Source organism: Microcoleus sp. MON1_C1 (assembly GCF_036701945.1).
GTDB lineage: Bacteria > Cyanobacteriota > Cyanobacteriia > Cyanobacteriales > Microcoleaceae > Microcoleus.
Genome location: NZ_JAUBRO010000023.1, coordinates 59,282 through 113,556, shown reverse-complemented (window position 1 = coordinate 113,556; position 54,275 = coordinate 59,282). Strand labels below are relative to the sequence as shown.

At 46.9% G+C, this 54,275-nt stretch carries 26 protein-coding genes (1 of these 26 cut by a window edge); 8 read left to right on the top strand and 18 right to left on the bottom strand.

Features of this window, described 5'->3' with window-relative positions; all coding sequences use genetic code 11:
- Positions 1–420: 420 nt before the first annotated feature.
- Both QUA62_RS15080 and QUA62_RS15075 read right to left on the bottom strand, forming a co-directional pair.
- Positions 421–2,547 carry a SpoIIE family protein phosphatase gene (locus QUA62_RS15080; RefSeq protein ID WP_333405076.1) on the bottom strand — a complete coding sequence of 709 codons (2,127 nt, stop codon included), beginning with the start codon at positions 2,545–2,547 and terminating at the stop codon, positions 421–423.
- 150 nt (positions 2,548–2,697) lie between these two features.
- Complete coding sequence (locus QUA62_RS15075; RefSeq protein ID WP_333299549.1) at positions 2,698–2,901, bottom strand: SDR family NAD(P)-dependent oxidoreductase; 204 nt, start codon at positions 2,899–2,901, stop codon at positions 2,698–2,700.
- A 310-nt stretch (positions 2,902–3,211) separates the two neighbouring features.
- Between QUA62_RS15075 and QUA62_RS15070 the strand changes: the two genes are divergently transcribed.
- Together QUA62_RS15070 and QUA62_RS15065 are read left to right on the top strand one after the other, a co-directional pair.
- Entirely contained in the window at positions 3,212–3,571 is a 360-nt protein-coding gene (locus QUA62_RS15070; RefSeq protein ID WP_333405074.1) for a VOC family protein, read from the top strand.
- 3 nt (positions 3,572–3,574) lie between these two features.
- Positions 3,575–4,855: a recombinase family protein gene (locus tag QUA62_RS15065; RefSeq protein WP_333405072.1), complete on the top strand. Its 1,281-nt coding sequence runs from the start codon at positions 3,575–3,577 to the stop codon at positions 4,853–4,855.
- Between the two features lie 49 nt (positions 4,856–4,904).
- Here the strand turns inward: QUA62_RS15065 and QUA62_RS15060 are convergent, their stop codons facing one another.
- The 3 genes from QUA62_RS15060 to QUA62_RS15050 all read right to left on the bottom strand — a co-directional run bounded on the left by QUA62_RS15060 (position 4,905) and on the right by QUA62_RS15050 (position 11,646).
- The gene (locus QUA62_RS15060; protein ID WP_333405070.1) at positions 4,905–6,122 is read right to left on the bottom strand and encodes an adenylate/guanylate cyclase domain-containing protein; all 1,218 of its coding nucleotides are present in this window, start codon (positions 6,120–6,122) and stop codon (positions 4,905–4,907) included.
- Positions 6,123–6,298: 176 nt separating this feature from the next.
- Positions 6,299–9,997, bottom strand: a complete 3,699-nt coding sequence (locus tag QUA62_RS15055) for a GAF domain-containing protein (RefSeq protein ID WP_333405068.1) — start codon at positions 9,995–9,997, stop codon at positions 6,299–6,301.
- Positions 9,998–10,104: 107 nt separating this feature from the next.
- On the bottom strand, positions 10,105–11,646 hold the full coding sequence (locus tag QUA62_RS15050; RefSeq protein WP_333405066.1) for an ATP-binding protein: 1,542 nt from the start codon (positions 11,644–11,646) through the stop codon (positions 10,105–10,107).
- 590 nt (positions 11,647–12,236) lie between these two features.
- Between QUA62_RS15050 and QUA62_RS15045 the strand changes: the two genes are divergently transcribed.
- Positions 12,237–13,559 carry an AAA-like domain-containing protein gene (locus QUA62_RS15045; RefSeq protein ID WP_333405064.1) on the top strand — a complete coding sequence of 441 codons (1,323 nt, stop codon included), beginning with the start codon at positions 12,237–12,239 and terminating at the stop codon, positions 13,557–13,559.
- A 115-nt stretch (positions 13,560–13,674) separates the two neighbouring features.
- A complete protein-coding gene (locus QUA62_RS15040) occupies positions 13,675–17,232 on the top strand; it encodes a WD40 domain-containing protein (protein ID WP_333405062.1) in 3,558 nt (1,185 codons plus the stop codon).
- A gap of 245 nt (positions 17,233–17,477) precedes the next feature.
- Here QUA62_RS15040 and QUA62_RS15035 read toward each other — a convergent pair whose 3' ends face one another.
- The 5 genes from QUA62_RS15035 to QUA62_RS15015 form a co-directional block, all read right to left on the bottom strand.
- A complete protein-coding gene (locus QUA62_RS15035; RefSeq protein WP_333405060.1) occupies positions 17,478–20,822 on the bottom strand; it encodes a DUF4347 domain-containing protein in 3,345 nt (1,114 codons plus the stop codon).
- A gap of 576 nt (positions 20,823–21,398) precedes the next feature.
- On the bottom strand, positions 21,399–21,521 hold the full coding sequence (locus tag QUA62_RS15030) for a hypothetical protein (protein WP_333405058.1): 123 nt from the start codon (positions 21,519–21,521) through the stop codon (positions 21,399–21,401).
- Positions 21,522–21,599: 78 nt separating this feature from the next.
- Entirely contained in the window at positions 21,600–25,292 is a 3,693-nt protein-coding gene (locus QUA62_RS15025) for a DUF4347 domain-containing protein (protein WP_333405057.1), read from the bottom strand.
- Positions 25,293–26,029: 737 nt separating this feature from the next.
- Positions 26,030–26,524 (bottom strand): hypothetical protein, encoded by a 495-nt coding sequence (locus QUA62_RS15020; protein ID WP_333405056.1) that lies wholly within the window; start codon positions 26,522–26,524, stop codon positions 26,030–26,032.
- 263 nt (positions 26,525–26,787) lie between these two features.
- Positions 26,788–28,275: a hypothetical protein gene (locus QUA62_RS15015; RefSeq protein WP_333405054.1), complete on the bottom strand. Its 1,488-nt coding sequence runs from the start codon at positions 28,273–28,275 to the stop codon at positions 26,788–26,790.
- A 74-nt stretch (positions 28,276–28,349) separates the two neighbouring features.
- Here QUA62_RS15015 and QUA62_RS15010 point away from each other — a divergent pair, with 74 nt between their 5' ends.
- Positions 28,350–30,011: a glycosyltransferase family 39 protein gene (locus tag QUA62_RS15010; protein WP_333405052.1), complete on the top strand. Its 1,662-nt coding sequence runs from the start codon at positions 28,350–28,352 to the stop codon at positions 30,009–30,011.
- Between the two features lie 130 nt (positions 30,012–30,141).
- Here QUA62_RS15010 and QUA62_RS15005 read toward each other — a convergent pair whose 3' ends face one another.
- Complete coding sequence (locus QUA62_RS15005) at positions 30,142–34,701, bottom strand: response regulator (protein ID WP_333405050.1); 4,560 nt, start codon at positions 34,699–34,701, stop codon at positions 30,142–30,144.
- 1,005 nt (positions 34,702–35,706) lie between these two features.
- Positions 35,707–38,817 (bottom strand): MFS transporter, encoded by a 3,111-nt coding sequence (locus QUA62_RS15000; RefSeq protein WP_333405048.1) that lies wholly within the window; start codon positions 38,815–38,817, stop codon positions 35,707–35,709.
- 399 nt (positions 38,818–39,216) lie between these two features.
- On the opposite strand from QUA62_RS15000, the gene QUA62_RS14995 reads away from it, so the two are divergent.
- Positions 39,217–40,602: a 2-polyprenyl-6-methoxyphenol hydroxylase-like oxidoreductase gene (locus QUA62_RS14995; protein ID WP_333405046.1), complete on the top strand. Its 1,386-nt coding sequence runs from the start codon at positions 39,217–39,219 to the stop codon at positions 40,600–40,602.
- Between the two features lie 230 nt (positions 40,603–40,832).
- On the opposite strand, the gene QUA62_RS14990 is transcribed toward QUA62_RS14995, so the two are convergent.
- The 3 genes from QUA62_RS14990 to QUA62_RS14980 form a co-directional block, all read right to left on the bottom strand.
- Positions 40,833–48,275, bottom strand: a complete 7,443-nt coding sequence (locus tag QUA62_RS14990) for a DUF4347 domain-containing protein (RefSeq protein WP_333405044.1) — start codon at positions 48,273–48,275, stop codon at positions 40,833–40,835.
- Positions 48,276–48,330: 55 nt separating this feature from the next.
- Positions 48,331–49,164, bottom strand: coding sequence for a sulfotransferase (locus QUA62_RS14985; protein WP_333405042.1), 834 nt, complete (start codon positions 49,162–49,164; stop codon positions 48,331–48,333).
- A 454-nt stretch (positions 49,165–49,618) separates the two neighbouring features.
- Positions 49,619–50,500, bottom strand: a complete 882-nt coding sequence (locus tag QUA62_RS14980) for a glycerol acyltransferase (RefSeq protein ID WP_333405040.1) — start codon at positions 50,498–50,500, stop codon at positions 49,619–49,621.
- Between the two features lie 486 nt (positions 50,501–50,986).
- On the opposite strand from QUA62_RS14980, the gene QUA62_RS14975 reads away from it, so the two are divergent.
- Positions 50,987–51,130, top strand: a complete 144-nt coding sequence (locus QUA62_RS14975; RefSeq protein ID WP_333405038.1) for a hypothetical protein — start codon at positions 50,987–50,989, stop codon at positions 51,128–51,130.
- 630 nt (positions 51,131–51,760) lie between these two features.
- Positions 51,761–52,726 (top strand): SH3 domain-containing protein, encoded by a 966-nt coding sequence (locus QUA62_RS14970; RefSeq protein WP_333405036.1) that lies wholly within the window; start codon positions 51,761–51,763, stop codon positions 52,724–52,726.
- Between the two features lie 259 nt (positions 52,727–52,985).
- Here QUA62_RS14970 and QUA62_RS14965 read toward each other — a convergent pair whose 3' ends face one another.
- The 3 genes from QUA62_RS14965 to QUA62_RS14955 all read right to left on the bottom strand — a co-directional run.
- Positions 52,986–53,414, bottom strand: coding sequence for a hypothetical protein (locus tag QUA62_RS14965; protein WP_333405034.1), 429 nt, complete (start codon positions 53,412–53,414; stop codon positions 52,986–52,988).
- Positions 53,411–54,073 carry a glutathione S-transferase family protein gene (locus QUA62_RS14960; protein ID WP_333405032.1) on the bottom strand — a complete coding sequence of 221 codons (663 nt, stop codon included), beginning with the start codon at positions 54,071–54,073 and terminating at the stop codon, positions 53,411–53,413. Before QUA62_RS14960 ends, QUA62_RS14965 begins: the two co-directional genes overlap by 4 nt.
- A gap of 89 nt (positions 54,074–54,162) precedes the next feature.
- A protein-coding gene (locus QUA62_RS14955) for a hypothetical protein (RefSeq protein ID WP_333405030.1) crosses the window boundary here: on the bottom strand, positions 54,163–54,275 show its 3' portion. It continues 214 nt past the right edge of the window; the window shows 113 of its 327 coding nt (coding positions 215–327); its start codon lies beyond the right edge, outside the window; it ends in the stop codon at positions 54,163–54,165.

The window sequence follows — 54,275 nt, the reverse complement described above, 5'->3', positions numbered from 1 at the left end:
CACTTGTTCGTAACTCATCAGTTTTTCCTCTCAATCACCTCACTATTGCCCTTATTGGGGACTTTTGCAAGAGGTCTTGTGTATTTTGGTTAACCGTGTGGCGAATCTCGCCAGCAGCATAACAGGTAATTGGCTGGCTAGTAGAATTGTGAAGGGAAATCTGACCTGCTGCATTAGCAACTCCGGGAAACAGAGTTATTACTGCGATAGTTAAGAAGATTGACAGTAGTCGAAAGATGCTGTTTGTCATTTATTTATAGAGCAGAATAGAGCTTTAATCACTAAGGCGGTAGATCCAGCCTTTTCTAAAATTTTATTCATATATATTTTTAGAAAAAATACAGGCGTTGATAATACTAAATATCGGTTTTTATAAAAGCAACATTCGGTGAATAAAGCAAGGATTAAAACAGGCAAAACTCAATCTCTTTTCTTGACCACAAGCAAGGTAATGTCATCAAATACTTTTTGTTTTCCAATAAATTGTCGCCAATCATCGATGGCGGCTTCCTTAATTTGTTCTGCGCTTAAATGCCAGTTTTGAGAAACAACTTCACAGAGTCTTTCCATACCGTAGAATTTTTTATGTATGTTTCTAGCTTCGGGGATGCCGTCCGTATAAAGCACCACGCCGTCCCCAGGTTCTAAGTCTACTAAAACATGGCTGATCCAATCGGAAATATTCTCATCTAACCCGAGCGGAAATCCTAAATTTATGGTGTCTATCCGCTGGATTTGACCACCTTTCCTGACCACAATAGTTTCCTCATGTTGACCGCTGATACTAATTGTGCAATCCGCATAGTTGAGCAAAGCTAGTGTCATATTTTTGTCGGAGTTCATGCGCTGGACATTTTTATAAATAGTGCGGTTGAGGGTATCTAAAAAACGCACCGGGTTGGATTCTTGCATTTCCTGAAGAGTGCGGACAGCAGCTTGAGTCATCACCATCAAAATGCCGCTTTCTAATCCGTGTCCGGTGACATCACCAATGCAAATCGTGACAACCCCGTTCGTACAAAGTACGTCGTAGTAATCACCGCCTACTTCCGAGGCTGGCTCCATAAATCCGGCAATATCTAAATCTTCAATGGCTGCAAGTTCAGCAGGTTTTGGCAGAATCAACTGCTGCATTTGTTTGAGCATATCGAGTTCGGAACTCATGCGGAGGTTTTCCGCTTTCAGGCGCTGGTTGAGAGCAGCAATTTGTTTAGTGGCTGTAGCGAGTTCAGAGGTACGTTCTTTGACTTTATCTTCTAGCGTTTCAAAGGATTCTTGCTGTTGTCTCGCCATGCTGTTAAAGGAATTTGTTAAGGTTTCAATTTCCCAAATCCGACTGGAATCAACGTTCTGGTTGAGAGCACCACCTGCTAGATATTGTGAAGCTTGAGCAATTTGATTCAGGGGGCGAGTAATCCAGCTAGCGGTGAAAATACCCACTCCAACAGAGACAACTAGAGCCACAATACACAGCAAAATGGTGTGGCGACTGTTAGCATAAATTTGCGCCATAAAGTCGGCTTCAGGAACTACTACTACAATCAGCCAATTGAGACCGTACTTGTCAGTTAGCGGAGAAACTTGGATAAATTGCCGCTCACCGTTCAACTTAAAGTCAAGTTGAACAGTTTGATGGATGTCTTCCAAACGCTTGAAGCGATCGAGCAGCTCAAACACACTTTGACGCATCAGCGGGTTGCTGCTTTCCTGTGCTTTGATCCGCTTTGTATCTTTGCCTGTTCCCACCGAAAGAGGCTGTTCTTTAACCGAGGTGGCTATTAATTCACCCTGGGGTTCAATGATAAATACTTGACCGGAATTACCCACCCTTAAGGTTTGCAGGAAGTGGCGAATTTGATCGAGTCCCATCTGGCAAGTCAGCAGGCCAATTAGTTGGCCTTTGGCATCGTAATAGGGTAGACTCGCATTAATTTGCAGCGTACCGTAACCAAAATTAATATAAACTTCACTCCAAGCTGCCTGTTTCTTCTCAACAACAACTCTGTAAAAAGGGCGCGTGCGAACGTCGTAATTGGGCGTGGTTTTGTCAATTTTTGTCGGGTTTCCATCAGCGTCAAGGTTGTAAAATATCAAGTCGCCACTCCCGGGAATTAGTTGCTGGGCAAGCTGAGGTTGTTCAAGTCCAACCAGCCGATTTACCCAACCCACACGCAGGTACTGACCTTTTTCGTTGGCAATTCCCGCGTAACCGATCGAATTAAATTGCAGAACTTGTTTCCAAAAATAGGGTCGAGCTTGCTCTAAATCGTCAAAGTTCAACACCCCCAGACGTAAAGCATCGTAATTGATCTGATTTACCAGTGGCGGATCTTCCAGATAGGTTTGGACACGTTCGTAAACTCTCGCACTCACTTCCTGCCGCAACTGATTAACAATATCGTTGACTATCTGCTCTCCGTTTCTGTAAGAGAGATAGCCAACGCAGCCAACAGCAGCCAAAATTTGGAGTACAAAGGGAACTACCAAGACATTGCGGAGACGGAATTTGCCCGATCTGGAGCCGATCGCACTTTTTTCTGAAACCATTGTTAAAAACACTCCCAGCGGGCAGTTTACAGTAGGTTGATTAAATTTTCAAATGCTGCCATAAATCGGAATAACGACGCCGCGAACATCTTTGGCAGCTTCCGAACCAAAAAAGTAAATTACTTGAGCTAGAGATTCAGGTTTCACCCATTAGTGAGCCTTTTCCGAACCCATTAACGATGGATTTGTCGGAGTATCAATCACACGGGGGAGGACAGTATTAGCAGTGATATTAGTACCTTTTGTTTCATCTGCGATCGCCTTTGTGAGCGCCACCATTCCAGCTTTAGCAGCACAGTAAGCCACCCATTGTCCAATCGGCTGTTCGCCCCCACGCGAAGCGACAGTCACAATCCCCCCATTCCGCCAGTCAAAAATACTTGTTTGCTATTCATGATTTATAAGTAAGTAGGTACAAATAAATATAACATGGGGAGACTGCGGCTTTTGCAGTAGTAAACTCGCTGCTGTCATAGATTCTAAGTAAACGCACCCCTACAATTTCCGATTTTCTATTCAGGTTTTTTCCGATGACCTATTTACCTTTTTGGATAGGTTAAGAGCTAGTGACAATGTTATCATATGCAAAACTGAACAAACATCAACCAATCTGCGTTCATCAGCCTGCATCAGCGGTTAAAATAAAAAAAAATACCAAACAAAAATGCAAATTACTCAATCCCTGCACAGCGCCATACTCATCTCCAACCTGGAAAAATCCCAACACTTTTACAGCACCGTACTAAGACTGCAAAAAATCGAGCGAGACTTAAAATTTCCCGGAATCTGGTATCAAATCGGCGACTTCCAGCTCCACTTAATTTTAGGTGCAACAATTATCCCAGATGCCGTAGACCATGCCAAATGGGGACGCAACCGACATCTAGCATTTTCTGTTGCTAACTTAGAGGCAGCCAAACAGCAGTTAATCGCTCACAATTGCCCGTTCCAAATGAGCGCGTCAGGTCGATCGGCATTATTTACCCAAGATCCCGACGGCAACATCATCGAACTCAGCGAGTAACAGATGAAAATCATCGCTTATTCTTACACCGAACCGCTACTGGAAGCAGCACCCGCACCGGAAATTTGGGGTCAAGAAGTCGATCGCACCTATCAAGACTTAGGAGGGCGGCAACAACTTCAGCAACTCCTCAAAGACTGCCAAACAGAACCAGTCAAATACTTATTAATTCAGCGCTTTGAAGAACTCGGCGACACCGTACAGCAAGTGTGTTCGCACCTCTGGCAACTCGAAAACCTCGGCGTCGAAATCATCGTACAAGCAGAAACAGAACCGCGCAACCGCAAAAACTTGCTGCAAATACTCGCAGAAATCCAGCGCAGCCAACACAGCCGGAGTATTCGCAAAGGACACGCGCGCAACCGCATCAAATCCCGCATTCCACCGGGTAAGGCTCCCTACGGCTACCGGCGCGGCAAAGATTGTTATACGATCGATAAAACCACCGCCCCCACCGTCAAAGACTTTTTTGAACACTTTTTAATTTACGGTTCCTTGCGAGGTTCCGTGCGGTATTTAGCCAAGAAATACAACAAAAAAATTTCTGTAAGTACCGGCCGCCGCTGGCTGACAAATCCCGCCTACCGAGGCGATTTGGAATATCAAAACGGCCAAGTAATTTCTAACACCCACGTCCCGATTATTTCCAGAGAAGAAGCCGCCCAAATAGACAGGTTACTGCGCCGCAACCGCTGCCTTTCTCCTCGCAGCGCTAGCGCCCCACGTTCCCTCGCAGGTTTAGCAATTTGTGCAGAATGCAAATCGCCCATGACAGTTGCCAAAGTCACCTCCTACCGCAAAGAAAAAGATTACCTTTATTTGCGACCGATTAACTGTCCAAAACAGCCTAAATGTAGCGGCATTTCCTACGATGAAGTATTGCAATTAACCATCGCCGGTATTTGTCGCGATTTACCCAATGCTGTTGCTGGGTTGCAAATGCCGAATATGAATGGAATTAAAGCAGGAATTGTCAGGGCGATCGCATCAAAACAAGAAATCATAGAGCAACTTCCCGCCCTGATTGACAGCGGCATTTTAGACACGGAAACGGCAGAGTTTAGAGCCTACAAAATCCGCACCGAAATTGCCGAACTGCAAAGCAAATTAGCGCAACTACCCCCAGTAAATTTGCGAGAAACTGCCCAAACAGTTTCCTTTCCCCAATTTTGGCTCGATTTATCAGAATCAGAACGCAGGTTTTACTTTCGAGAATTTATCGATCGCCTTGAAATCGTCCGGGAAGATACAAATTGGAAACTGCAAATTATTTTCATTTTTTAAGGATTAGCTCGACGTTCATCCGTAGCTCCTAGGTTAGATGCCCGACTTCTTAAAGAAGTGGAATATTTGGGTAATCTATTAGTTCGCTAGGAGTGGAATTCGTTTGACAAACATCGGTTTCTACCGCTGAATTATCTTTTTTACCTGTTAGCCAATAGGCGTTCATCTCTCCTTTTCCTTTAATCGTGATCGCACCTCTTTCCTCAAATAAATACTGCTCTTTTAACACTTCGTAAATAGCCGTAGTAACTTGAATATATCCCGGTAGTCCTTGACATTCCATCCGAGAAGCAACATTAACAGTATCTCCCCACAAGTCATAGATAAATTTTTTAGTGCCAATTACGCCAGCAACTACGGGCCCTGTATGAATGCCAATCCGAATTTGAAATGGTTCGCCTCTGTCAGTTTGAAAATCAGCGATCGCTTTTTGCATATCCAAAGCCATATTCGCGATCGCTTCTACATGATCTGCCCTCGGCACAGGCAACCCACCCGCTACCATATAAGCATCTCCAATTGTTTTAATTTTTTCCAAACCGTGTTTTTCAGTTAGTTGGTCAAACCTGGAAAAAATCTGGTTCAGTACATTTACCAATTCTAGAGGTAACATTCTAGCAGCAATAGACGTAAAATCGACAATATCGGCAAAAAGCACTGTTGCTGAATCAAACCTCTGGGCAGGAGAACCCTCGCCCTTTTTCAAATTTTCAACAATCGCGGCTGGTAAAATATTCAGCAATAAATGATCGGACTTTGTTTGAGCAAGCCGTAAAGCTACCTCCACCCCCTGCCGATCTTTAATTTCGTTTTGCAAACGTTCGACAAGTTCTTGGTATTGCTTTGTTTGCTCTTGAAGTAACTGTTGTTGATTTTGAATTGTTAACTGATTTGCCACTCGTGCCAATACTTCTTTAGCGTGAAAAGGTTTAGTAATATAGTCAACTCCTCCCACCTCAAAGGCTTTCACCTTATCTAAAACGTCATCTAAGGCGCTTAAGAAAATTACGGGAATAGACCTGGTTTTTGGTGAAGCTTTCAACTTTGCACATACCTCATATCCATTCATGTCTGGCATCATCACGTCCAGCAAAATTAGAGTTGGCGGAAACTCCAGCACTGTAGCGATCGCCCTTTGACCGTTCAGCGCTTTACGAACCTGATACCCTTGTTCGGTCAAAATTGTAGATAAAAGCCGCACGTTATCGGGCTTATCATCAACTACTAAAATGTTGGCTTGAATGGTAGGATATTGATTGCTTTCCATGCGAGGGTTCACGGTTGTTTTTTAAGCTCAAAGATATTAACCCTTAATAATTCGCTCTCCATCCAAACGAAACAGTATAAATTTTTATTTTTTCTCCTACAAACACAGGGCAGGGAGAGGTGGGGCGGGGGTTAAGGTTAAGTCTTTTTTAAATAGGAGATGCTCCTAAGTAGAGATTAGTTGGAAACTGGTACTCTAATCGTCGTAAGTGCTGATTGCGCTAGCTCTATAATATCGTCAAACAGGAAATCCTCCACTAAAGTAGTTAAAACTTGTGCTGCTACAGCAAATTCTCTAGGCAATTCCTCAATCAACTTGATAATTTTATTGTCGCAACATTCATGAGCAGCCTGAGATATCTTCTCCACCCACTCATGAGGCATTTGACCGAGTTGTGACTCGACAGATTGATTGCTAGTCACTCCGCTAATTTCGCTTTCCTTTTCTAGCGGTGCATCAACAGATTCCTCGTAAATGTAGCGCACTCCTAAAAATTTTTCCATCTTCGCAAATAATATCTTTGCCTCGAAGGGTTTACGCATGAAATCATCGCAGCCTGCTCCTAAAATAGTTTGTCGTTCCTCTTCAAAAGCGCTAGCAGTAAGAGCAACTATTACAGTTTGTTTTCCGAGAGGATGAGCTTTAATTTTTCTGGTGGCTTCATAGCCATCCATGACAGGCATCTGCATATCCATCCAGATCAGGTGCGGTTGCCAATCCTCCCATACCGCAATAGCTTCTTGACCATCTCTAGCTTCTCGCACGAGGATGCCTAGTGGTGACAATAATCTTTCTATTACTAGGCAGTTATCGGCGCGATCGTCAACAACCAAAATCCGGTATTCTGGTTGATTCGGTGCTAAACCCATGACTTTTTTCTGCGGTTTAAGGATGTTAATCTCGCTTGCAGTGGCCAGGTTAATTTGAATATCAAATGCAAACTTACTTCCCAACTCTGGTGTACTGCTGACAGTAATATCTCCTCCCATCATTTGTACAAATTTGCGGCTAATTGGTAAACCTAATCCAGTCCCCTGTTGAGATTTTTGACCTGTTTTTGTTTGCTCAAAAGGCTCAAATAACTTATTCATTTCTTCTGGGGCAATGCCAAGACCCGTATCTTCAATTTCAAACTGAAGGCGTAACAATTCCGGGTGAAGGTCATGCGCGTCTGCACAGTCACAGTCCGCCAAGTTTTCGGAATGATTAAAACCAGTGCACCATCCGGGTTTTCTTTGTATAGCTGCGGTTTCAACCGCTAAGCTTTCGCAATGTTCACAACCCGCGCCGATAAGTTTTGTTTGTGTGTCCGAAAACTCTGCGGTTTCAGCCCCCAAACTTTTTTCTACCTTCTTTTTAACTCGCAAAGTAACGCTACCCATCTCTGTAAACTTGATCGCATTTCCTACAAGATTAATCAAAATTTGGCGCAATTTACCTTCATCTCCACTAACAAAGTCCGGTACACCGTCACCCACTTCAAGATTTAGCTGCAATTTCTTAGATTTAGCTTTTAAGCGAAACATTTCTTCTAAGGTTTTTAGCAAGCGCATTAAATTAAAACTGCTTTCATTAAGCTGACTTCGGCCGGCTTCAATTTTCGACATTTCCAAAATGTCATTAATCAGGGCCAGCAAGTGTTCACCGGCGCGATTAATAATTTCTAGGTGCTGTTGGTGTTGATTGTTGAGAGATGGATCGCGCACCATCACCTGACTAAATCCGAGAATGGCATTCAGGGGAGTCCGCAGTTCGTGGCTCATAGAAGAAAGGAATTCGCTCTTGGCGCGGTTAGCTGTATCAGCAGCTACGACAGCTTTTTGTAATGCGGTTTCTGCTAATTTGCGTTCCGCAATTTCTGTTTTGGCGTGTTCAAAAAGGGTGGATTGCTGGATGGCAATTGCTAGCTGCACGGAAATTTGCTTGAGAGATTCTATCTCAGAAGAGTTCCAATGCCTTTGACTGCGGCAGTGATGAGCAATGAGTAGCCCCCATAATTTTTCACCTTGTAAAACGGGAACCACTAGGTTAGCTTTAATTTCCAAATTCCTTAGTAAATTAAGGTGGCACTCTGAAATACCTGCCGTATAAATATTGTCGATCGCGCGAATGTGTCCCTGCTCGTAAATAGAGACGTAGCCTTGTCGAAAACAAGGGTCATTAATGTCAATCCCCAAAATTGGCATCGTACCGACGGCTACCGACTCGACGGCTATAAATCCACTCCAATCTGGATTAAAGCGGTAAATAACTGTTCTATCCGTTGACAAAAACTGGCGGACTTCTTCCACAGCCATTGTCAGCACTTCTTCTAAGTTAAGAGAGGAACGAATTCGCTCTTGAATGGAATTTACTAGCCGCTCCCTTTTTACTTGTTGCTGCAAAGCTGCTTCCGCCTGTTTGCGAGCAGTAATATCTACTCCATAACCAACGCACTCCACAGGTATGCCAGCAGCATTTTTGACTAACTTGATCTCATCGTATATCCAGCGATAACTACCGTCTTTGTGCCGTTCGCGGTATTCGTAAGAAATCGTTTCTTTTTCCAAAAGTTGAGCGAATGAAGTAGCAACAATTTCTCTATCTTCTGGGTGAACCAGGCTATGCCAATCAAGGGAACCATCAAGAAATTCTCGCGCTTCGTAACCAATCATTGAAAAAATATTATCGCTGACAAATGTTACGTCATAATTTCCACCTAATTTGCAGCTAAAAATTACCGCCGGAGTAGTCGCCAACAAATATTGCAAGCGTTCGGTGACAGAGCGCAAGTTTAACTCAGCTTGCTTGCGATCGCGAGCTTCCATTGCTAAAGCTGCAATCTGTGCCACATAGCTAGCGAAGCTTTGTTCGTCGAGGGTCCAATTCCTCAGCGTTCCCTGATGTTCTAAACAAATTACACCCGCAAGTTGTCCTTGATGGCTAATAGGAACATCTAGCATCGACGAGATGTTTAAAGGCATCAAATAAGATTCGCTAAATTCTCGGGTGCGCGGATCGGTTTTGGCATCAACCGCTGCGAGTACCTGTTCTGTATTCAAAGCTTGGAAATAGCTAGGATAGTCAGCAACTTTCAGTTCTACACCCTCGCTGTGTTGATTGGCCGTCAGTTCGTAGAGTTCGGCACACCACATTATGGATTTATTTTGCTTATAAAACCAAATACTTCCCCGATCGACATTCAGGGTACGGGTTGCCATTTGTGTAATTTCTCTCAAAGCCTCGCTGATATTTCCCTCGTAGATACTAGAATTTTTGGCTAATTCTAGCAATCCATTTTGTTGTTCGGTTAACCTAGTTTCTCGTTCGCGCAAAGCAGATTCAGCAGCTATTCTTTCTCTAATTTCCGCTTCTAAATAACCGTTAATTTCTCTCAACTCTGCGGTGCGCTCTTGCACTTTCATTTCTAAGTCATCATAAGCACAGCGCAAAGCTAATTCTGCATCTTCACGCACGGCGATTTCACACTGCAACTTGCGATTTATTGCCTCTAATTCTTGTGGGGTTTTTAAAGATAAAAACTGTGGTAATAGTGTTACCATCGAGGCGGCTGTGTAGCAGGAAACAAGTGCAGTAATTCCTTTCTCAATCCCCGACAGCCAATAAGCGGAATGCCACAACGTCCAAATTTCTAGCAAGTGACCGGTGCCGCAGAGAATGATAAATGCACCGAATAAAGCGAATATTCCTAAAAAAGGGACATCGCGCCGCTTGAAGATAAAATAAATCAGCATCGCCGGAATTGAATAGTAGGCGATCGCGATTAAAAAGTCCCCAGTTACGTGCAGCCACACTAAAGGCGTTTGCCACAGATAGCAATGACCGTGAGGCATATACTGAGTTGGGGAAAAGATATTTTTGAGTGCTTCCCACATAATATTTGCTATTTGCAGATAATGTTGATGTGAACGATGCCTAAGCTAGGAAAAAAAGTAAAATAGATTCAAAATTGTAGCTGGATGCGGAATGAGTTATTAACGCCTCAACCCAGATTGTTCATAACAACTTGCTTGTGAGCCACGTGGCAATCGCATTGGCCAACTTGCGATCGCAAAGGAATTTCAATGATAAACTCAGTACCTCTCCCAACCTCGGAAGTGCAGCGCAAATAACCTTCATGGGCTTGAATAATCTGATAAGAAATCGCCAAACCCAGGCCGGTACCAGAACCGATAGGTTTCGTCGTATAAAACGGATCGTAAATTTTAGCTATCGCGTCATAATCTATGCCCGTGCCATTATCAGCAATGCGAATTTGCATCCACTGGCCATCAACTAAAAGCGTGCGGATACGAATTGTTAGCAGGTGGCAATAGGTAGATTGGAAGTGTTCGTAGAAATCATTTTCCCAATAGCCTTTAGGCGAATCTCCCTGCTGTGCTATCTGTTCTAAAGCATCAATAGCATTAGATAAAATGTTCATAAATACTTGGTTAATCTGTCCAGCATAGCATTCCAATAGGGGCAAATCTCCATACTCTTTAATCACTTGAATCGGCGGACGGTTTGTTTGTTCTTTCAAGCGGTGCTGCAAAATCATTAAAGTGCTATCGAGTCCTTCATGAATATTTACCTTTTTCATGTCGGCTTCGTCTAACCGGGAGAAATTGCGTAAAGATTTAACAATGTCCTTAATTCTTTCTGCTCCTATTTTAAGCGAACCAAAAAGTTTTTGCAGGTCTTTTAAAATAAAATCGAGTTCTATAGTGTGAATCTTGTCTGCAATTTCCGGCGCCGGATTGGGGTAATAAACTTGATAAGCCTTAATCAATCCCAAAATATCTTTAATGTATTCCTCAGCCGGAATCAAATTGCCATAAATGAAGTTAACAGGGTTATTGATTTCGTGAGCAACCCCAGCTACCATTTGCCCCAAAGAAGACATTTTTTCAGTTTGCACGAGTTGAGTTTGGGCTTCTTTGAGTTGTTGCAGAGTTTCCTCTAGCTGCTGAGTTCGTTCAAGTAGTTTCGCTTCCGAGTGCCGCAAGGAATTTTCAGCCAAAGAGCGATCGCGATTTTCCTGTTGCAAAAGTTCATTAGCAACTTCTAAGGCGATCGTCCTCTCCGTCACCCGTTTTTCCAATTCTAGCATTAATTTTGAGAGTGCTTCTTGAGCTTGTTTGCGATCGCCAATCTCATTTTGTAAAGCCAAATTTGCCGTCGCCAATTGATCGGGACTGGGGATAGCCAAGATTTTTGGGATTAGTTCCACCAGCACTGCTGCTGTACATAGTGAAATCAGCGCCGTAATCCCTTTAAGAAAACCAGAGAACCAATAATTAGGATGCCACAGCGTCCATATTTCCATAATATGGGTAATACCGCAGCAGATAATAAAAGAGCCAAACAGCATGAAAACCCAGTCAAAAGGCACATCTTTCCGCTTTTGGACAATATAAATCAGCGTAATCGGTATCAAAAAATAAGCGACGGCTATCAAACCATCAGACAAAATGTGCAGCCCCACTAATCCCGGCTTCCACAAGTAGCAATGACCGTGAGGAATAAAATAATTTGGAAACATTGTATGAACCATTTGCGGTATCAATCCTCTTATTTTATAAGATGCTTTTGACGGATGACAGTATGGTTAAAAAACCTGCTTCCACAAAAAGAAGAATTAGGGTTGTGTGCTTAACACTTGCGATCGGGAGATGCAAATACCTGAAAATAGCTTTAATTAAATTAGCATAAATTAACTAAACTTTAGCCATGTCAACGCACTTGTGATGAGGAGATACAGCGACCTGAAAATAGCTTTAATTAAATTAGCATAAATTAACTAAACTTTAGCAATCTCAAGTGTCACATCTTTAAATTGTACTTTCACGACCAAATGTGACACCTGCATGACATTTTGGCAAACGAGCGAGAAAAACTGAACACTGCTACCTGAAAAACCCCGCTAGCAGCTCTTGAAATTGGGTTAGAGCGCTCAGTGACCCATGAATCCTTTATTGATATTGGTGCGCTGCGGTGAGATTTAACAGATTTGACCAGCTAGTCCCTGAGAAATGTCGCGACAGAATCGTGTCGCAATCCAATAGGCGATCGGCTTTACAGTCAATCATAAGTGATAATATCAACGATACACTTAGATGGTAATTGCCGGTTATGACAATAGATGAGGTACTACAGCTAACTCGTGTACGATCGCAAAAAGATTTATATCCCGTACAAGAAATCATACTCCGCCAAGTTTGGGAAGGAAAGACTTATACAAGCATCGCCTCTACCTCTCATTACGGAGAGCATTACCTGAGAAACATCGCCTCGTCCTTGTGGCAATCTCTCTCTGAAATCTTGCAGACACCTATTAGCAAATCTAATTTTCGCTCCTCAGTAGAATCGCGTTCCCTGACCGCAGACGAACGAGAATTAATTGAAGAATTCACCCGCAGCCAATGCCTAGCAACACCTTTAGAATATCCCGGCTCTCCAGTACCCATCGGTTCCCCATTTTATATCCATCACCCGCTAATAGAAGAACTCGCCTATCGAGAAATTGCCAAACCTGGAAGTGTTCTGCGGATTAAAGCTCCCAGGAAGATGGGAAAAAGTTCTCTCCTGCTACGGATTTTAGATCGCGCTAATTCTCTTGGGTGCCGAACTGTAAGTTTAGATTTTCAGCAAGCCGAGGAAGCTGTTTTAGACAACCTCGATAAATTTTTACGGTGGTTTTGTGCTAACATCAGCCGTCACCTAGAGTTGCCACCTCTATTAGAGGATTATTGGGATGAAGACATGGGTAGCAAAGTAAGCTGTGCTATCTATTTACAGCAATATATTTTAGACCAAATAAATAGTCCGCTTGTCTTAGCTTTAAATGAAGTCAATAGGATTTTTGAGTATCCAAAAATTGCCAGAGAATTTTTCCCGCTGCTGCGAAGCTGGCATGAAGAAGCAAAGCGGATTAAAACCATGGAAAAACTGCGGTTAATCGTTCTTCACTCCACAGAAATTTATATTCCTTTAAGGCTCACTGAATCGCCTTTTAATGTCGGTTTACCGCTGCAATTGCCCTATTTTACAGAAGAGCAGATACTTGCTTTAGCCCAGCGTCACGGACTGGATTGGACAGATAGCCCCGATGCCGATCGACTCATGGCAATGGTGGGGGGACATCCTTATCTGGTTCGGCTAGCTCTTTACCACCTCTGTCAAAACAGTTTAACGCTAGATCGGCTACTACAAGAAGCTCCCACCATAGCCGGAATTTATAAAGATTACTTGCGGAGTTTTTGGGTGACATTCCAAGAGTATCCCGAACTTGCGGTTGCACTTAAACAAGTGGTAAAATCGGAACGCGGAGTGGAATTAGATCCGATAGTAGCTTCTAAGTTACTTAGTATGGGGCTAATTCATATCGATAATAACCGCTGTACGCTGAGCTGCGAATTGTATCGCCTATATTTTGCTTCGCACAACTTTATTTAGAGCCAGGTTTGAAAGTTTATTTGCGTAACTTATATTAGAATGAAGCGATCGCACCACATCCTCACCTCTCAATAAACTCACTAAATACTTACATTTAAATTAATCCCTAAACGGCATGAGCAAGGTTACATACCAAATTGGTGGCAGTCTCGCCAGTGATGCGCCTACCTATGTCGAACGACAAGCAGATATCCAACTTTATGAAGCCTTAAAACGAGGCGAGTTTTGCTACGTCCTCAACTCCCGACAGATGGGCAAATCTTCCCTTCTCGTTCGCACCCTGCACCGACTGCAAGCCGAAGGATTTCTATGCAGCGCGATCGACATGACTCGCATCGGTAGCGAAAACATTACTCCTTTACAGTGGTATAAAGGAATCGTTGGGGATTTGTGGCGCAGTTTCCATCTTGTAGGAAAAGTCAATTTAAAAACCTGGTGGCAAGAACAAGAAGAAGTTTCTCTCCTGCAAAGATTGAGTCAATTTATTGAAGAGATTTTATTAGCCCGATTTCCCGAGAAGCGAATTATTATATTTGTCGATGAGATTGATAGTATTTTAAGCTTAGATTTTCCCGTAGATGACTTTTTCGCCTTGATTCGTTATTGTTACAACCAACGAGCCCTCAATCCCTCATACAATCGGATTACCTTCGCGATTTTCGGAGTAGCTACACCCAGCGATTTAATCGCCGATAAAAATCGGACACCTTTTAATATCGGACAATCAGTAGATTTGCACGGGTTTTCCTGGGAAGAAGCCTCTCCTTTAACTAAAGGGTTAGATAGTGTAGTCAGTAATGCCGAGGCAATTATCAAAGCAATATTAGCGTGGACTTATGGGCAACCATTTCTGAGCCAAAAGCTGTGTCAATTGATAGTTATAGCGGCGCGAGAATCTCACAGTGACGTGCTGACAATTCCACCGGGAACTGAGGTATTTTTTGTGGAATCGCTGGTACGCTCGCAGATCGTCCAGAATTGGGAATCTCAAGATGAGCCAGAGCATTTAAAGACGATCCGCGATCGCATTTTGAGAAATGAGCAACGTGCTGGAAGACTCCTGGGAATCTATCAAAAAATCTTACAAGGAGTGGAAGTCCCAACCGATGACTCGCGAGAACAGGTAGAACTATTGCTGTCTGGTTTGGTTGTAAAACACCAAGGTTTTTTACAAGTAAGAAACCCCATTTATCAAGAAGTATTTAACCCCGAATGGGTAGAAAAAAATCTCGCTTCCTTGCGTCCATACTCTCAAGCGTTTGATGCTTGGATAACTTCAAAGCAGACCGATAAATCGCGATTGTTACGCGGACAATCCTTAAAAAATGCTCAAGCTTGGGCTCATGGTAAAAGTTTAAGTGACTTGGATTATAAGTTTTTAGCAGCTTCTGAAGAATTAGATCGAACAGAAGTGCAGGTAGCATTGGAAGCAGAACGGACTAAAGAAATTGAAGCCAGACTAACAGAACAACAAAAAAGATTAGCACTTGAGAAAAAAAGTTCTAGGCGACAAAGATTTTTGCTTTTTGTAGTAAGTATAGCATTAATTATCGCCTGTGCATTGGGGCTAGCGGTGTATTTTCAGTATCGGCAAAGTGCTGTCAGCGAAATCAAGGCGATCGCCAAATCTTCCGAAGCACTATTCGCCTCAAATCAAAAGTTAGATGCACTTGTACAAGCCATCACAGCACAGCGACGATTGCAAAAGTTAGGTGTTGCAGACGCAGATATCCAGCACTCAGTTAAGGAGGCTCTCCATCAGGCTGTTTATGGAGCGGTTGACTATAACCAGTTATCCGGGCATGACAATGTGGTTAATGATGTCATTTTCAGCCCTGATGGCGAACTCATTGCCTCAGCTTCTGCCGACAAAACCATCGAACTTTGGAAAAAAGACGGTACAAAGGTGGGAACGCTTCAAGGACACAACAATACGGTTTGGGCAGTCGTATTTAGCCCCAGAGGGGATCTAATTGCTTCTGGTTCTGGCGATAACACCGTTAAACTTTGGCGCAAAACGAGTACAAAATCACCAAACGGAGAGCCGAGCTATACCTTGTGGCACACCTTAAAAGGACATACCAAAGATGTTGCAGACGTAGCGATCGCTCCTGACGGTCAGACTATTGCTTCCGCTTCTAAAGATAAAACAATTAAACTCTGGAGTACAGACGGCAAACTGCTGAGAACTCTCACCGGACATAAAGATGAAGTTGTCAGCCTTGCCTTTAGCCCTGACAGTCAAACTATTGCATCTGCTTCTAACGATAAAACCATCAAACTCTGGAGTGCAGACGGTCAACTGCTGAGAACCCTCACCGGACATACGGATAGAGTTAGAGACGTTGCCTTTAGCCCTCAAGGAAATCTGATTGCCTCGGCGAGTTGGGATAAAACCGTCAAACTTTGGCACCTTGACGGCACGTTAGTCCAAACTATAACTGAACACAGCGATGGAGTAATCAAAATCGCTTTTAACCCTCAAGGTCGTTTAATTGCCTCGGCAAGTGTTGATAGAACAGTCAAACTTTGCAAGCTTGACGGGACTCTAGTAAAAACCCTACCAGCCGCCAAGGATGTCGTCTCTGGAGTGGCTTGGAGTCCTGACGGGCAACTCCTCGCCTCATCCAGTTGGGATGGCCCGATCGCGCTCTGGAAGCTTGATGACAGTTTGCTCCAGACTCTTAACGGACATCAAGCACCAATTTACACCATAAAATTTAGTCCTGATGGTAAGACAATTGCCACTGCCAGTCGCGATAATACCGTTAAACTTTGGCGGCTTGATGGTAGCTTAATTCGGACTTTCCCTAAACAATCTGATAAAGTTTTCGGAGTAGATTTCAGCCCAAAGGGAGACATCATTGCTACAGGTGGTTATGACAGCACTGTTCGAGTGTGGCAAGTAGACGGAACTTTAGTCAAGACTTTTACGGGACATCAAGGTAGAGTTTTCGCCGTTGATTTTCATCCAGATGGACAGTCAATAGCCTCGGTGGGTGAGGACAGAACGGTTAAAGTTTGGAGAATTGATGGTTCTGAATTAGCAACTCTCAAAGGACATACCGATCACATTAACGGAGTTGCCTTTAGTCCCGATGGACAGGTTATTGCCTCAGCTAGCGTGGATGGCACTGTTAAACTTTGGCAGTGGGATAATGCGATCGCCTCTGGAAAGCCCAGCTACAGGCTTCTACACACGTTAACGAGCCATCGCCGTCAGGTAGCTGGAGTGGCCTTTAGCCCTGATGGCCAGACGATCGCTTCAGCAGGTATGGATAGCATGGTGAGACTTTGGCGGCGCGACGGTACGGAAATTAGAGCCTTAAAGGGACACAAAAATGGGGTGTTCGGAGTGGCATTTAGCCCCGATGGCAAGACTCTCGCCTCAGCAAGTTTCGACGGCACAGTCAAACTTTGGAGGTACGACGGTAAAGAACTCGAAACCTTAAAAGGACATAGGGATGGGGTGTTCGGAGTGACATTTAGCCCTGATGGGAAGTTCATCGCCTCAGCAAGTCAGGATAGAACCGCTATTGTGTGGAATTTAGAGCGAATTTTCCAGCTCGATTTTCTCCAGTATGGATGCGATTGGGTCGGAAATTATTTGCGAACCAATGCTGATGTGAAGGAGGAGGACAGACATTTGTGCGATCGTATTAAAACGGAATAATATCCAGCCCGCTTTATTAGGAATAATAGATTAATATGTGTGGGTTAGAGCATCCGAGGATTAGAGGATATTTATCATGCTTGGCTAATTTTTATTGGAATATGCTACAACACTATATCAGATTTAACTACTCCCTTTATCTCTCAGTCTGCGGAGGCGGACTTCGTTTATTTAGTAGCGGTTTCAACCACCGAATGATACGCAGAATGATAAAGGGAGTAGCCAACCCGGATTTGGTATAATAACTACAGAGTAATGAAATCGCTAGCGGTAAGAATACCGGGGGTAATACCGTTAAGCTTCGCCAACAATTGATTGGTGTCCGTCACAGTAATCAAAGTCTGATTGTTGCTGGAAGTAATACTGAGTTGATTGAAACTCAAACCAGGATTCAACCCAAATAAATCCTCTCCCCTGCGGAAATCATTAATGATGTCGCTACCCAAACTTTGATTGAGGACAAACACATCATTTCCCGAACCTCCCGTCAATGTATCGTCCCCAACATCCCCGGAAAGGAAATCGGAACCGCTGCCACCGCTGAGAATATCATTACCTTTGCCGCCGTACAGGGTGTCGTTACCGATGTCGCCGCAAAGCACATCGTTGTCATTGCCGCCGAACAGTAAGTCGTTGCCCTCACCCGCATCGAGACTGTCGTTTTCTTTGCCGCCGTACAGGGTGTCATTTCCCTCCTCGCCAAAAATCAGGTCTGCACCTTCATTGCCAAAGGCAATATCGTTGCCGTTTCCGGCATTAATTGTGTCATTTCCTAAGTTGCCTAAAATGTAGTCATCGCCATCTTCACCCAGCAAGATATCGTCATCTTTACCGCCAAAAATGCTGTCGTTGCCCAGCCCGCCGGCAACCGTATCGCTACCGAGATCTCCCCTCAACAAGTCCTCGCCATCGGCGCCGACAACAGTGTCAGGATCTTTACCAGCGTAGATGGTATCGTTGCCAGCGCCGCCAGAGATGTAATCGGTGCCTTCATTGCCAAAGATTGAATCGTTATCTGCGCCGCCGTCAATGTTGTCATTGCCGCCCATACCGTAGAGAGTATCGTTGCCGGCAAGTCCATTAATCGAGTCGTTGATGCCGCCACCCATGATGAAATCGGTACTGTCGCCGCCGTTAATAGTTTGTTGGACGGGGTTGGGTGTGAGAGTGGCAGGGTCGAGTTGGGGGGCGTTGAGGCTATCGAGTAGGCAATCATCTGCGACCGGAGTTGGTGTGGGCGCGGGAGTTGGTGTTGGCGGCGGCGCAGGTGTGGGCGTCGGCGTTGGTGTGGGAGTCGGTGTGGGAGTCGGTGTGGGAGTCGGTGTTGGTGTGGGAGTCTCAGTTGGGGTGGGAGTCGGCGCCGGCGTCGGAGTTGGAGTCGGTGTTGGTGTGGGAGTTGGAGTTGGAGTCTCCGTGGGAGTCGGCGTTGGAGTCGGCGTTGGAGTTGGGGTCGGAGTCGGCGTTGGAGTTGGAGTTGGAGTCGGAGTTGGCGTGACTGTAGCGTTAAATTCGTAAGCGCCAATATCCACGATCGCACTTCCGTTATTATCACCATCTTGAGGGCGACTCACACCGCGCTGATCCGCAGCCGGCGCGCCCGCACCAGTACCGGTATCAATTGCCGGACTTCCTGTTAGCAGCGGCAGCACAAAAGCGCCGTTAATATTTTGCAAAGAGCCGAGTAAGGGGTCTGCGATCGTAATACTTGCCGTAACATTACTATCATTCGGATCTCCCACGGTCAGTTTAGCGGGAAATTGAAGATTGTTTCCCCCATCGATGAGCTCCCGTCCAGTGTGCTGCCTATTTTTAAAAGGATTACTTGCCGTATTCCTATCAAAAATCGAATTTTTGACAGTAATTGGCGATTTGACACGATCGTTAAAAGTAGCAATACCTCCCGAATATTCCCCAGCGGTATTTTTAGCAAAAGTCGAATTGACGATATTAGTCGAAAAAGAATCTCTGTTGCCAGCAACCATTCCCCCGCCCTGCTTAGCTGCACTGTTGCCGGAAAAGGTACTGTTGACAATGCTGACATTTCCATTTTCTCCGAACCACAAACCGCCGCCGTTGTCTTCAGCTTTATTGTTAGCGAATGTGCAGTTTGTCACTGTCAAATCAGCATTACCGTGACGAACCCCGCCTCCCGAACCTCCAGTACCTGATGAATTCTTTACGGCTTGGTTATTAATAAAAGTGCTATTTTCCAAAACCACTTTATCTTGGAGATAACCAAACAAAAAGGCTGCGCCTCCTTCTCCTGAGCCGATATTGCCGTCAAAAATGCTGTTGCGGATAGCAATATTTCCGGCAACAGGGCCGGGGGTTGCATTGGGGCCCGAAGCATTAGCGCCATCGACGTAAACTGCCCCGCCAGGGCCTTTATCTGTGCGGTTGCCTGTGAATTTAGAGTTTTCGATCGTCATGCTGCCCAACAGGTTATTAACAGCTCCGCCGTAGCTGCCTTTGTTGTTGGTAAATTCGCTATCTCTGATAGTCAGAACACCGCCGCTTTTGGTTGCGATCGCGCCGCCACCGCGTTCGGTATTGTTAGCTAAAGAACCATCATTGCCGCTAAACTTGCTATTAATTACATTTGTCGTGCTGCGAAAACCCGTGTAAATGCCACCACCCAAACCGGCAACATTATTATTGACTTGGCAATTTTCTAAAGTTAAAGTGCTGTTACCTCCCGTTTGAATGCCACCACCGGCGCTAATTGCCTCATTATTCGGCTCGGTTCCAGAAACTTTGCCGTTGGCAACAATCAGGTTTTTTAGAGTAACATTTGTTGAACCTTCGGTTAGGATAACTCGCGAAGCATTGTTGCCACTGATGGTTAAATTTGCTGCACCAACGGCATCAATTGTCAAGTTTTTGTTGATGACAAGTTGACCGGAAGTGAGAGTAATTGTTTGGCTGGCAAGAGTCGAGGCAAATTGAATGGTATCGCCGGCTGCTGCGGAGGCGATCGCACTTCTCAAGGAACCCGGCCCGCTATCATTACTGTTAGTAACGGTAATGGTCGCTAAAGTCCCTCGGTAATCCGCCATTGCCTCTGGAGTCAAGGCTAGCGGTGCTTCAATATCACCCTTGGCCAACTCCAAATTCCAGTTACCACCGCGGCCAGTGCGATCGCTAGATGCCGCAATATCAGCCCCGGTTAACTCGCCCAGGCGATCGACAAAATTGCTTCCCGAACCCGCAGCAACATCGCAACCGTAAAGCACAATATCTGCTTTGTCGCTTAGCGCATTTCGCCACTCTTGCAACTGGCTTTCATATTGTGACAAATTATCCGAATTCAGCGTCCTAGAACCTAGCTGCAAGCTGGCAGAATTGCCGTGCGAAAAAATATGAAGTTGGTCTACAGTTTCCCCCGCAGCAGAAATTGTTTGCAGTTTCGCAGTAATTTGCTCGACTCCGTTACCATTTTTATCTAAAATGATGATATCTGTACCGGGAAGCACGCCACCCGCAAGAGTTTGATAGTCATCTAGGGCCGAATCAATGAAGACAATAGATTTAGAACCAGCATTGCGGAGAACAGATTGTGAATCCCTGTTGGTGGCAAAAGTTGAACTCATTTGGCATACCCATGAGAATGTTTACTATTTGCTAGTAGATTCACCTTGAAAGCAGAAGGCTAAAGATGCAGAAGGCAGTAGGCAGAATTAAAAACTCAGTGAGCCATCGGAAAGATTAAAATTTAGGGGAAAACTTTAATTCTATCCCTAATTGAAATCCGACACTTGTCTCCCTAATCAGCTTAAGCTGTATGAAAATTGCGATTTTCTGAGCAATTAACGGCAGAGGATGTAATGTAAATAGTCCGGCACCGGGAACCTCTCTATGTAGATTGGCAAGGCGCACTATTAGCGAGATAAATAGTGCATCAAACCATTGGGTAGCCTTGGTCAGGTAAAATTTCAAAAAGATTTTATGGAGTTCCCAATTTCTGACAATTGCTCTAGCTAGTACCTGATACATTCACATTAGAGAAAACCAGGAAAATTGCCTAAAAAATTGATTAATTTAATTTTTTTAATAACTGGCAAAAAGTTCCCAAAAATCTGAATTTTAGTGGTTGAGAAAGCTTGCTTTATTCGGCCGCTGTTTATGGCTAGCCAGCTCAGGAGTGCAATAGACGGAGTTGCCTCATTCTAGGTGTGGGCGATCGGCAATAAACAAGATTTATTACCGATCGCGGTTGAAAACAATCGGATCGAGCGCTCCTCTTCGTTGGCGTAGCCCCCGTAGGGGAGGGCTGCGCTAACGTCATCCACCACATTTCAGGAGTTTGAGAGCTTTCTTCACCACTCCTGAGGGGTCGGGCTGCTTATGGCGCACCCTACCCGAGGCAGTTAGATTGTTATCTGAGTGAAATCGCTAGCGGTGAGAATACCGGGGGTAATACCGTTAAGCTTCGCCAACAATTGATTGGTGTCCGTCACAGTAATCAAAGTTTGATTGTTGCTGGAAGTAATACTGAGTTGATTGAAACTCAAACCAGAATTCAACCCAATTAAATCCTCTCCCTTGCGGAAATCATTAATGATGTCGCTACCCAAACTTTGACTTAGGAAAAACACATCATTTCCCGAACCACCAGTCAAAGTATCGTCGCCAACATCTCCGGAAAGGAAATCGTCCCCAGCACCGCCGCTGAGAATATCATTACCTTTGCCACCGTAGAGGGTATCGTTACCGATGTCGCCACAGAGCACATCGTTTTCATTGCCACCGAAGAGCAAGTCGTTGCCCTCACCGCCATCGAGACTGTCGTTTTCTTTGCCGCCGTACAGGCTGTCATTTCCCAAGTCTCCAAAAATCAGGTCTGCACCTTCATTGGCAAAGGCAATATCGTTGCCGTTTCCGCCATTAATTGTGTCATTTCCTAAGTTGCCTAAAATGTAGTCGTCCCCATCTTCACCCAGCAAGATATCGTCATCTTTACCGCCGAAAATGCTGTCGTTACCAACGCCGCCGGCAACTGTATCATTGCCGACATCTCCCCTCAACAAGTCGTCGCCCTCGGCATCTACTACAGTGTCAGGATCTTTGCCAGCGTAGATGGTATCGTTGCCAGCACCGCCAGAGATGAAATCGCTGCCTCCATTGCCGAAGATTGAGTCGTTATCTGCACCGCCTTGGATGTTGTCATTCTCGCCCATGCCGTAGAGAGTATCGTTGCCGGCTTGTCCGTTAATTGACTCGTTGATGCCACCGCCGATGATGAAATCGTTACCTTCGCCGCCGTTGACAGTTTGTTGGACGGGGTTGGGGGTGATGGTGGCAGGATCTAGTTGCGGGGCGTTGAGGCTATCGAGTAGGCAATCATCTACGGCCGGAGTTGGTGTGGGTGCGGGAGTTGGTGTTGGCGACGGAGTGGGTTCGGGTGTAGGAGTTGGAGTGGGTTCGGGTGTGGGTGTCGGAGTGGGTTCGGGTGTGGGAGTTGGAGTCGGCGCGGGCGTCGGAGTTGGCTCCGGAGTCGGTGTGGGAGTTGGAGTCGGCGTCGGCGGAGTTGGTGTGGGAGTCTCAGTTGGAATTGGCGCCGGAGTCGGTGTGGGAGTAGGAGTCGGCGTCGGCGGAGTTGGTGTGGGAGTCTCAGTTGGAGTTGGCGCCGGAGTCGGTGTGGGAGTAGGAGTGGGTTCGGGCGTCGGAGTTGGCGCCGGAGTCGGTGTGGGAGTAGGAGTTGGCTCGGGCGTCGGAGTTGGCGCCGGCGTCGGTGTGGGAGTTGGAGTGGGTTCGGGCGTCGGAGTTGGCGCCGGAGTCGGTGTGGGAGTTGGAGTGGGTTCGGGCGTCGGAGTTGGCGCCGGAGTCGGTGTCGGAGTTGGAGTGGGTTCGGGCGTCGGAGTTGGCGCCGGAGTCGGTGTCGGAGTTGGAGTTGGCGCCGGAGTTGGAGTTGGCGCGGGCGTCGGAGTTGGCACCGGGACGACACTACCTCCCAATTCAAAAGAGCCGCTGTCCACGATCGCGCCTGGAATGGTGTCCCCATCTTGAGGGCGAGTCACGCCGCGCTGATCCGTAGCGGGTGCGCCGGTGGCAATCCCTTTATCAATTGCCGGACTTCCTATCAGCAGCGGCCTGACTAAAGCTCCGTTGAGGTTTTGCAAAGGGCCAAGTAAGGGGTCTGCGATCGTAATACTTGCCGTCGCATTGTAATCGTTGAAGTTAGTGGTTTTTCTGATCGGCCACTGAAAATTACCTCCTTGGTCGGTTAATTCTTGGTTTGTGTGTTGCTGAATGCCAAACGGATTGCCGGATGTGTTGTTAGAAAAAATGGTGTTTTTGACGCTGACAGTCGCGTTGTTTGCCGAAATACCTCCGCCAACCCAGCCGGCGTAATTGTCGGCAATCGTGCTATTGACGATCGTCGTTGGCGCATTGTCCACAAGGATGCCGCCGCCGACATTGCCATAGCCATCAGCAGCAGTAGTAGTAACCTGGTTGCCAGAAAAGGTGCTGTTAGTAATCGTAGTAGTCGCATCTTTGACCCAAATGCCACCGCCTTGACCGGGGGCTTTATTGCCAGCAAATGTGGTATTCGAGATGGTAAATCCCCGGTTGGCGCCGTTGTTCGCTTGCACCAAACCCCCGCCAATTCCGTCGTTGCCGCCGGGAAGCGGCAGAATTTCGTTGTTTTGGAAAGTGCTATCTGCAACAGTTACGCTGTCTTGAGTGCCTGTGTACAGGTAAGCTGCTCCGCCTTCGCCCCGGCCTTTGTTGCCTTGAAATACGCTTTTAGTAATGCTAATTGTGCCGGAAGGCTCGTCAGTAGAACTGGCTCTATCGGTGTAAATTGCGCCGCCGAAACCCCTTAAAAAAGAATTGCCGTTGGGATCGTTTGGGGCGAAAACGGCTGCGGTGGTGTCGTTGCCGATGAATCGCGAGTTGTCAACTGTTAGTTTGCCGTTTAGGCTATTAATTGCCCCGCCGTTAATTCCTAAGTTGTTGGTGAAGTCGCTATTGCGGACGGTCAGGTTTTTATTGCTGACAAAAGCAATACCGCCAGCACCGCGTTCGTCGTTGGTGGCGGTGGCTTTATTTCCGGTGAATTTACTATCGGTAACGGTCAGGCTGTTGTTCCAGCCGCTGAAGATTGCACCGCCGCCACGATCGGCAACGTTGTTGGTAAACTGAACGTTTTCTACGGTCATCGTTACTTCGTCCGTTGTACCGATCGCACCCCCATTATCAGCCGTTTTGCCGTTAGTAATAATCAGGTTTTTGACAACAAAATTGGTAGCAGTTGCAACGTTGGCATTGACAAAAAAGGCGCGGGATGCGTTGTTGCCACTGATGGTTAAACCGGGTGCGGCGGCGCCGTCAATGGTAATGTTTTTGCCAACGGGAATATCGAGTTGACCGCTGGTTAGAGTAATGGTTTGGCTGGCTAAACCTGGAGCGAAGGTAATGATATCGCCGGCAACAGCGGTGGCGATCGCAGCCCTTAATGAACCGGGCCCGCTATCGCTATTGTTGGCTACTACGATCGTAGCTAAATCACCTTGGTAACTAGCCATAGCCTCTGGCTGCAAGGCTAAGGGAGATTCAATTTGGCCCCTAGCAAATTCTAAATTCCAGTCGCCGCCGCTGCCGGTTGTGTTGGTGGATGCCGCAACGTCAGCCCCGGTTAATTCACTGAATCGATCGACGAAATTAGCACCTGTACCGCCTGCTACATCGCAGCCGTACAGCATGATGTCTGCTTGTGGGGCTAGTGAACTTTGCCACTCTTCCAACTGGCTTTTGTATTGCTCTATATTATCGGAACCCAGAGCGGTATTGCCTAATTGTAGGCTGCCTGAACTGCCGTGAGAAATAATGTGAACCGAGTCTATCCCCCCGTTAGTAGAGGCGTATTTTTCAATTTCGGAGGTAATTTGTTCGATGCCGTTTTTGGTGCGATCGAGTATTACTACCTGCTGTCCCGGCAGCACTCCCGCTGTAATTGACTCGTAATCTTCCACGCCGGAGTCAATGAAGACTAAGGAGCGCAGTGGCCGGTTTTCAAGAGAAGATTGTGAGTTAACTTGAGCGAACGTAGAACTCATATTGGAGACTCCATTAAGGGCATTATTAGTAGATACACCCTAGAGTAACCTCATCAGACTTATTTGATTATATCTTAACACTAAATTGAGACATAGTGTTCTTGTTTTTAATTTTTAGGGATTTATTTGGATCGGCATTTGCCTGTTGTCTCTTGACTACCTTGGAAAATTAAACTTCTACCGCTGGGAATATATTACAACATTTATCGCGCCTATTCAAATAAATAAATCTAGGTTGTACCATCCAATTTGTGCGACCTTATTTTGCTAACAGTAGCCTGATTTTAGGTAGTCGGAAATGGTGGAGGTAATTTCCCCCCGAATAACTTCTCTTAATTATATTTAGTAGTTTTTCTTTGAGTGTGATCTGTTACTTATAGGCACAAGGCACTACAATTTACCTAGCTGTATTTCATCCAAGGTAAAACTGAATTATGTAGATTTTGAATAATTCTATATGCTTTAAAGTTGCTAGGTTTGCGATACACCCAAATACTTATTACGAGGAGATTGGGTCGCATTTACTACCAGTCAAAACGGTATAATATTAAACCGACACAGTGAAAACTGCCCTCCTCACTACAAACGTGATTCAAATTATTCAGCGAGAATTGATATGATTGCAGATTGAGTCAGATCAAATCGTTGATTTCGATCGCGCCTGCGTCTCTAATTACAATTGCATTCGGATCCAGTCGCCCTCGGTACGTTCCACACCCTCCATTAAATCACTCTCCTTAATTAGCAAACAGTCGATCGCGCCCACCGCCGTTGCTGAGTGTATCACTATCTCGATCGGCATAACACAAACCAAGTCCGCTGTTTAGAGTCAGAGAACTATGCGCTTTTGGCAATTGACTTTTGTATGGTTCTAGGTCATCTGAAGTGAAGATAACCGAGCCTAATTGCAGTTGACCCGAGCTGTCGCTGAAAGTTGTGCGAACTTTGTCAATCTCTCTAAGGATAGAGGCATATTTTTGAAGTGCCGAGGTAATTTTCTTGATGCAGTCAGATTCCACAGCCAAAATTCCGGAAACACAATATCCACCGTTATTAATGCTGGAGTCCTTGAATACAAAGCTTTTGGATGGGGGATGTGCGTATTCTGAGGCGGGAGTCGTTTCCCTTAAAGAAGTGAACATATTCCGTCCTCCAAAAGTGAGTTGAGCGCTAGATGAACCGCTGGACTCTGACCGCCAGAAGCTGCCAGCTACCTTGTTTATTTCGCTCATTCTTATTTAACCTATCTATCAGTTTCCCCTATTTCTGCCGCACTGCCATCCGCGATCGCACGGAATTTACATTCTGCGTGTTTTCCCTGACTTCCGGCAAACGCGCAATTACCTATCGATCCGATATCCTATCCGTGATACCACTTTCAAAAAAACATCCAACTGTAAGCCGGTGCTTCCAACCTCGATAGTCTGCACTCATTCCCCTATCTAAAATCTAAAAGGGTATGACAGTTAGCTGATTGGCCTCGCAACTGCACCGCTCAAGATTCTGTGGAAGATGGCGGTTTTTTCCCTGCATTGCGAATATTAATAATCTTGTTGAGCGCCTCAAACCAAAAAGCAGCCCCCATAGAAATAGCTAGGCCGCTCAATATCCAACCAAACAATTTTGCCATCAACGCTGGCCACAATAAATTCCCCTGCTTATCTCGATCTAAGCTGTTCTGTTGGCTCCATCCAAAAGGCAGAGCTACCTGATCCAAAGCTCGATCGACATCCTTTTGAACTTGTGTCAGACTGCTTAAATTATTTGATTTAGTCTTAGCATTGTTTGCCACCAACTGCTGAGCATACAAGTTAACATTCGATCGCAGCATCGAATCCTTCGACAGCCGATCAATAATATTAATGGTATCAGCATTAGCAGCGACAGCAATCGCAGTTCCGAGCAATATAGCCACCCCTCGGGCATTCCGCTTGTAAACCCCAGAAGCACGCTGCATCGATTGGTCAAACCAAATTTCAATTTCTTGCTGAAACCGCTGCAACTGCTCTTGAGTATCTCCGCCGCCTTTTTCAGCGCGCTGCGCTAAAATATAAAGGCTGCGTTTCAAAGATTCTGGCATACTGTCCAAGGTTTCTTGAATTTGTTGATAAATTGGACTCTCCTCTTTGATATCCATAATTTCTGCTACCGTATCTTGACTTTTTTTAACAGTATTTAACAGATTGCTGAAACTCGGTTGCAGTTGCCCCAGCAGCGCCACCCGCTCAATTTTGCTGTCAAAACGAGCCTTTACAAATGCCATATGCCTCTGAAATTCTCTCCCTGCTAGCTCGGTTTCTGGTAGATAAACCTGAGAATCATTAATATAAAATCCTAACTTTTCCGACATCCGATCTAAGCTGTTGTTCAAACTTGCTAAATTGTTTTGATAATCTTCAACCACTCGATTGAACTCCGCAGTCAGCCACCTAAATTCTTGCTCAATAATCGGTTTAGTAGCATCCGGCAAACTCAGATTTTGTCCAATCTGTTGAATTTGTGCTAATTGTAAATTTTTAAATCTTTCCAATCGGGTTTTAGAGATAGAGCTGAGCAAACTAGAAACCTTTAAAGTCTCCAAAAGGCTAGCCGAAAAACACTCGGCTGGAATATAAGAAGGCCCACTCGATTTATTGCCGAAAACATTTTTAGTACCCGTAACTCCGTGGTAAAAATCCCCCATGCGGTGCGTAACAGAACGGAATCCCTCTGATAAAAGCCCTTTCGCGCCCTGATTCAAATCCTTGATCATGGGATTGGTGTAAATCGAATTGGCCAATTGTCCGACTCGCTTAAATTGCAGGGGATCTTTCGCGCCTTCGCTGCCGCCAGAAATCAGCACTTCGATCGACTTCTTTAAATGTTCCGCCCGCCACTGCAAAACAGTAGCAATCAGTTCCTGAATTTCCGAAGCTAGCAAGCTTAAAGTCAGGTAGATAAAGACTAAGCCAATGATAATATCTATAATTACAGGCAAGTTCATGGTATTTTCCTAGTCGCAAATAACTGCTTTCTAAGTTTACCTTCAGTTTGGGACGCTCAAAACTCTCTTAACTTATGTCAGAAATCTTTCCATTCCTGGGCCGCAAACCGAAAAATCGCTGGAATGACAGCTTTACAGACAAAGTGTGGATGCTGGCTTTTCTGTTGGCTGCAGTGCTGATTTTCGGGCTGAATCTGGGTGGCGTGGCTTTGCGGGATTGGGATGAAGGCATTGCAGCGCAGGTAAGCCGCGAAATTTGGCGCGGCAACTTAAATTGGCTGTATCCGACGATCGACTCAATGCCTTATGTCAACAAACCGCCGCTAGTACACTGGCTAATCGGGCTGTGTTTTGCAGCAGGCGGTGTCAGCGAATTGACGGCGAGGTTGGTACCGGCGATGCTGACAGCCACTTCAGTGCCCTTGCTTTACGCCATTGGCAGGGAGTTGTTTCCGCAGCGTTCGATCTCGATTTTTTCTGCCCTCGTTTATCTGACGCTGTTACCGGTGGTGCGGCATGGACGTTTGGCGATGTTGGATGGGGCGGTTTTGTGTTTTTTGCTGGGGGCGATGTGGTGTTTGCTACGATCGCGCCGCGACTTGCGCTACGCTTTGGGCGCGGGGATTGGGTTCGGACTCATTTGCCTCACTAAGGGCGTCATGTTGGGGCTGCTGCTGGGTGCTATCGGCTGTATTTTTTTGGTTTGGGATACCCCGCGACTCCTCACTTCTGGGTATCTTTGGGGCGGATTGGCGATCGGAACATTGCCAGTAGCTGCTTGGTATGTTGCCCAATGGCTGCACTACGGCCAATATTTCATCCACACTAATTTAGTTAACGAATCTTTCCGGCGCATTTCGGAACCTGTGAGCAGTCACAGAGGCCCGCCTTGGTATTATCTTTTAGAAATTTTAAAATTAGCTTGGCCCTGGCAGTTATTTTGGCTGCAAGGGCTGCGTCTGAGTTGGGAAAATCGCAGTTTTCCCGGGCCAAAATTAGTATTGGTTTGGACTGGAGTATATCTGCTGGCTATTTCTGTGATGACTACTAAATTGCCGTGGTATGTTATGCCAATTTATCCAGCTTTTGCTCTTGCCGTTGGCAGTTATATCGCTGAAGTTTGGGAGCAACTGTGGCTGCCGCCAGAGCCGGTCAAAGAGGAAGCAGAAGAACGTTTTGATGCTATTTCTTTGTTGCCTCATCCCGCGATTTTGGCAATGCTGGGTGTAGTTGCTGTCGTCGGTTGCGTGTACTTCAGTGGCTGGGTACGGCTCGGGGGACAAATTATGCCTCCCGAGCGTGATTTGCAGTTAATGCTGATGGTTGTAGGTTTGACAATGACAATGGCGGCAGTGTTGCTGCACCGCAAAGACCGGCAGTTTATATTAGTTTTAATTTGGGGAACTTACCTGACGCTGCTGGTATTGGTGGCTTCAGATAACTGGGTTTGGGAACTGGCGGAGGATTATCCCGTTAAGCCGATCGCCCAAATTGTCCGCACAGGAAGTCCGGCCGGTCAACAAGTGTTTACTTCTCACCGCTTGAGCCGTCCATCGCTGAATTTTTACAGTCAACGCCAAGTTATTGTCGCCGACGCGCCGACGCTCAAACAGAAATGGCAAACTCTTCCTCAACCTTATTTTCTGTTAGAAAAACCTGTTTTAAAACATTTAGGTTTACAGAATGCTGAGGTTGTCAAAACAGCGGACGATTGGGTTTTGGTAACTAAAAAGTAAGTTAATAGTTAACAGTCCCCTCCTTAGAGTGGGTGAGATAACTTTCAATTGTCTAATGTTGCTTCAGATTGACAGCCTTACCCGGAGTGGAATTGAATTTATGAGAAATTCATCGGACAGGCTCTAACCGCTAACAATCAACAGACTGCATTTCTATTTTTAACGCCGTTTCGACTCTTTGATACTCGGCCTCAACCTGTTCTAAAAGCGCGCAGGCCGGATCGGGTAAAGGCTGGTTAGCATTCGTTCCCATGCGGCCCATGATTTCGAGTTCCTCGCACAGCTCAAACAAGCGAAAAGCACCGAGAGTACCGCTAATCGACTTTAAAGAGTGAGCCGATCGCCGCAAAGCCAGCGGATCGGCGTTGCTCAAGGCCATAGAGATGCCTTGCAGCAGTTCAGGAGCTGTTTCGAGGTAAATCTCGATCGCCTCGTCCAAAGCTTCCACTTCTCGCAGTCCCTCTATAATCTTGGCACTCAGGGAATCGTGGCTCTGTGACAAAGCCCGATCGAGATTTGATGCACCCCAATCGACGACTGTCGGCGAATTGGGAATTGTCAGTTGTGGATTTCCTGCAACAGCCACATTCGATCGCACTTCTAATTCACTCGTTTCTCCGATCTGTTCCGCCGGGGCATCCAAACAAACAATCGGCTGCAGATGATCGAATGCGGAGTTCGATCGAGATTTACACCCGAGCAAAGCTCGCACCAACTGGTCAATGGCGATCGGCTTGCTCAAATAGTCGTCCATCCCCGCAGCCATACACTCTTCGCGATCGCCCTGCATCGCATTTGCCGTCATCGCCACAATCCAAGGTCTCGTCGATTTTCGATTTTCGATTTTCGATTTTCGATTGTTAGATTCCTCCTCAGTCAATTTTGGATTTTGGATTCGGGATTTTCCATTATTAGATTGCTCATCTGTTGCGAAAACTTTCGATCCTTCCGTGGGATTTTTGGTCGAGTCTAGATTATTAGATTGCTCATTTGTTACGGAAATTTCTGATTCTCCCGTGTGATTTTCTAAAGTTAAATCTGCTGAAAATTGCTCGCGGATGCGGCGGGTAGTTTCCAGTCCGTCCATTTCCGGCATTTGCACATCCATCAGCACCACATCGTAAGGCTGGCGGCGCAAAGCTTCGAGCACTTCGATACCGTTTCCCGCCACATCCGCGCGATACCCCATCCGCTGTAAAATTTGCAAAGCCACCTTCTGATTCACCAAATGATCGTCAGCCAACAGAATCCGCAGGGGTAAGTCCTCAGCCAGCACGGGTATGCTTTGCAAGAAAGGCCCGCTAGTGCGCTGCCCTTTAAATTCAGTTGTCTGTTCTCCAAAAATATTGATTAAAACATTGTAAAGCTGAGATTGTTTGATGGGTTTATTCAAAAAAGCAGCAAAATCCATCTCCATAGCAGGAGAGTTAATTTCTTGCCTGCCGATCGAAGTTAGCATCACTAACGGCAACTTTTCGCAATCAGGATACCGGCGAATTTGCGCCGCTAAAGCTAACCCGTCCATTTCCGGCATTTGCATATCCAAAACTGCCAAGTCAAACATCTCTTTAGCAGCCAGCCAATCTAAAGCCAAATGAGCCGAAGCTGAAGCCCTAGCCACCATTCCCCAAGACTGAGCTTGGAGAGTCAAAATTCGGCGGTTGGTAGCATTGTCATCGACTATTAAGACTCGCTTGCCAGCTAATTCAGGTTGAGAATTGCTCAAGCTAACTGGTAAGCAACTGTTGCAGGCAGAAACGATCGTACTGAAATAAAAAGTAGAGCCAACGGATTTCGTATTTTGGCCGATCGGCTTGTTGCTGAGTACAGATTTGCCAGAGGCGTATTTTTCGGCAATTTCGCAAGATTCTGCCCATCCCAAATCAAAAACTGCCGACGATCTAAAATCAGCAGGAGGATTGCCCGCGACACTACCCATACTTTCCACCCACATCCTGCCGCCCATCATTTCGGCCAAACGCTTGCTAATTGCCAAACCCAATCCGGTACCGCCGTACTGCCTGCTCGTTGAAGAATCAACCTGGCTGAAAGATTTAAATAGCCGATCCATGCGATCGCTCGGAATGCCGATACCGGTATCTTTGACCGCAAAATGTATTTCGTATGCTGGGTTAATTACTACCGGTTCGCCATTAATTGCTGGCGGTTCTTTAGCGTTAGCCGCTGACACTGAAATCTTTTTGGCAGTCACCGCAACCACCACTTCTCCAGCTTCGGTAAATTTAACCGCATTACTGAGCAAGTTGATTAAAATTTGCCTCAAGCGGGTGCTATCGCCGATCGCCGTTGCCGGTACTGTACGATCGATCAAGTAACCCACTTCCAGTTTTTTTTCTGCCGCCTTGGCAGCTACCAAGTCTAGAGATTCCTCAATGCAAGTGCGGATGTCAAACGGATGTTCCTCCAAGTCCAATTTGCCCGACTCAATTTTGGAGAAATCTAGAATATCGTTGATCAGCGTCAGCAAGGCATCGCCGCTGCTGCGGATAGTTTCTACAAAATCGCGCTGTTCGCGAGTTAAGGGGGTATCCAGCAGCAAACCGGTCATGCCGATGACTCCATTCATCGGAGTGCGAATTTCGTGGCTCATGGTGGCTAAAAATTCGCTTTTGGCTCTAGTAGCCGCCAGTGCTTGATCGCGAGCTTTTGCCAAATCTACGTCGGTTTGCTGGCGTTCGAGTTCGCTTCCCACCCACTGAGCCATCAGTTTCACCAACTCTCTGTCTACAACTCGGAACGGTTCTGTCACAGGAGTCGGAGAAAAGAAGCACAGAGTGCCGTAAACTTCACCTGCCACCGTGACGGGAATGCCCATGTAAGCTTCGATGGGGAAGGCTCGATCGTCGCTGTTGAAGGAAAAACCCGAAAATCTTACCGATTCAAAGTAAATCGGTTCTTTTGCCATTGCCGTAGCCACGCAGAAGGTTTTTTCCAAATCGTAGATTTGTTCTTTGACGATCGACCTGTCGGGACACTCAACAGCCATTATTTGATAGTTGTCGCCTTGAATGCGGGACAAAATTCCCACGGACAGGCCTAAATGCCGGCATCCCATTGCCAGCAGTTCTTGGAGGCGCAAATCAAAGGTAGAGAGGTGGTTGAGCGGGTCTGTACGAGGAGCCGAAGTCACTTGGTACAACGCTTTTATTGCAGCTTCGCTTTCTCGCAGTTCTTGTTCTGTTTGCTTCCGCACGCTGATGTCGCGCGAAATGCCGATAATTTCTTGGACTTCGCCGGTTTGGGGATCGCTGATCGTGCGGCCGGTGGTTTCAAACCAAATGTATTTGCCGTCTTTGCGGCGGATGCGGTAGCTGACGGTGTAAGTAACTGGGAGCGCCAGGACTTTCCAGTGAGCTTTGGCAATGGTTTCTAAATCGTCGGGGTGAAAATAATCGTTGGGGACGCGGCCGATGAGTTCCGAAGGTTCGTATCCCAGCAAAGCCCGGCTGGCTGGGGAGACGTAAACAAACACGCCTTTGGGATCGTGTCTGGTGATCATGTCGGTTGAGTTTTCGGCCATCAACCGATAGCGGTCTTCGCTTTCATTACGTTCGAGTTGAGAATTGCCCAATGCTTCTAGCATTCGGTTAATGGCGTCGGCCAAGCTTGAGAGTTCATCTGCTCCGGCCATATGAACTCTCAAGCTTGGGTCGCCGTTGGCTGCGATGTTGCTGACGCTGGTGCTCAAGGAAGCCAATCTCGCCAAGACTAAGTTTTCTAGCAACAGCAGGGTGATCCCGCTAAATATTAAACCTACTGCCAGTATTGATAAGGTAAACAGCTCCAAGGTAGCCTGACCTTGGCGGGAGATGATGCGATCTGTCTCTACCCGCAGCAGCAACGCTAGGTTGCCGTGGATGTCGCGAATCAGGGCGTATCCTGCGACGAAGGTGTCGCTGAGTGGCTCGACTAAAATTTCTACTGATTTGAGGTGGGAAATTTTGAGTTTGAGATTTTCCAAATCCTGCCTCGATGGAGCCATGGCCTTGGCGCCGTGCGCGGAGTAGTTAGTGGCTCCGACTTTAAAATCCAAACTCGGCAATCTAAAATCTACTGACAGGTGAGTTAGTTTTGAAAGCAAACCGATTTCGCTGCTGTCGAGATAGCGTCCCACGATCAGCGTCCCGCGCGGCGGGCCTTGGGCGTTGCTGTTAAAGATCGGCTTTGAAGCAATCAGCAGCGTGGCTTCGGGCAGGGTGAGGACGCCTGTTTTGGCGGCGGGGCGATCGCCATAGACTGTCGGTGAGTCGAGCAGCGCCTCGGTCAAGTGCTGTTTTAAGCTTTCGGGAATCGGGATTTCGGTTTGGGATTTAAGGTCGAAACCTTTGCTGAAGATCGTCTTACCGTTGGAGTCCAGCAGCACCAATAAGTTTAGTCTCAAGTAAATAAATGTCGAATCGACGAAATTTGACTTGACAAAATTTTCGTTCCGTGTTTCGACGAAAGAGTAAGTATCGTCCCACTCGGCGTAATCTTGGGCGCTGGTGTCTAAATTCGACAAGTCATCATCTAATGCGTCCAAAGCCCGTGCGACATCCTGGCGGACGTACTGTGCCTCCAGGTTGTGAAAATCATGCAGCAAAATAGTTGATGCAGTGGCATAGAGAACCACAATCAGGCTGATCAGCGCTGCACCGATGATTAATAGTGTTTTTTTTCGGAGTTGCATGGCGTCGCCCTCCTCACGGTGCTACTAGGCAACTAGCCAGGAGAGGTTTGAGACGTAGGTTGTTTAGCATTGGCGATCGCAGGCCTGCGTGTTTGGACTGTTCTGGGGTGACGAGAGCAAAGCCCTTGGTATTTCCAAGGTATCCGGTATGTTGCCCCCCACAGTCAGTGTAGTATTTTCACAGCTTTAGTTCCCTATTATGCACAACCTATGACCTACAAGTTATAACCTGACGATCGGCATCTTCAAAGGAAACGGGCGATCGAACTCAAAACAGTTCGCGTTTGATACTGACGCAGCCAGGGAGGCGGGCGGGGGAGCATCCCACTTTTTCACAGCCAAGCTAGAAGAAATTGGAGTTTTGAGGCAAAAGGCAGGAGGCAGAAGGAAAGAGGAAGAAGCAAGCAGCCAGAAGAAGTATTTTTACAAATATTTTTACAAATATTCAGATGCTCCCGGTGGGCGGTTGGTAGAACAGGCGTGCTGGGTTGAGAACCCTCACTATTATTGTACCTAAAAATATTGAGGAGAGAGCGGACTGGCGCGGCGAGTTGGGCCTGCCAAAAGGTTCTCATTCCCATAGCTGTTTTAATTTTTGTCGTTGAATAGCAATCGTTGCAGGAGTAGGGGAATAAGCCCAAAAGCCTATCCAGCCTAGAAGCTTGAACCGCCTGCAAAAATTGTTATAGCAGAGGTTAAGAATATCCGGCGAGTTTTCATTTATTACATCCTAAAATAAAATATACAACAATCACAAAAATAAGTTTTTTACTTTTCTATTTTGAATTAATCAAAACTGCTAATTAAGATTTATAAATTCACAGTTTGCACAATCCTCAACAAACGGGTAGACGGGTTTACCCATAACATTATTCAACAGTACCAACAAATTAATACGACCCCGTTCCCACTTTCCGATCAAATCCTTTACTAACATTAGTGCCTGATATCAGTAGAAACTCATATCAGGCACTATTTGCAATCCGATCGCAACTTGAGTCTTTTTTACCGGATGACGGCTAAAGCACCGGCGCCTGCTGCTGCTGCGGCCGAAGAAAGAGCGGTGAAAAACAGCCACCAAGAGGCAACTTCTGCTGCTTTCCGGGTTTCTTCGGCTTGTTTTTCGGCTTGCAGTTTGATGCTTTCGAGGCGAAGCTGCGCCTCTTGCTGCAAGCGTTCTGCTCTTTGCAAGACGCTGTTGCGGCTTCTTTCAATTTGGTCGATCAAGCGGTTGGCATCTGCTTCGGAAATGTCCTCGCGGGAACTCATTAGTGCTACTAAAGTATCGCGGTTGAAATGACCCAGCCGATCGCGCAAAGCGTCAAATCCGGCTTGCGGGTCGTCAAATAACTTCCGCACGTCCCGCGTAATGCCTTCGTAGTTGAGTTCAGGGCGATCGAGCGAATTGAGGTAATCCCGAATTTTTCCGAGAACCCCGTCAATTACCGACTGAATACCCTCTTGTATTTTCTGAATTTGCATTGCGAACTCGTCACGCACCGACAAAATTCCATCGACAATGCGATTGGCTTCTGCTTCAGAAATATCCGGCCGCTGAGACAGCAGAGAAACAACTGTAGCTCGATCGATGTGCGACAGACGCTCGCCCAAACTGTAAGCGCCGACTTTCGGGTCATGCAGCAGCAGTTGCAAGTCGCGCTTGATGGCGTCGGGATTTAATTCATCCTTGCCTGTATTACGCAAATAATCTTGTAAAACACTCTGAAAATCCTGCACTTGGCTTTGCATCCGCTTTGCCAAACGGCGCGGCGCTTTCACAATCGAGCCAAGGGTTTCCTGTACTTGGTTGATAATTTGATTGACTTGTTCCTCACTCAAATCTTGTCTCTGAGAAAGCAGTTTTACCAAAGTATCGCGATCGACTTGAGACAGGCGACCCCGCAGCGCTAAAGCTCCTTCTTTGGGATTTTCCAGCAGTTTTGTCAAATCCCGCTGAATCCCTTCAGGATTGAGTTCTGATTTGCCAGTATTGCGGAGGTAATCTGCAAGGGCGGTGGTGGTATTGTCGTACTGATCCTTAGCTTTTTCTGCCAACTTTTGTGGCGCATGCAGCGCGCTGTGCCAAGTTTCTTCGGTGCTGTCGAGAAGCTGATTTACTTGGTCTTCGCTGAGGTCTTTCCGCTGAGATAGCAATTTTACCAAAGTTTGGCGATCGAACTTAGAAGCTCTAGCTCTCAGCGCCCACATTCCCGCTTCCGGGTTGTCCAGCAGCGTTTTCAAATCGCGCTTGATGCCTTCGGGATTGAGTTCTTCTTTGCCCGTAGACTTCAAGTATTCTTGTATTCTTTGCCACTGGTTGTCTAGTCGGGCTTGCGCTGCTTCTTGCAGACCTTTAGCATCTGCTAAAACTACATCTCGCGTCCTTTCCAACTCTTGAACAATCTGTTCTACTTCCTGGAATCCGAAGTTTTCGCGACCTCGGAGAATTTGCACAAAACTGTCGCGGGTGTAAGGAGAAAGCCGATCGCGCAACTGTTCGTAACTAGCGTCGGAATCCTCTAAGATTTTTTTGAAATCCCTCCCGATACCTGCTGCTGTCAGTTCTTCTTTCGGCGTCAGTTTCAAATAAGTTTCCAGTCGCCACTGCAAATCGCGAGATTTTTCTTGCTCCTCAGCAAAGATTACGGTTTGTAAAACGCGCTGTCTAATTGCTTCTAATTCCTGGGAAATTTGTTTAATTTTGTCTTGGGTAAAAACACCTCTACTAGCCAGGATTTCGGCAAAATTAGACTGTTTTAGTTTTTCTAATTCGCGGCGCACAGTTCCTGGATCGGCCGTAGGATCGTAGAGAACGTCCCGAAATTCGCGCTCGATGGCTTGGGGGTTCATCTGCCACGAATAAGTGTTGAGTAGGTAGTTTTCTACGTCGGCACGAATTGGGCTGTAAGTTACGGGTTCGCCTTTGACTTGAGCGTTAATTTTATCAGTTTGCTGGGTAACTTTGTCTTTAGCTTCTTTGAGCTGACCCACTACTTTTTCAACATCCAAGTCAGAAATATCCGTGCGACCCAATACTATTCCCATTAAAGCATTGACTGCCATTGTCGTTGCTTGGGACATCATGGTCGGGCTTTGTCCAGAATTTTGACCGCCCAGATTACCGCCCAGATTGCTGAGGACTTTTTCTACCCTACTTGCCAATTTATCTGAGACCAAATCTCCCGATTTGGCAGATTTGAGATAGTCTACTAATTGGGCGATGCCGTCTGATTGCTGCCCTTGTTTTCCTACTTGTTTCCAAGCATCTTGAAGTTGGTCTACAATCCGGTTTACGTCGCGTTTTGATAAGTCCGATCGCGAACTTACTAAATCTACGAGAGTTTGCCGATCGAGATTCGGCAAATTTTCGGTTGCAATGGTTTTTAGTTGGGGATCGTTGAGCAATTTTTCAAACTCGCTACGCATCCCTTTGATGTCTAATTCTGGCGGTTTGAGGCTTTGGATGTAGTCTTCGACGTTTTCCCGCAAGCTTGTGGGGTCGATCGCGCTACCCAGTTCGTGGCCCACTGCTGCTGCTGCTGCTTTGGCTGTGGCGACGACTTGGTTGCTGGCTGCTTTTGCGCCGATGGCCGAGGCTGCGGTGCCGACAATGGCTTGAAAGCCTGATGTGGCGGTGTTGACGACGGAACCGATCAAGGAACCGACGGTGGTGGAACTCACCCAAACAAGCATTGAGAAATAGGTTGCCCACACGACTAAACCGACGATCGCACCTAAACCGGGACTGCTAATCAAGCTGAGCTTAACTGCTAGCAAGCAAGCAAAGAATAGGGCAATGGTAACGGTAACTAGCGTCCAAGTACCTACCTTTCGGCCGATGTGGCGGACTGGGGAGCTGCCGCTATCCGAGTGGTGGCCGTCGTCGTCGTGGGATTGTCCCATGTACGAAAGGCCCGCGGCTACTGATAAATTTGTTAGCAATAGTTGGAAAGCGCAGGCGAGTACCACTCCAGCTATCAAGGCGATAAAAAATTGCGGCCCGGAATAGAGGAGTGCTGCGTCTTCTGTGTTTGTAGTAGTCTGCTCTACTGGCACTTGGGCCAGCCAGAACCCGATGTTATACAGTTGTGGATTTATTGGCAAATTTTGATACATAGTATATTCCTCGTTAAGGAGTGGGTGCGCGCGCTCATTGGCGCAAGTTAACCAATGTATAGTTTTAGACTCATGCCCCCAATGGCAAGCATCGCCTTATTGACGAGCTAAAGCATCCCCCTACAGTTGGAAGTCTAGAAATATGTCTGCGGCCGGCTGTCACTTTAGAAATATTTGTGCTATGTAAATTGGCAGTTGTGAAGTTGTTAGTTCTCAGGTATGAGTCAGGTGCGCTGCGGCGCATCCGAGATAGATGGTAGTAATGGTAAGTCGGATTAAAATAAGGGCAGAGGAAAATCTTTGGTCGATCGATATTAAGAGTCGGCACAGAAGCCCCGACAAATTGTTCACAATTCATCAACCAAGGCCATAGCAAATTAGCTTTCAAGGAATTCTATAGTGCAGCGAGAAAGTCATGCAATTATTATTGGCGGCAGTTTAGCAGGACTGTTGGCCTCTAGAGTATTAGCAAAACACTTCGACCGAGTAAGTATTGTTGAACGAGATTTTTTTCCTGAACAACCCGCACCTCGCCCCGGTATTCCTCAATCCCGTCATCTTCACATCCTTTTAAATCGGGGGAAAAGCATCCTAGAAGAGTTGTTTCCCGGCTTGGAAAACGAACTGGTAGCTGCTGGTGCTCCTAGGTTAAATCCGAAGTCGATCGGGTGGTTTAGTCCGGCGGGTTGGGCCCCGCAATTTAGCCCGGATCTAAATGATTTAATTATGTTCAGTCGGGATTTACTTGATTGGCAAATTCGCCGCCGGTTGGCTGAAAATACGAACGTGCATTTCCTCGAAGGAGGCACAGTAACGGGGTTGCTGGCGAATGCCTCATGCACGGAAGTTGCTGGCGTGTCGGTGCGTTTTCGCGATCGCCAAAACCCGGGTAACATCCATGCAGAAAATTTGTATGCAGATTTAGTAGTCGATGCTGGCGGCAAAGTTTCCAAAACACCTCAATGGTTGAAAAGTTTGGGCTATGAACCTCCGCAAGAAACCGCTATCAATGCTTTTGTCGGCTATGCCAGCCGCATCTATGAAGGCAGCGGTAAATTGTCAGACACTGCGCCAGTATTTGTGTCAACCGCACCGCCATTTCGCACCCGTGGCGGTGCAATTTTTCCGATCGAAGGCAATCGCTGGCTGGTGATTCTCATCGGGGGCGATCGCGATTATCCGCCCGCAGACGAAGCAGGTTTTCTAGAATTTGCCCGCACTTTGCCAACCCCGACAATTTATGATGCAATTAAAGACGCAGAAGCGATAACACCTGTTTATAGTTATCGAGGTACAGAAAACCGTTTGCGCCACTACGAGCGGCTCCCTCGTTACCCTGAAAACTTAATAATTATCGGTCATGCAGTTTGCGCTTTTAACCCGATATACGGACAGGGAATGACCGTTGCTGCACTAGATGCTCAGATGCTAGATGAATGTTTGCAAAAGCAAAGAAAGCGGTATCCAGAAGGCGATTTAACAGGCTTTGCACGACAATTTCAACAAAAACTAGCAAAATTACACACTATTCCGTGGATATTTGCCATCAGTCAGGATTCTCGCTATCGGGGAAGTACAGGTGCGAAACCAAATTTGGGCACGCGGCTGATTATTGATTACATGGATCTGGTGTTAAAAGTGCTGGTCGGAGATGCTAAAGTTTGTCAAGCATTTTTGGAAGTTCTGCACATGATTGAGTCGCCGACGGTACTTTTTTCTCCCAGTATTGCGCTTAAGGCGATCGGGCAATTAGTCACCGGAAGTCAGAAGACCGAATTAAGATAAAGAGTTTATACAGAATCAGGTTATTTTTGTCAATTATATTTTTTCAGTACCGATGAATGGAGATAAACGCAGATGAAATCCTATTCATCTGCGTTTATTTAACCTGATATGATGTCCGCTAGAACCTGGATGATAAAAGTGGTTGGTAGTGAGGGTTGAAGTCCTCATACTTTTATGAGGAAGCACGTGTTTACTACAAATTTATAACTGTTATTTTAGCGGACATGAGATCAAAATGTTCGGAAATCGTTGACAGCAATTAGGCTGGCGGTGACTCCGGTTAACGAAGCAATTACTTCTCTACTTCCCTTTAATTTAATCAGCGCGCTATTATTGTTTTGAGTTATTTCTAACTGGTTAAAAGTCAGACCTCCCGACAATCCGATGAAGTCCTGACCTTTGACAAAATCAGAGATAATATCGAATCCGCGATCGACACCTAAGACAAAAGTATCGTTGCCCAAACCTCCGATCAGGCTGTCATCCCCTAAATCTCCCGACAAGAAATCATCGCCAACGCAGCCGAGTAAGGTATCATTATCTTCACCGCCGTAAATTGTATCGTTTCCTTCGCAGCCGTCGATTAAGTCCTTATTCTCGTTGCCGCTGAGGAAGTCATCTCCTGCACCGCCGCACAAAGTATCGTCTGCGAGTTGTCCGAAGAGAGTATCATTGCCTTCGCTGCCTAGAATTAAATCCTGAGCTTTTCCGCCCAATAGGATATCGTTTCCTTTGCCACCGTCGATAAAATCATTACCTCGATTGCCAAAGATTAAGTCATTATCTTCTTTGCCGTTAATTGCATCGTTGCCCTCATTACCAAAGATAATATCTTCACCAAAACCACCAAGAAGGAAGTCGTTTCCTTTGCCACCAAATAAGAGGTCGTCTCCTTTGTTGCCGTCAATGAAGTCATTGTCTTCATTGCCGTTGAAGATATCCTTAAATTCGCCACCAAATAGGTTGTCGTTGCCAGTTAAAGCATCAAAGATATTGGGACTGTTGCTGCCAAAATATGCGTCCTTTCTGGGAGTACCAATTAGAAGACCGGGACGACCATTGATAATATTATCAATTTGTTCGTTGGGTTTGTTGAGATTGGGATACTCAATTTTATCGCAAATGCACTCTGTATCCGGAATGTTAACAGGCGTAGGCGTGGGTACGGGTGCTGGAGTCGGCGTGGGTACTGGTGTTGGAGTCGGTACGGGTGCTGGAGTCGGCGTGGGTACGGGTGCTGGTGTTGGAGTCGGTACGGGTGCTGGAGTCGGCGTGAATACGGGTGCAGGTGTTGGCGTGGGTACGGGTGCAGGTGTCGGCGTGGTTGGTGCTGGAGTTGGCGTGGTTACGGGTGCAGGTGTTGGCGTGGGTACGGGTGCAGGTGTCGGGGTTGGAGTTGGTGTGGTTGTGACTGTGGCCGCTATTGGGAAATCAAAGGGATTTTCGTCACTATCATCATTGACAAATTGCAGCGTACCTGTTTTATTTCCTGCTGCTGTGGTATCTACTTGAAGAAGCAAATTAGCACTCGCGCCGGCTGCCACAGTTGCAGGTAAGGTTCCGACTAGGCTAAATCCGGTTGGTAAGGTAAGGTTGCTGAGGTTTAAAACTGCTGTACCGAGATTTTTGACGGTAAAGGTTTTGTTGAGAGTCGTGCCAATCGTTGCACTACCAAAGTCGAGATCACTTGCAGTACCATCAGCTATATCTGTTGTCCCGTCTAAAACTTGAATTTCTGGTAATGGTGTGGTTGTGACTGTGGCCGCTATTGGGAAATCAAAGGGATTTTCGTCACTATCATTATTGACAAATTGCAGCGTACCTGTTTTATTTCCTGCTGCTGTGGTATCTACTTGAAGAAGCAAATTAGCACTCGCGCCGGCGGCTACAGTTGCAGGTAAGGTTCCGACTAGGCTAAATCCGGTTGGTAAGGTAAGGTTGCTGAGGTTTAAAACTGCTGTACCGAGATTTTTGACGGTAAAGGTTTTGTTGAGAGTCGTGCCAATCGTTGCACTACCAAAGTCGAGATCACTTGTACTACCATCAGCAATATCCGTTGTTCCGTCTAATACTTGGATTTCGGGAGTTGCTGTTGCTGTGACTGATGCTGAAATCGGGAAGTTGAAGGGATTTTCATCACTGTCATTATTGACAAATTGCAACGTACCTGTGTGATTTCCGGCGGTGGCTGTATCGACTTGAACTTGCACATTTGCACTCGCGCCGGCGGCGATAGTTGCAGGTAAGGTTCCGACACTGCTAAATCCATTTGGTAGGATAGGGTTGCTAAGGTTTAAAACTGCTGTACCGAGATTTTTGACGGTAAAGGTTTTGGTGAGAGTTCCGCCAATCGTTGCACTACCAAAGTCGAGATCACTTGCAGTACCATCAACAATATCCGTTGTTCCGTCTAATACTTGAATTTCTGGTAATGGTGTGGCTGTGACTGTGGCCGCTATGGGGAAATCAAAGGGATTTTCGTCACTATCATCATTGACAAGTTGCAGCGTACCTGTTTTATTTCCTGCTACTGTCGTATCTACTTGAATTGGGAAATTAGCACTCGCGCCGGCGGCTACAGTTGCAGGTAAGGTTCCGACTAGGCTAAATCCGGTTGGTAAGGTAAGGTTGCTGAGGTTTAAAACTGCTGTACCGAGATTTGTGATGGTAAAGGTTTTGTTGAGAGTCGTGCCAACTATGACGCTGCCAAAGTCGAGAGCACTTGTAGTACCATCAACTATATCTGTTGTCCCGTCTATGACTTGAATTTCTGGTACGAGAGTTACGTCATTATCGGTATTAGTCACCGCGACATCTGTTGGATTAACTGCGTTGTAATTAGTGTCGGTACTGGTAGCGGCAGCGGTGACAATGTTGTAAGCAACATTCCCATCTACTACACTCTCATCTATTCCCGTGACAGTGACGGTTTGGGGAGTATTCCAGTTAGCCGACGTGAAAGTTAAACTCGGTTTATCTACAGTACCTTCAGCCGTATTATTTGAAGTCGTCCCAATAGTCACATCTGCTGTAGGCTGGCTATCTAGAACTACCGTAAAAGTAGCTGTTCCCCCCGCTTCTGTAGTTGTTAAACCGCTGGTAGGAGTGACGGTGATGCCTTTGCTGTCGTTGTCAGTATTAGTGACTGCGACATCCGTAGCATTAACACCGCTGTAATTAGTATCGGTACTGGTAGCAGCAGTGACAATGTTGTAAGCAACATTCCCATCTACTACTGATTCATCTATTCCCGTGACAGTGACGGTTTGGGGAGTATTCCAGTTAGCATTCGTGAAGGTTAAACTCGGTTTATCTACAGTACCTTCAGCCGTATTATCAGATGTCATCGCGATGCTGACATCTGCTGTAGGCTGGCTATCTAGAACTACCGTAAAAGTAGCCGTACCCCCCGCTTCTGTGGTTGTTAATCCGGCAGTCGGATTGATAGAAATTCCCGCAGTATCATCATTTTGAATCGTGGTGTTGACTGGAGAACCGATAATATTAGCAGTCCCAGGGGCAGTGGCGTTGCTTAAAGTGAGTGCTAGGGCTTCGTTGGGTTCCACAATTCGATCGCCCACAATGGCCACCGCGATTGTTGCTATGGTAGCATTGGCAGCAAAACTAATTGTACTGCCAGTAGCAGTGACTCCGGTTCCGGTAACAACGGCGTTATTGTAATCGACGCCAGTGGTTGCTGTTCCCCCAAAACTAAAATCAATGCTGCTACTTTGGTTCGTTTCTCCGGTGCGAGTAACGGTGAAACTTATTAGTTGACTACCGCTATTTCCCTCATTCACAGTGGCGGTACTGCCAACGACGCTGTAAGTAATATCGTTATCGGTAATCTGTGGATTCACAGAACCGATCGCCAATGTTGTTGGATAATTGGGATCTGTACTGTTGGTAATAGCGTGGGTTAGTGCACCGATATGGTTGTTTTCCGGTACCGTGTCATCAACAGCACGGACAGTGACAGTTTGAGGAGTTTGGCCATTAACATTTGTGAAGGTTAGAGTTTGCGTGGTGGCAAAATTCGTTCCATCTAGGCTAACTTCTGCTTGAGCATCCGCCGTCACGGTAATGTCAACATTGCTCGTGGGGAGGGTGTTCAATTGTAGGGTATAAGTATCTGTAATTCCCCCTTCTGTTACTTCGGTACTGCCAGCAGATTGAGTGACGGTAACGCCTGGAGTGTCGTTGTCTGTGTTGGTGACAGTGACATCTGCTGGGTTGAGATTGTTATAGTTTGTGTCGGCGGTGGTGGTGTCGGGGGCGGTGATAATTTTGTAGGCAATATCACCGTCAGCCACTAAATCGTCTACGCCGGTGACGCTGACGGTTTGGTAAGCGTTCCAATTGGTGGAATTAAAGGTGAGGTTAGGGGGTAAAACCGTGCCTTCTGCTGGGTTGTTGCTGGTTAAGCCAAGGATGACATCGGCGGTGGGCTGGCTGGTTAAGCGGATGTCAAACGTGGCTTGGCCACCGAATTCGTTGGTATTGCCGCTAATCGGGAGGATTTGAAAGCCAGCGGTGTCGTTGTCGGTGATGGTGAAACTACCTGTGGTAGTAGTTCCTAATTGAATGCCTGCCGATGGATTGCTAATAGTTAGGTTGGCAGTTTCATCAATTTCGTCGATTTGGTCGTCGGTAATGGTGAAGGTGACTTGTCCGCTGGTTTCCCCATTGGCGATGGTAATTTGGGTGGGAATTGTGCCGGTGAAGTCGGCGGCGGTGGCCACTCCAGTTAAGGCGAGGTTAACTGTTTGGTTGCCGACTACAGGTGCGGCGGCTGTAGCGGTGACGGTGATGCTGGTTGTTCCGGCTTCGGTGCCGGTCGTGGGAGTAACTGAGAGGTTGACGGTGGGGAAGTCGTTGTCAGTAATCGCAATATTTTGAGTAGTGTTTGTTCCCAACACTATCCCCGCCGAAGGATTGCTGATAGTTAGAGTTGCTGTTTCGCTTCCTTCAATTAACGCATCATCGACAACAGTAAATGTAACTGTTCCCGTAGTTTGTCCGCTGGGAATGGTGATGGTTGTGCCGCTGAGATAGTCGTCGGAGGTTATACCTGTTCCTGCTACGCCTAAGTCAACGGTTTGAGCGCCTGTAACGGCACTCTCAGCGGTGGCGGTGACGGTGATGGTGTTTTTGTCTGCTTCAGTGCCTGCGTTACTGCTGACAGAGAGGTTGACGTTAGGGAAGTCGTTGTCAGTAATTGCAATATTTTGAGTAGTGTTCGCTCCCAACACTATCCCAGCCGAAGGATTGCTAATGGTTAAAGTTGCAGTTTCGTTTCCTTCAATTAACGCATCATCGGCAACAGTAAATGTAACTGTTCCCGTAGTTTGTCCGCTGGGAATGGTGATGGTTGTGCCGCTGAGGTTGTAGTCGCCGGAGGTTATACCTGTTCCTGCTACGCCTAAGTCAACGGTTTGAGCGTTTGTAACGGCACTCTCAGCGGTGGCGGTGACGGTGATGGCGGTTGTTCCTGCTTCTGTGCCTGCGTTACTGCTAACTGAGAGGTTGACGTTGGCGAAGTCGTTGTCAGTAATCGCAATATTTTGAGTAGTGTTTGTTCCCAACACTATCCCCGCCGAAGGATTGCTAATGGTTAAAGTTGCAGTTTCGTTTCCTTCAATTAACGCATCATCGACAACTGTAAATGTAACTGTTCCCGTAGTTTGTCCGCTGGGAATGGTGATGGTTGTGCTGCTGAGGTTGTAGTCGCCGGAGGTTATACTTGTTCCTGCTACGCCTAAGTCAACGGTTTGAGCGCGTGTAACGGCACTGGAGGCGGTGGCGGTGACGGTGATGGCGGTTGTGTCTGCTTCTGTGCCTGCGTTACTGCTAACTGAAAGGTTGACGGGGTTGTCTAAAATCGTACCGTAAACATCGTTGTTGTCTTGGTTATTGCCGACACCGTTGGCGGGGGTGTTGGCAGCGGGAGTGCCAGCTTGGTTGGCAGCGGTGTTGCCGGTGAAAGTTGCTCCAAATGACATGACAGTAGGTAGCGCGGTGGGCATTCCCTGATTGACGCCAGAGGGGCTGGAAAGAGAACGCATGGCAAAAATTGCCCCACCTTTGCCTTGACCGGGGCCTCGAGGGGAGGTGTCGTAACCCGTACCGCCTGTAGCAGTGTTGTCGGTAAATGTGGTGCTGTCAAGGATGAGAGTACCTTGACGGATGAATACTGCACCCCCCATGCCTGCACCGCCGTAGCCACCGGCGTGGCCACCGCCGAAGCCACCGTTGGTTTCGTAAAACGAGGTGCCGGCTCGGCCGAAGCCGGCACCACCACCGAAGCCACCTTGACCCCCCTGACCCTGACCGAAGCCACCGTAACCGTCAGGGCGGCCTTTATTGGGGTCGCCGCCGCGACCGCCTCTGCCGTAGCCTCCGCCTCCGCCGAAGCCGCCGTCTCCGCCGTTGCCTTTGCCTCCGGTGCCGTTGTCGCCGTAGCCAATGCCGCCGTAGCCGTTGCCACCGTTGCCGCCGAAGCCGCCGAAGCCGCCGTTGCCGTTGCCGCCGTTGCCGTTGCCGGCGAAGCCGCCGAAGCCGCCGAAGCCGTTGCCGCCGTTGCCGCCGTAGCCGTTGCCGCCGTTGCCGCGGTAGCCGCCGTTGCCGCCGTTGCCGTTGCTGCCGTTGCCGTTACTGCCGTTGCCGTTACTGCCAGTCTGGTTGGCACCATTATTAGCCGGATTGACAGGCACAAAATTAGCGCTGCCACCTGTGCGACCTATGATACCCTTTCCGCCAATGGCAGAGTTATTAGAAAAGGTGACAGAATTCAGGCTGACTGTGCCGTTATAAACAAACAAGCCACCCCCCATACCTGCGCCCCCACCACTACCATCTCCGCCCTGGGCACGACCCCCCCTCATGGTCATGTTGGTGAAACTGACGGTTCCAGACTTCACAAAGAAGAGGCGAACGTCACCCGTATCATTGATGCCACTGTTATTGGCATCTCCACTGACTGTGAAACCGCCACCAATAAAAGCGATATTGCTATCGATTAGCTGATTCGGAATTTGCGTAAACGTGACATTTGTTTGGAGAGTAATTGTGTCATCTCCGGCTGCGGTATTCGCATCTAAAATTGCTTTGCTTAAAGTACCTGCTACAGTGCCCGTGCCATCATCGGTTGCCACTGTGACATTAAAATTCGCCAGTGTATAGTCATAATCTTCCATCGCCTGCCGATTAAACGGTACGGCGGATTCAATCTGGCCCGTTACTATTTCTAAATCCCAGTCGCCCCCTTTAGCTGCATTTCCCGTCAAGTCGTTAGAGGCTGCGACATCTGCACCTGTGAGTTCACTCAATCGCTTGACAAAATTATTGCCAGTTTCTCCAGAGGCTACATCGCATCCATAAAGTAGGATATCTCCGTTCTCTGTCAGAGCCTTTCCCCACTGTTTTAGCTGAGTGTTGAAAGTTTCTATATCATTCTCATTGAGTACGTCGGCACCGAGTTGGAAACTGCCTTGGTTGCCGTGAGAAAGGATATGCACGGCGTCTATGTCTTTTTGATTGGCTAAGGCGTTTGTAATTTGTTCGATGCCGCTCAAATTGTTATTTAAAATGACAATTTGGGCGGCATCGGCTTTTTGAATAAGGCTTTGATAGTCTTGTACGGATGAGTCTACGAAAATAATTTGGTTGTTCACGGTAGATTACCTGATAGTTTTTGCTTGGTCTTAGATATCAATAGTCGTCAAAAATCTATGTTAATTTTGCTTTCGCTACAATGGCGCTGGCGCGGCTATATGTTGCATCTGTCCAAAAAGATAAGCCATCAAATCGCTCAAACAAATCGGGGGGTAAAATCGTTTTTCTAGGTTTAAACTCGACTTGAGAACGCACCTGATGTAACCCTTGTGTTTTTAGCTTATTATCAAATTCTGGCTCTTGATATTCAACACTATCAAAATCATGCTCAAAATGGTCTTCACCAAGAAATTGATAAATCAACGACATGGTTTTAGCCGGGTTTATGGTTAATAGCTCGTAATCAACCAAGAGGAGAGAGGCACTCTGTTCGCTGTAAAATGCTTCTTTAAGAGCGTTATAAGCATAACCCACTAAACGGGAACCTTGGCTTAATGCCTCCGTGCGACTGTATACTGTAGCCCGTTCCGCTGGATTATTAAATAACCGGGAAACATCAAAGGCGTTACGCCGAATCAGTAGCTCAATGCTGTCCATAATCCAAGCGATGTTTCTGACACAGCAGATGACTTTCGCTTCAGGAAATAGTTCCCGAATTAATGGCAATTTGCTGCACCAAAGGCGATTGGTGTCAAAGACAATTTCTTTATCAACTTGCGGGTGGTAGTAAGCAGAAAAGATGCTCATAATCAGCGCCCGTTTTTGTTCAGGCGAAATAAACGTGGAAAACTCATTGTCTTCGCTCATGGCTTCCAACATTCGCTCTACTAAACCCCCCACGGGGCTAGTCATGGCGGCGTGAAACCGGGGGTTTTGTCGCAGGATGGCTGCTAGTAAGGTAGAGCCTGAACGCGGCAATCCCGAGATAAAGTGGGCTTTCTGGAGCATCCAGTTGGAATATATTTAAGGTGGGCAAGTAGTCGGCATTTGAAGAGAAGAAAGCCATCGCTTTTGCGGTTGCTACTTGCTGTATCATTGCAGACTATTGACTTTCAATAATCTCTGGAGGCCAGACAGTGCATCCAGCATCTGAGACGGTATCTGCTTTAAGTTGGATGTTGCATAACTTTACGGAATTACCGCCGAGTTTATTGCAAAATCTATCTTGCGATAGATGGCAGTCAACTGAGTTTATGATTATAGACTCGCGAGTGGGAGAAAAGTGCAATCGAACTCGGCCAATAATAATCATAACCTCAGTCATTGCTTTGGAAAAAATCTGCTCAGGTAAATTTTCACCAAAATCAGTCCTGGCCGCACTCGCAACCCAAGCGTTAGGGAGTTTTCGACGGGGATTCTGGGCTGTAAGAATGTTTTTTGGTCGATCGAACTTGTGCAATTCTCAATTGCCCACCAAACAATCTAATTGTTCTTGCATTTGGGCGGTAACTCGATCGAAACAAGCATCAACATAATCGCGATCGCGCGCCGCCTCCGAACCGTACCTCTCAAATACAATCGGTTTGCAGACGCGAGTCCGAATTTGCACGGGTAAAGGCAGGTTCGGCAAAGGTCCAATACCCAGTCCCCAAGGCAATCCTAAATACACCGGAAATACCACCGGATCGATGCCCAACAACCACGGCATCCCCCATTCATGCAATTGCTTAACTTGTTCGTACAAATCTCCCAAAACTATCAAAGTATCGTGGGCGCCGTGGGATATTATTGGTATAATTGGCGCTTCTTCTCGCAATGCTAATTTGATAAATCCCTTGCGTCCGGCAAAGTAGATTTGATGGCGCAAATGATGGGGGCGAAAAACATCTTGGGCGCCGCCCGGATAGACGAGAACAGGGGCATTTTTTCGCAAAGCTGCGATCGCCATTTTCGGATGCGCTTTGAGGGCACCACACTGAACCGCCATGCTAGCAATATCAGGAGAAACTTGCCAAACCGTCGGGTGCATCAATCCGTAGGCCAAGCGTTCGGTTCCGTACCTGCGGAACCATTCGTAGAGGAACATAAACATATCTGGAGCGGCGATTCCCCCGTTGTGAGAACCAACAACGAGCATTTTTCCGCTCGCTGGTACGTGGTGCCAGCCGTCGCTTTGTACGCGAAAATAGTAGCGGTACAGCCATTCCCAGATTGGCAACAAAAGCTTAATGAAGTCGGGATTGCGATCGTCTAAAGATAGACCGTCCAAGGGATATTTAGAGGATTTTCCGTCTTTTTTGTTAGTAGTTTTGGTCACTGCAAAAATATTTAACGCTTTGGTCATTGTATAGCAGGAGGAAGAAAGCTTGAGCTATCTAGGAGAGAAGGAAGAAGAGAGAATCTCAGTTGTGCTTTTACTCTTCTTGTGCGTGCGAGCTTCCCGCTCGCCCTAAAAAAAAATGATTTTTACTCTCATTAATATGCTCCCCTTCAGAAGGAACCTACCTCATTAGTTTCAGCAATAAAAAATGTCCTAAACGTCGAGTGCGGTTGCTATATCAATATAATTAAATCAGAAATTGCACCAATATTTGGTTTCTGATTTTAGCGGGCTGGTTTTGTTCGGAGGTTTTGTGCTGGTTGTCTATTTTGTTGGCTCAACCTGCCCCTTGTATCTTTAAACAGACAGGCGATCGAACCGCAGCAGGCAAAGTAAAGCGTCAGCGAGTAAATATAAAGAAACCATCCAACTTCCTTACTTAAGAACCAGAACCAAGGGCACCTGAAGTCGAGGAACTACAAGCCGGCGTTGCGGCGACTAGAATCGTTAATGGAAATATCTCCACAGGAACAAAACTGTTTGGAAACAGCGACCGCCACTGTCGTTGACCGATCGCGCGGCGGCTTTAGCCACAAAAACACCACCCTGTCTAAAGCCGATGGGTTTCCGTTTTGGAAGATTTTATCAAATTGAGGCCACCCAGCGGGTCAATGCTAGCGATTTGCGCTGTTTGCCGCAATTTTAAGTAAGGTGCGATCGACAGTGGAGTTATGCCAGCGAGATCGAAGAACTGTATGCGGTTTGCGGCACCCGACTAGGACGATGGGGTCGATCGCACCAATCGCCTGTCACTCAGAATCTTGGAGCATCTCAAGCACCATCTCGCTGTCGAAGCTGCCAAGAATTCACCGGAAATGCAGAAAAATATTACTCAACGGCAACAACTGGCAGCTAAATGGTTTAACCAACATCTGACAAGATCTTGACGGACAACAAATGACTTGCATTCCTAGTAAACTCTCACCCATTTAAATAGTTAACATTTAACTTTTGACTGTTGACTTTCGCACTCCCTCACTCTCCCCGCTTTCCCCCTCTCGTCTTCTCCCCCTCCCACGCTCTGCCATAACGAGCAATTTATAGGCGCAGCAGCTTAATTTGTGTTGGCTTAACTCTCAGCAAAAAATAAGTTATATAGATAAAACTTGACTTACAGCCATAAAAAATGTTATGTAGAGCTTTTTCCTGGAAGACAAATCGATTTTTTTGCTATATTGACCTGCAATAAAGATAATAGTTTTGATCAGATGAGGAGTTGAACGGATGAAAAACTTGAGTTACTGGAACAAACCCGCTGCATTGCTGGGCGCGATCGCGATCGCAGCCGGAAGTTTGCAAGCAAATGCGGCAAATGTTGCCACCCCATCAACATCCACTGCCCGTCAGGATGCTGAAACTACTTCATTTGAAGATAGCGCCACTTTTCAAATAGCCCAAGCTGGCAACAGTTGCCGCAAAGTCACTCCCAAAGAAGGTTTGACGGTTCGCCAGAGTCCAGACCCCAAATCCCCTAGAGTTGGCGGTGTACCACTTAACACTCAGGTAACGCTGTCCCAAGGCGCTACTTCTGTTAAAGCCTCCGACGGCCGCCTCTGGATTCCAATTACCGCTCCCGTAAAAGGGTATGTAGCTAGCGGATACCCCAACAATGAGGCTAATTTAGGTTCGTGCACGACAGCCAGCACAATTAGTCAAACTCCTTCCCCTAGTCCAGCACCGGCACCGGCACCAGCACCTGCAGCGACACCAGCACCGGCACCTGCTGCGACACCAGCACCGAGTCCAAGTCCTGCACCTGCAGCGACACCAGCACCTGCACCTGCTGCGACACCAGCACCGGCACCAGCACCGGCACCAGCACCAGCACCAGCACCAGCACCAGCACCAGCACCCGCACCAGCACCCGCACCCGCACCAGCACCCGCACCCGCACCAGCACCCGCACCCGCACCCGCACCAGCACCAGCACCAGCACCTGCACCTGCAACGGGTCCCGTAAGTCTGTGCCGCCAAGTAGAACCTCGCGTAGCGCCGAGGGGTCTAGCTATCCGCACCGAGCCTTCAAAGACTGCTGCGGTTAAAGGTGGCGTAGCTGCTAACGGTCAAGTAACGCTTGTGCCGAACTTCCAGTTAGTGAGAGATAAGAATGGAGAAGACCGCAATTGGGTTGAGATTTCAGCCCCTGTGGCCGGATTCATCTCGGCTGGAAATTTGATCATGTGCAAGTAAACTTCTGAATTCGATCGCTCTTTTTGACTAAAAGAGCGATCGACACCAAAAATAGTTTTAAGATTGTCGCGCAGCCGGGGAACAACGCCCAGCTCAGACTGCTTCTGGGGCTTACGAATGAATAACTTATTTCTATCGGGAAGCAGCGGTAGCGAATCTTTCTGTGCCTCTGTTTTTCGTGAGTAGCGTCAAGTCCTAGCTTGGTTCCTCGCAACGCACGCGGGAGGAATGAATTTAAGCAAAAAGCCGATCGACCTTTCTACTGACAGCGGCCGCTTGCCCAATCTTGGTGTCCGCGATTTGGTTGACACTTCGATTGTCGGCCAATCCAGACAATTTCCCACTTATTTTGCCTGAGTCTGAGTTCGATGCGGTGTCGCATTGCAGCAACAGAATCGTCAGCTAAACCGACGACGGTTTGGACAATTACGGCTGTTTCTCGCGTGGGATATTCAACTGAAATTTGGTCGCTTTTTCTGCCTTCAGATTCTTGGTCACTGCTAAAGAGTTTTGCTGCGATATCTTTGGGATTGGAGACGGTAATTTTGCGATCGGCAACGAACTGTTTAGCGTTAATTGCTTCGTAGTTCGATCGGGCGGCGGGCTGCCCCATTGCTGCGATGGGAATTTGGATGCAGGTAAACACAGCTAGGAAAAAGAGCGATCGCTTCACAATTGATTCGTTCATGAGGCTTCAGATTGTGCGAGAAATTTTTGTCTCCGAGATGCGAAAGCCGCCAAATCTGCCTCGGTGAATTGAGTTTGCTGCCATGAGGGACGCGACATTAGTCGATCGCACCAAGCTTGAATTTTAGGATAGCCGTCTAGGGACACACCAACCCAAGATAGCAAGGGCACGACGGTGCCGGCAACGCACTCGGCAAACGTGACACTGTTGCTAGCGAAAAAAGGGCGATCGTCCAGCAAGCCTTCAAAGAATGTCAGCACAGTATCGACTTTTTCCTTAGCCTTTTCGATTTCCTGCGGTTGGGGAGTTCCCCGTCCCAGTTTTTCACTGCCTAGGGGGTAAAGTTGCGGTAGAAGTTCGTTAACCGTGACCAATTCTACCATCCTCACAACTGCCAAATCTTTCGGTTCTTTTGGCAGCATTGCCGGTTCGGGATACTTCGTTTCTAGATAGTCAAGAATTGCGAGAGACTCGACGACAGTGAAGTCATCATCGACCAAAACAGGGATGCGGTGAAAAGGATTTATTGCGACAAACTCAGGCTGCAAGTGATCGCCGTCCAAGTGGATTTCTACTAATTGAAAGTCCAGGTTTTTTTCTAAGAGGGCGATCCAGACGCGGCGGGAGTTGGGGGAAATGGGAGTGTGGTAAAGTTTCATAAATGGTGTGCCTGGTTAGTGATAGGTAATAAAAGCCACATTTTGATTATGCACTTAGGCGGATCAGTTTTTGCTGCCTTCTCTCAAAGTTATTCGAGAGTTTGATCTGAAATTACTCTGCTCCGTTTACAGGCTTCCTCCGCAGTCATCGCCTCGCTAGTTTCCCACTCTGCAAAAGTCACTTCTAGGGATTCAGATAGCG

Bases quoted from the DNA above. Each gene is read 5' to 3' on its own strand.
- QUA62_RS15080 (WP_333405076.1), bottom strand. From the start codon at position 2,547: ATGGTTTCAGAAAAAAGTGCGATCGGCTCCAGATCGGGCAAATTCCGT.
- QUA62_RS15070 (WP_333405074.1), top strand. From the start codon at position 3,212: ATGCAAATTACTCAATCCCTGCACAGCGCCATACTCATCTCCAACCTG.
- QUA62_RS15065 (WP_333405072.1), top strand. From the start codon at position 3,575: ATGAAAATCATCGCTTATTCTTACACCGAACCGCTACTGGAAGCAGCA.
- QUA62_RS15060 (WP_333405070.1), bottom strand. From the start codon at position 6,122: ATGGAAAGCAATCAATATCCTACCATTCAAGCCAACATTTTAGTAGTT.
- QUA62_RS15055 (WP_333405068.1), bottom strand. From the start codon at position 9,997: ATGTGGGAAGCACTCAAAAATATCTTTTCCCCAACTCAGTATATGCCT.
- QUA62_RS15050 (WP_333405066.1), bottom strand. From the start codon at position 11,646: ATGTTTCCAAATTATTTTATTCCTCACGGTCATTGCTACTTGTGGAAG.
- QUA62_RS15045 (WP_333405064.1), top strand. From the start codon at position 12,237: ATGACAATAGATGAGGTACTACAGCTAACTCGTGTACGATCGCAAAAA.
- QUA62_RS15040 (WP_333405062.1), top strand. From the start codon at position 13,675: ATGAGCAAGGTTACATACCAAATTGGTGGCAGTCTCGCCAGTGATGCG.
- QUA62_RS15035 (WP_333405060.1), bottom strand. From the start codon at position 20,822: ATGAGTTCAACTTTTGCCACCAACAGGGATTCACAATCTGTTCTCCGC.
- QUA62_RS15025 (WP_333405057.1), bottom strand. From the start codon at position 25,292: ATGAGTTCTACGTTCGCTCAAGTTAACTCACAATCTTCTCTTGAAAAC.
- QUA62_RS15020 (WP_333405056.1), bottom strand. From the start codon at position 26,524: ATGAGCGAAATAAACAAGGTAGCTGGCAGCTTCTGGCGGTCAGAGTCC.
- QUA62_RS15015 (WP_333405054.1), bottom strand. From the start codon at position 28,275: ATGAACTTGCCTGTAATTATAGATATTATCATTGGCTTAGTCTTTATC.
- QUA62_RS15010 (WP_333405052.1), top strand. From the start codon at position 28,350: ATGTCAGAAATCTTTCCATTCCTGGGCCGCAAACCGAAAAATCGCTGG.
- QUA62_RS15005 (WP_333405050.1), bottom strand. From the start codon at position 34,701: ATGCAACTCCGAAAAAAAACACTATTAATCATCGGTGCAGCGCTGATC.
- QUA62_RS15000 (WP_333405048.1), bottom strand. From the start codon at position 38,817: ATGTATCAAAATTTGCCAATAAATCCACAACTGTATAACATCGGGTTC.
- QUA62_RS14985 (WP_333405042.1), bottom strand. From the start codon at position 49,164: ATGCTCCAGAAAGCCCACTTTATCTCGGGATTGCCGCGTTCAGGCTCT.
- QUA62_RS14980 (WP_333405040.1), bottom strand. From the start codon at position 50,500: ATGACCAAAGCGTTAAATATTTTTGCAGTGACCAAAACTACTAACAAA.
- QUA62_RS14975 (WP_333405038.1), top strand. From the start codon at position 50,987: ATGGAAATATCTCCACAGGAACAAAACTGTTTGGAAACAGCGACCGCC.
- QUA62_RS14970 (WP_333405036.1), top strand. From the start codon at position 51,761: ATGAAAAACTTGAGTTACTGGAACAAACCCGCTGCATTGCTGGGCGCG.
- QUA62_RS14965 (WP_333405034.1), bottom strand. From the start codon at position 53,414: ATGAACGAATCAATTGTGAAGCGATCGCTCTTTTTCCTAGCTGTGTTT.
- QUA62_RS14960 (WP_333405032.1), bottom strand. From the start codon at position 54,073: ATGAAACTTTACCACACTCCCATTTCCCCCAACTCCCGCCGCGTCTGG.